Genomic DNA, 57,671 nt, shown 5'->3' on the forward strand with positions numbered 1-57,671 from the left:
TAAAACCCATATAACCACCACGGTGGAAGGTTGTTGTCAAGCTCTCTAATACCATCGTAATTATGGTCTAATATGATTTCGTGCTCTTCTTCAACAGGTTTTTGACCTAAAAGCTTTTTATAGGTTTCCTGAATCCAAACAATAAATTTGGGTGTTTCGGATCGTTGAGCATCATAACGCGCTTTGGCTTCAGCATCTAAACTTTGATATAATATGTTGTCCATTGAGCTTACAATGGCTTCTATTGCAACGAGTATTATTAAAACCAAGACTAGAAAAAGCAAGATTACTGGCTGTTCCATGAATGCAGGTTGATCTCCTGATTCAATAAAATATTCTACGAGTCCGAATATTATAAAAAATACTAACGGGACTCTTATCCATGAAGGAATTAATTGTCTCATAGTTCTGTCTGGTTTTGGTTATCGTTATCTAAAGGTATGTTACTTACGGTTTTGATATAGTCCTTTTTAGCTGTTAAAACCCACCAAAATAAGACTACAAAAAATATGAAAAAGATAAGCAGCGAGATTATAGGATATATTTCTATTCCTGCAATGCTATCCATGTGATTTTTTACAAATTTTAGCATAATTCTAGTTTTGTGTGGTTGTTTCTAAATCGTTAACTTTTATATCTGTCCCTAATCGCTGTAGGTAAGCAATAAGCGCTACAATTTCTCGATTACGCATTTCAATAAAATCTTCACCACCTGCTTGTTTGTCTGCTTCATAGGTTTCAGCAAAGTCAGGATCGGAATATAGATTCTTTTCAATTTGTGTCCCTTGTTCCAACATGTGTTGTTGTGCGTTGGCAATATCATCCTCTGTATATGGAACACCTAATGTTACCATAACTTCCATTTTAGCTTCAGTTTGTGACTTATCCAATTCATTTCTAATAAGCCATTGGTAAGCAGGCATTATAGAACCAGAAGATGTACTTTGTGGGTCATACATATGGTTAAGATGCCAGTTATCTGAATATTTCCCACCTACACGGTGTAAATCGGGCCCAGTACGTTTACTGCCCCAAAGGAATGGATGGTCATAAACAAATTCTCCAGCTTTCGAATATTCGCCATAGCGTTCAACTTCACTTCTAAACGGACGTATCATTTGCGAGTGACATCCCACACATCCTTCTCGAATATAAATATCACGTCCTTCTAACTCCAAAGGCGTGTAAGGTTGCACACTACTGATTGTTGGTATATTGGATTTTACCATAATAGTTGGAATAATCTGTACAATACCACCAATTAATATAGCAACAGTAGCGTAAATAGTTAATTTTATTGGTTTACGTTCCAGCCAAGTGTGCCAACCTTCTCCTGCAACACGACCTTTAGCTACTCTTTGTAAGGCTGGTGCTTCGGCTAATTCATCTTCTACTTTAGAACCATTTTTAACGGTTAGTACAATATTATATACCAATACTAATAAACCAGTAATATATAATGTTCCACCAATAGCACGCATCCAGTACATAGGGATGATTTCAGAAACAGTTTCCAAAAAGTTACCATATACTAAAGTACCATCAGGATTAAATTGCTTCCACATACTAGCTTGAGTAAAACCAGCGACGTACATAGGCAGCGCATAAATTATGATTCCTAGCGTTCCAATCCAGAAATGGAAATTGGCCAAACCAACAGAATACAACTTTGTTTTCATTAACCTTGGAATGAGATAGTATATAATACCAAAGGCCATAAAGCCATTCCAAGCTAATGCGCCTACGTGTACGTGGGCAATGATCCAATCGGTAAAGTGACCGATGGCATTCACATTTTTTAATGAAAGCATAGGCCCTTCAAAAGTGGCCATACCATATCCAGTAATGGCAACAACCATAAATTTTAAAACAGGATCTGTACGAACTTTATCCCAAGCCCCACGTAAGGTTAACAAACCGTTTATCATACCACCCCAAGACGGCATAATCAACATCACCGAAAAAGCAACTCCTAAATTTTGTGCCCATTCTGGTAAAGCCGTATACAATAAGTGGTGAGGCCCAGCCCATATATAGATAAATATTAAAGACCAGAAGTGTACAATAGACAATCGATATGAGTAAACAGGCCTATTAGCCGCTTTAGGAACAAAATAATACATAAGTCCTAAAAATGGTGTCGTTAAGAAAAATGCAACCGCATTGTGCCCATACCACCATTGCACTAGTGCATCTTGGACTCCGGCATAAACCGAATAGCTTTTCATAGCACTTACAGGCAATTCAAAACTGTTAAAAATATGAAGTACAGCTACAGTTACAAAGGTTGCCAAGTAAAACCATACGGCAACATATAAATGACGTTGTCTTCTTTTTAAGATAGTCCATATCATATTTACACCAAAAACAACCCAAACCAAAGCAATGGCAATATCTATTGGCCATTCTAACTCGGCATATTCTTTTGAGGTTGTATAACCTAACGGTAATGAAATAGCTGCAGCAACAATAATTAATTGCCAACCCCAAAAATTTATATTACTTAAAAGGTCGCTGGCCATTCTTGTTTTTAATAAACGCTGAAGAGAGTAATAAATACCGGCAAACATGGCATTACCAACAAAAGCGAAAATAACAGCATTGGTATGTAAAGGTCTTAAACGACCAAAACTTAACCACGAAATGCCATCGGTAAGGTTGGGGAATAGAAACATAAATGCGAGTAGCAAACCCACAACCATTCCTACAACACCAAATACAATGGTGGCATAGAGGAATTTTTTAACGATTTTGTTATCGTAATAAAACTGTTGTACTTCCATAATAATTAATTAGTTTTTTTTGGTTTAATGATGGTTTTTTTAGGTTGTTCTTTGACAAGTTCATCATCAAATAACATACGTACAGAAGGCGTATAACTATCGTCATACTGCCCATTTTTTACAGCATAAATAAAAGCTATAAAAAAAATTACAGCAACTATAATGCTGATACTCAATAAAATGTATATAACACTCATACCTATTTGAAGTTACATGTCAAAAATATTGTTAAAAGTTACTTAAAAATATGATAAAAATCATGTTTCACATTATTTGTAATCATTCTAATTTTCTACCTATTAAATTTGTTGCAATAGTTGTAAAAACTACAATGCTAATAGAACTTAAAGGCATTAATATAGCTGCAATTACTGGTGCTAATTGTCCTGTTACTGCAAAGTATAATCCTATTATGTTATAAATAAACGATAGTACAAAACTCCATTTTATAATTTTAATCGCCGATTTGGAAGCTTTAATAAACTGATATAGTTTATTGAATTTTGTAGCATCTAAAATAGCATCACAGGCAGGAGAAAATACATTTACATTTTCTGAAATAGCAATTCCTACATTACTTTGAGCTAGTGCTCCTGCGTCATTTAAACCGTCACCAACCATAAGAACTTTAGCGCCTTCAGTTTGATGATATTTTATGTATTCTAACTTGTCCTCTGGTTTTTGGTTAAAAATTAATTTGGTTTTAGATGGGAGTAACTTTTTTAGGTTTTCTAATTCTCCTTCATTATCTCCAGAAAGTATTACTAAATCGTAGTGTTTTTTAAGTTTATTAAACAGTTTTGAAATCCCTTTTCTATAACTATTATAGAATGTGAATTTTCCCTTGTACTTATTATTGGTGCTAATATGAACTGTTGTGTTAAGCAATTGGGTTTCTGTAGCTCCAACAAAACTGGCTGAACCAATTTTTATACAATCCTGTTCATGTGATGCTTCTATACCTTGTCCTAAATATTCTTCAAAGTGATTGAGTGAAATGATATTATGACTGTCTAAAATATCATATAATGTACGGCTTAAAGGATGATTAGATCCACGAAGGGTATTTTTTAATAAAATCTCTTCTGAATTAGAAAGTGATTCGCCTTCGTAGGCAGCTGTACTTTTTCTATTTGATGTTATAGTTCCCGTTTTATCAAAAATAATAGTATTAATGTGTGCCAACTGCTCAATAACCGATGCGTTTTTTACGTAAAATTTTAGCTTTCCAAAAATTCGTAACAAGTTACCAAATGTAAATGGCGCTGATAGGGCAATGGCACATGGGCAAGCTATTATTAAAACAGCTGTAAAGACATTCATAGCTTTAGAGGAATCTACCACCAACCAATAGCTTGTAGCTAAAATGGCTATACTAAGTACTGCTATAGTAAAGCGTTTGCTAATAGCATTGGTCAAGGTCGTAAAACCCTCTTCTTTATTTTTGCTAAATACATCATTACTCCATAATTGCGTTAGGTAGCTTTGCTCAACAGATTTTAAAGCTTCCATTTCTATAACACCAGAAGTTTGTTTGCCACCAGCGAAAAGTTTATCTCCAGAAGTTTTGGCTATAGTTTCAGATTCTCCAGTCACAAAACTATAGTCAATTCTAGCTTTACCGTTAATTAAAATGCCATCTACAGGGATGAGTTCTTCATTTCTAATAAGTAATCTATCTCCTTTTTCTATATCATAGACCTGAATAGGTGTTTCCTCGCCTTCAGAAATTTTTGTAATGGCTATAGGGAAATAGGATTTATAATCGCGTTCGAATGATAAAAATGAATAGGTTTTCTGTTGAAAAAATTTCCCTAATAATAAAAAAAACACCAGGCCCGTTAGGCTATCGAAAAAACCAGAGCCTAAATCAAAAATAATTTCAACTGTACTTCTTATAAACAGTACTGCAATACCTAATGCAATTGGAACATCTATATTTAAGAGTTTAGATCGAAGCCCTTTATAAGCCGAAATAAAATAGTCTTGTCCAGCATAAAAAACAACAGGCAGAGAGAAAGCAAACATAATCCACCTAAATAAGTGTTTATATTTTTCCAACCAGAATTCGCCAACTTCAAAATATTCCGGGAATGATAAAAACATAACATTACCAAAGGCAAAGCCAGCAATACCTAACTTGTAAATTAATGAACGATTTATATGTTCTTCACCGGTTTTAAAATCGTCGAGCGAAATGTATGGTTCATACCCAATAGAGCTTAAAAGCAATACAACATCTTTTAAAGTTACGGCTTCGGAATTATACGTAACCCTAACATTTTTTTTGCCAAAATTTACTTGAGAAGCAGTAATATTTGCATTTAATTTAGACAAGTTCTCAAGAATCCAAATACAGGAACTACAGTGAATATGTGGAATATATAATGTGGCAACTTGAATTTTTCCATCATTAAATTCGGTTAGCCTTTCTATAATATTTTCTTGCGACAGAAAATCATATTTCCCTTGAATTTCTTTTGGAATCGCTCCAGGAGCATTTTGAAAATCGTAATAACAGGTTAAATCGTTTTCAGAAAAAATTTCATAAACAGTTTTACAACCATTACAACAAAACACTTTTTCGTCGTAAGTTATTTGTTCTGAATTACATATATCACCACAGTGGAAGCAAGAAGCCTTGTCCATATAATTTGCTCATTAATACCTGTAACAAAAGTCACAAAACATGTGTAAACAATATATGATATTTGTCATGTTTTAACTAACTTTACAGAACATTTTATAAGGTATGAGTAAGTGTGAGCAATGTATTGTCCGCCAGTTCAATTCGTTAAAGGCTTTGTCAAAAGAGGAATTAATTAGAATATCTGGCTGCAAGACTACAAGAACAGTAAAAAAGGGCGAAATTATTTTTGAAGAAGGCGAGAACATAAATGGTGTTTTTTGCATTAAAGATGGCATTTGTAAACTTTCTAAATTAAGTGCAAACGGCAAAGACCAAATTGTTAAGCTTGTTGTAAAAGGTGATTTGCTAGGGCAGCGTTCTTTGGTTGGTGAAGAGTCAGCTAATTTGAGTGCTGTAGCTTTAAATGATATGGAAGTTTGTTTTATACCCAAACATGAAATCATGAATGATTTACAACAAAACTCAAAGTTTTCATTTGATGTCTTGCAACAAATGGCTAAAGATTTAAAAGAGAGTGACGACATTATTGTTAATATGGCTCAAAAGTCTGTAAAACAACGTTTAGCCGAAACTTTAATTTATGTTTACAACCATTTTGGAAATAATGACGAAGGGTTTTTAGATGTAATTTTATCCCGAGAAGATTATGCCAATATAGTTGGAACAGCTACAGAGTCGGCTATTAGAATATTATCGCAACTAAAAAAAGAAGGTTTAATATCTACTTCTGGTAAGCAAATAAAGATAGAAGACTTAAAAGGTCTTGAACATATAGAATAAAAAACGCTCTCAATTTTGAGAGCGTTTTTAGTTTATTTTTCAGCTTCGATTTCAGTATCAGGTATTTCACCATCGACAGGTTTGTTAACCTCTTTAAGGTAAGTATCTAAAAATTTCAGAATACTACTGTAAGCTTCAATTTGATTTTCCTTTTTAACAAAGCCGTGCCCTTCATCTTCAAATAAAACATATTCAACTGGAACACCATTTGCTCTAACACCTTCAACTATTTCATCAGATTCCACTTGCAATACTCTAGGGTCTTGTGAACCTTGCAGAACAATTAAGGGTTTAGTAACCTTATCAGTATGAAACAAAGGCGATATGCGTTTTAGTCTAACAGAATCAGCTGAATAAGGGTCTCCTAGCTCCAAATAAAGCGATTCCCTAAACGATTCCCAATAAGGGGGAATACTTTTTAAAGTACGCAACCAATTGGTAACACCAAATATGTTTACGCCTACATCAAACTCTTCGGGAGTGTAAGTTAAGGCAGCCATGGTCATATAACCCCCATAAGAACCTCCAATAATTCCAATTTTATCACCATCAATTTCAGCTTGTGTTGTCAGCCAGTTTTTGCCTTCAACACAATCTTGTAAATCTTTTTCACCATGGTTTAAATCATCCATTTTATAAAAGGTTTTGCCATAACCGCTACTACCGCGATTATTGACGGCTAAAACAGCATATCCGTGATTTACTATATACTGTATCAAAGAACTGAAATTTTGACGCGATTGTCCTCCCGGACCACCATGCACCCAAACCATTGCAGGTACTTTATTGGTTTCAGAGGCTTGATGCGGTAGGTAATAAATGGCTGGAATTTCTACACCATCAAACGATTTGAATCTAACAACTTTTGCTGTTACCAAATCATCTGGGTTAATCTCTTTATTAAGAACATTGGTCAGTTTATGTTGTTCTTTGGTTTCAAAATTGTAAGTGTATAAATCTGAAGGTGTGTTAGAACCTCCAACATACATGCGCATCCAATTTTCATCTTCAGAAAAATTAACGCTAGTTATACTTTTGTCTCCAAAATCAGGTAATTCTATGGGTTTCATAGTGCTGGCATCCAAAACTTCGATAGTATTTTTTCCATCTTCGTTTACAAAAACGGTCATGTACTTACCCTTTTCTGTAAAGCTTGAACCCCAAATATCCCAGTTTTTTTCTAAAACTTTAGTTTTCTCACCAGTTTCCAGATTAAAAGCCATTAGATAAGCAAATTCAGCACCATCATCCGTGGTATAATAAAATGTATTATTATCGATAGAAAAACCTTGGGCAGAATTACCACTTAAATTCTCATTGATTTTTACTTTTTTATTGGTCTCCCTATCTACTAAAAATAAATCACTATCATTGGTGTTTAAAGATTTTGATAGTGCGATGTATTTTTCATTATTTGAAATGCTGTTTAGATTAAGCCCGTCGTTATTTTGATAAAATAGTTTAGAAGAGAAGTCCTCAATATTCATTTCATAAACATCAAAATACCTAGAATCTCTTTTATTGGAGCCATAATAGAATTTAGTTTTATCGTCCGACCAGCCATAAAAATTAGATTTTGCACCTTCAAACGGTGTTAAATCTGTAATATTTCCGTTAGATTCTCTCATATAAATATGATCTAACTCATCTCCATTTCCATCAGATGAAAACAAAATGCGTTCATCATTGGGGAAGTACGAAATGGCAAAAATTGAAGAACTATCCGATTGTGTTAGCGGTTTAAATTCACCTCCTTTTACAGGTATTTCATATAAATTATAAATTCCAGATCGGTTACTATGTACCAATAATTTTGAATTATCAGGCGCAAAACTACCATTGCCTACAGCTTCATTATCCATAAACTGCTCAATGGAATACAAGTTGATTTCAGGGGCTTTTGCAACATCTGTTTCTTTAGTATCATTTTTACAGGATAAAAATGCACCAATTAAACATACTACTAAAAGTTTTTTCATTGTTTAAAATTTTAAGTTTTGTAGGTTTTTTTAATTGATTTTGAAGGTCTTAATGTCTTTAAACGGATTTATATTTAATTCCTCCATGTTAGATTGGTATGTTTGCCAATCGTTTTCAAAGAATGTATTGGTTTTTTCAAAAGCATCATTGATAGCATTTTTGGCGAAATCCATAAGCTGTGTTTCGGTTCTGGTTAAACCATTTTGACTGGAATTCACATAACTTCGCGCAGCACTTAATCGATTAGAAACCGTCATTTCCCTACTTCTGGTAATACCTTGTCTTTTGTCTTCCTTTCCGAGATAAACAGCTATTAACTCATCAATCTTTTCAATGATTTCCTTTGAAGCTTTTATATCATCTTTATATTTTTCTTTATCCAATTTTTTTAAATCAGATTGATATTTTTTGGCTATGTTTTTGCTTTCAACTAATTGTTTAACAGCATCGGCAACTTGTTGTTGTAGGATTTCAATTTCTTTAGCTGCATTGTAAACTTCGTTAATATTTTGTTGCGAAATGTCAATTCTAGGATCGGATTCCACAGTTATAAATTCTTCGGATGTTTGATCGCCATAGCTCATAACTACTTTATAACGACCTGGTTTAACGCTCACGCCTCCAGGTTCATTTTTTGATTCCCTAATACTACGCGAGGGTCTGGAAACTCCAGCTTCATCCATATACCAGGTCCATTTGTGTAAGCCTGATTCTTCAGGTGTTTTGCGTTTTAAAGTACGTATTAAACGATCACCGTCATAAAATTGCATGGTAATGGAATCCCATTTAATAACATTTTCCTCCTTTTCAGCATTATCACTGTTATCTTCTTTAGGGGCTTCACTTTCACCTTCATTTTCTTTTTCTGAATTTTCATCTTTCTTTTTCTCATCAACTTTAATGAAATAGGAGAGGATGGCACCATAACCTCTATTGTCACCATGGTACATGGCATCTGCTCCAAAACGACTTCCGGTTGGTTGCTGATAAGCTGCTTGATAAGCCGTTGGAGGCTCAAACAATTCTAGTTTTGAATCGATGATTGATTTGTCTTTAGCCATTGCACGTAATGGTCTAATATCATCCAATACCCAAGCTGCACGCCCAAATGTACCAATAACCAAATCGTGTTCTCTTGGTTGAATCACTAAATCTTTTACAGATACTGTAGGGAAGCCTTCAGTCCATTTGGTCCATTTTTTTCCTGCATCTAGAGATATGTACAAACCATCATCAGTGCCTAAAAAGAGTAGGTTAGGTTCTTCAATATCTTCAACTATTGCCAACGTGTAACTTTCCACATCATTTTCATCAACAATACGTGTCCAAGTTTTACCATAATCTTTGGTTCGGTATGCATAAGGGGTGTAATTAAATCGCCTATAATCGTTGGCTATTAAAAGGGCTTCGCCTTTATTTTTATTACTCGCTTTAATTTGAGGAATCCAACTTCCAGAACGTAAGCCTTTAATGTTTTTAGAAACATCGGTCCATGTTTCACCACCATTCTGGGTAATGTGAACACGGCCATCGTCCGTTCCAACCCAAAGCATGTCTTTTTCAACTGGAGAAGGTTCAATTACTAAAATGGTACAATGGTTTTCAGCACCCGTAGCATCCATAGTCAATCCACCACTTTCAGATTGTTTTTGTTTTTCAGGATCGTTAGTCGTTAAATCTTCAGAAATAACGTCCCAAGTTTCACCCTTATCCGTAGATTTATGCACAAACTGACTTCCAAAGTATACCGTGTTATTGTTAAAAGGGTCAATGTTTATTGCAGAATTCCAATTAAAACGTAAAAGTGTGTCCTCATCTGGAGGTGTTGGTCTAACCATAAAGTTATTTCCGGTTTCCCAGTCATAACGCATAACATAGCCTTGTTGGCTCATGGTCCAACCATATCTAGCATTATCCTTATCAGGAATTACGTCAAACCCATCGCCAAAACTTATTTCTTGCCAGTAAGAATTTCGGATACCTTGAGCACGCCAAACGTAAGCAGGGCCAAGCCATGAGCCATTGTCCTGCATGCCACCATAAACGTTATAAGGAAATTCATTATCCACGTTTATATGATAAAATTGAGCTACAGGTAAATTACCAATAAAACGCCAGGTTTTACCACCATCGTGTGTAATATTCATGCCTCCATCATTGCCATCAATCATAAAGCTGCCATCTTTTGGATGCATCCACCAAGCATGATGGTCAGGATGGACACCGTTATTTACACCATAAGCAGGCATGAGTTGACTGAAGTTTTTCCCACCATCTTCACTAACGTTAACGTAGGTAAATACTGAATACACGCGATTTTCGTTTTGCGGGTCTACATAAATTTCGGAATAATAAAAAGGCCTGTTTCCAATATCATTTTTATCATTGATTTTTCGCCATTTAAAGCCACCATCTTCACTTTTGTACAGTGCATTCTTCTTGGCTTCAACTAAAGCATAAATTATATTAGGCTTATTGGCAGCTATAGCAACACCTATACGGCCTAAATTGCCTTCGGGAAAGCCATCGTCTGAAGTTACTTTTTTCCAAGTTTCACCACCATCATAAGTAATATGCAAACCTGAACCTTCACCACCGGAATTAAAAAACCATGGATCACGTTTGTGCTCCCACATGGCAGCAATTAATTTATTAGGATTTGTTGGATCCATAATTAAATCGGCAGCACCTGTTTTGTTGTTTGCAAACAAGATTTTTTTCCATGTTTTACCACCATCAGTAGTTTTGTAAACACCGCGTTCTGGGTGTTCGCCCCATGGTGAGCCAATGGCTCCTGCATAAACCACATTAGGGTTAGTTGGGTCTATAATCACACGATGAATATGCCTCGTTTTTTCAAGACCCATTAGTTGCCAGTTTTTACCACCATCTAGTGATTTATAAATACCATAACCGCCATTTAAGCTATTTCTTGGATTTCCTTCTCCTGTTCCCACCCAAATCACACTAGGGTTGGATTGCTGAATGGCTACAGCGCCAATGGAGGCCGTAACCTCATTGTCAAAAATTGGCTCCCATTTAATGCCTCCTGAAGTTGATTTCCATAATCCACCAGAAGCGGTACCCACATACATGACATCAGGATTGTTATGAACCACATCAATAGCTGTAACACGTCCAGACATACCACCTGGACCTATGTTTCGTGGTTTCATGTTTTTGACTAAATCTAATGAGAATTCTTGTTGCGGAAACACAAAGGTCATGCTAAAAAGCATGATTAGGGATACTATTTTTTTCATTTGGTTTGGTTTGTTAAACTTTAAAATTAATGAAAAAGAAATGGTTAATTTCTTGTTTTCATATTTTTAACACAGTAGGAAATTATTTCAGAAATTCGTTTTTTACGGGTTTCTGGGCGTTTGGCTTGATTAATCCAGTATAAATAGCCTTTTCTGTAGGAGGGTGCAAAGTTTTGATAATTTTCAAATGCTTTAGAGTTTTTATCAAATGCTTCTTGAAGATCTTGGGGAATGATTTCGTTTTCAACATCATCTAATACCGACCAACTGCCATTTTCTTTAGCTATTTTAATTTTTTCAAAACCACTTTCATGCATCAGGTTATGGGCCGTTAACTCTATGATATATTTTTTATTAAGGGCGCTCCAGACACTTTTAGGATTTCGAGGTGTGAAATACTGACGACGTTTCCCATTGCCCAAGCTTTTTACAGTAGAGTCTATCCACCCATAGCATAAAGCCACTTTTACGGCTTCTTCCCAACGCATACTTTCTTTGGGGTGATCAACTTTGTAAAATATCAGATAAACACCTGAATGTTTATTATGGTTTTCATGAAGCCATTCTCGCCATTCGTAATCCGTTTTAAAATATAGCTCTGGGTAGTTCAACTAATTACAGTTTTTTGCTGAAGACGTAAAAGTCTTTATCAATTGTAATGCCATCTGAATTTATAGGTTGGGTTTTCCATTCAGCATTAGGGAAAAGCCATTGTTTTTCATCTCCGATGTTTACTTCAATTGGCATATCGAACTTTTTAATAATATTTGTCCAACGGTATTTTAAATTACCGTCTTTAATTTCATATTCCAATGTCGGAATCATGGCCGTTCTTAAATATTGGTTGAAGAATTCTGTTAAATCAATACCTGTTTGTTGACTGATGTAATTTTCAATTTGTTCTGTGGTAACGGTTTGGTGGTAAAAAGTACTGTTTAAACCTCTTAAAATTTGTCGCCATTTTTCATCATCTTCAATAAGTTGACGCAAGGTATGAAGCATATTAGCACCTTTGTAGTACATATCTCCTGAACCTTCCTTATTAACATTGTAAGGACCGATAAGTGGTCGGTCATTCTGAATAAGTTTTCGTGTGCCAATAACGTATTCAGAAGACGCTTCCTTTCCGTAGTAATAATCTAAAAATAGATTTTCAGAATACGCGGTAAACCCTTCGTGAATCCACATGTCTGCAATGTCTTTATTGGTAATGTTATTTGCAAACCATTCGTGACCAGCTTCATGGATGATAATAAAATCGAATTTTAATCCCCAACCAGTGCCTGACAAATCATTGCCTAAATAGCCTTTTTTATACTGGTTGCCATAGGTAACCGAACTTTGATGCTCCATACCTAAATATGGCACTTCAACCAATTTAAATCCATCTTCATAAAACGGGTAAGGTCCAAACCAATGTTCAAAGGCTTTCATCATTTTTGGAGCGTCTTTAAAATGTTCTTTCGCTTTATCAAGGTTATAACTCAATACATAATAATCTAAATCCAATGGGCCTTTTTCACCTTCGTATACTTCTGAAAAATGAACATAATCGCCTATGTTGACATTTACACCATAGTTATTAATAGGGTTGCTTACAAACCAATTGGAAGTAACAGTCTCATCATTATTCTCTTTAACAGACCTTAAACGACCATTTGAAATATTGCTTAAGCCTTTTGGATTAGTAACAGTAATAAGCATGCTATCAACCTCGTCATACATGTGATCTTTGTTTGGCCACCATACACTTGCACCTAGTCCTTGACAAGAGGTTGCTACCAAATGATTTCCGTTGTTATCTTTTTTCCATGAAAAACCACCATCCCAAGGTGCACGAACAGCTTCTTTAGGATGCCCTTCATAATGAACATCTATGGCGTTTGTAGTATTTGGTATTTGCTTGTCAATAAGCGCAATAAAATGTGCATTGCCATCACGTGTTACATTGAGCGTTTTGCCATTTTGGGTAGCTTTAGTAATAACTAATGGTTCTTGTAGATCTATTTGAATTGTAGAGTTAGGTTTTAAAACCTTATACTTTATGGTGTTTTTCCCCGAAATAAATTTTTCATCAGGATCAACCGAAACGTTTAAATGGTAATAGGTTAAATCCCACCATTCCCGTTCAGGTGTAATAGTTCCTCTTAAGGTGTCTTGACGGGTAAAGTTCTTTTTTTCTTGAAGAAGACCTTGACCGAAACTACTGACTGAAATAAAAACAAGGACAAATAATATATTGAAATGCTTCATATTTAATTTTTTACTAAAATACTAAAAAAAGGAAAGCCGTTCCAATGACTGAAACGGCTTTTCACTCCTAACTAAACTTAACTATAATTAAAAGCAGTACTTATTTTCAGCTTTTACTTTTTCGGCAATTTCATTACGTAAATCCACGATGTCTGGATAATTCTGATATTTTGTGAAACGTTTAAGTCCTATAAGCATCATACGTTGTTCATCGCCTTCGGCAAAAGAAATAATACTTTCTTTTCCTTTGTCTTCAACAATATTCACGGCATTGTATAAATATAATTTTGCCATGGCTATTTGAACAGATTGTTCTTTCTCACCAAATCGTTTGGCATTCTTTTCAGTACGTAGAATAGCAGATTCAGCCATGTAAATTTCAATAAGAATGTCTGCTGCAGCTACCAATAATTGTTGGTGGCCTTCTAAATCAGGACCAAATTTTTGAACTGCACCACCAGCAACCATTAAAAAGGTTTTCTTTAACTTCTTAATCATTTCTTTTTCTTCAGTAAATAATTCAGAATAATCAGGTGTGTCAAATGATGGGATACCCATCAATTCATCTTGCACAGCTTGGGCTGGGCCCAGTAAATCCACATGGCCTTTCATTGCTTTTTTAACCAACATGCCTACAGATAGCATACGGTTTATTTCATTGGTCCCTTCATAAATACGAGCAATTCTAGCATCTCTCCAAGCTGCTTCCATTGGCGTTTCTTTTGAGAATCCCATACCTCCAAAAATTTGAATACCTTCATCAGCACAGTTTTGAACATCTTCAGACACGGCTACTTTTAATATAGAGCATTCAATGGCGTATTCCTCAACACCTTTTAATTCGGCTTCTTGATGTGAATTTCCAGCAGCTTCTCTTAAGGCTATGCGGTCTTCAATATTTTTGGAAGCACGATATGTAGCCGATTCACCTGCATAGGCACTAGCAGCCATTTCAGCCAACTTCTTCTTTATAGCTCCAAAATCAGATATTCTGGTTTTAAATTGTTTACGTTCATTGGCATATTCTACAGCTGTAGTTGTAATACGTCTTTGTGAATCCAAACAAGCAGCTGCTAATTTAATACGTCCAACATTAAGTGCATTCATGGCAATTTTAAAGCCTTCGCCACGACCAGCTAGCATGTTTTCAACAGGAACAACCGTATCATTAAAGAATACTTGTCTGGTTGAAGAGGCATGGATACCAAGTTTATGTTCTTCTTCACCTAAAGTAATGCCATTTGTGTTTTCAGGATCGTACTCCACGATAAAACCAGTAATATTTTTATCATCTTCAATACGCGCAAAAACAATCATTAAACGGCAAAATCCAGCATTTGAAATCCACATTTTTTGACCGTTAATTTTATAAGTTTTTCCATCGGCAGAAAGTTCGGCAGTTGTTTTTCCAGAATTGGCATCACTACCAGCACCTGGCTCTGTTAAGCAATAAGAACCAAACCATTCTCCAGATGCTAATTTTGGTACATATTTTTGTTTTTGTTCTTCGGTACCGTATAAGGTTATTGGCATGGTGCCAATTCCAGTATGCGCACCAAAGGCTGTACTAAATGAACCTGTACCACTCGAAATATAGTCACATGTCAATACAGTTGATACAAAGCCCATTCCTAATCCACCATAGGCTTCAGGAACGGCTACTCCTAAAAATCCGAGTTCACCAGCTTTTCGCATGCATTCTTCGGTTAAGGCGTAATCTTTTGCTTCAAATCTATCCTTGTGTGGAATAATTTCACGGTCATTAAATTCCATAACCGCTTCTTTCATCATCTTTTGTTCTTCTGAAAAGTCTTCAGGAGTAAACACATCCTCGCAGTTAGTTTCCTTTACCAGAAACTGTCCGCCTCTTAATATGTCTTTTTCGGTTGCTTCCATTGCTATAAATTGTATTTTGTTTTTTAATTTAAAAATTCGAAAATTCCACAAGCGCCTTGACCTGTCCCTACACACATGGTAACTGCTCCGTATTTTCCTTTCATATTGCGTTTGCGCATTTCATCAAACAGTTGAACTGACAGTTTAGCACCAGTACAACCAAGTGGATGTCCTAATGCAATAGCACCACCATTTACATTAACAATATCATTATTCAAATCCAGTTCCCTGATAACAGCTATTGATTGTGATGCGAACGCTTCATTAAGTTCAATTAACTCCAAGTCAGATTGTTTTAAACCTGCTTGTTTTAAGGCTTTTGGAATGGCTTTTACAGGACCAATTCCCATGATTCGCGGCTCCACACCAGCAGCAGCATAGTTTACCAAACGTGCAATAGGTTTAAGGTTTAGTTCCTTTACCAAATCTTCACTCATAATCATCACAAAAGCAGCACCATCGCTCATTTGCGAGGAGTTTCCAGCAGTAACACTACCACCTTGAGCAAATACTGGTCTTAATTTTGCCAATGCTTCTAAATTAGTACCTTTTCGTGGGCCTTCATCTTTTGTAACTGTGTATGATTTTGTTGCTTTTTTACCGTTTTCATCAATATAAGTTTGCTCTACTTCAATAGGCACAATTTGATCTTGAAAACGATTCTCGGCTTGAGCTTTTAAAGCTTTCATGTGTGAGTTGTAGGCAAATTCATCTTGGTCTTCACGAGAAACTTTAAACTGATTGGCTACAGCTTCAGCTGTATTACCCATTCCCCAATAGTATTCTTCATGGCCAGCTTTAACAATGTCATAATTCAATTCAGGTTTAAAACCTGTCATTGGAACAGCACTCATACTTTCAGCACCACCTGCTATAATACAGTCAGCCATTCCAGCTTGAATTTTTGCCGTTGCAATTCCTATAGTTTCAATTCCAGAAGAGCAAAATCTGTTTACAGTCACACCAGGAACATCTACAATATCCAATCCCATTAATGAAATGAGTCGTCCCATGTTTAAACCTTGCGAACCTTCAGGCATGGCATTACCTACAATCACATCATCAATGCGTTTTTTGTCAAAATCGGGTAGCTCTTTCATCATATGAGCTATGGTTTCAGCAGCTAACTCATCGGTTCTTTTAAAACGGAACACGCCTTTTGGTGCTTTACCAACAGCTGTTCTATATGCTTTTACTATATATGCTTGTTTCATTTTATTAGTTTCTTAAAGGTTTTCCTGTTTTTAACATGTGTTGGATGCGCTCTAGAGTTTTTCGTTCCGTACACAACGATAAAAATGCTTCGCGTTCGAGATCTAAAAGATATTGTTCAGATACCAATGTAGGTTCTGACAGGTCACCACCAGCCATAACGTATGCCAATTTGTTGGCTATTTTATGATCATGCTCACTAATATAATTTGAAGCTTCCATAGAATCCGTTCCAACTAAAAACATTCCCAAAGCTTGTTTACCTAACACTTTAACGTCTGTTCTTTTAACAGGTTTGGTATAACCAGCATCAGCCATTAATTTGGCATGGGCTTTGGCAGTTGCAATTTGTCTGTCTTTGTTTACTACAATAACATCTTTGCCTTTTTGAAGAATTCCCAAATCAAAAGCTTCGTAAGCTGAAGTTGATACTTTAGCCATTCCAATTGTTAGGAAATACTCTTGCAAGACGTTTAATTCAACATCTCCTTTTCGGAATGTATCTTGGGCTCTTAAAGCCATTTCTTTGGAACCACCTCCACCAGGAATGACACCAACCCCAAATTCCACCAATCCAATATAAGTTTCAGCTGCCGCAACAACTTTATCGGCATGCATTGAGAGCTCACAACCACCACCAAGAGCCATTCCATGAGGAGCAGCTACCGTTGGGATGGAAGAGTAGCGCATACGCATCATGGTATCTTGGAAATATTTGATTGCCATGTTCAGTTCGTCATATTCTTGCTCTGCAGCCATCATAAAAATCATACCTATATTGGCACCAACCGAGAAGTTAGCAGCTTGATTCCCTATAACTAATCCTTCGAAGTCTTTTTCTGCTAAATCAACGGCTTTATTTAGACCAGCTAAAACATCACCACCAATCGTGTTCATTTTAGATTGGAACTCACAATTCAGTATTCCATCTCCTAAATCCTCAATAACAACACCTGAATTCTTGAATACTTCATTAGATTTTCTAATATTATCTAAAATAATGAAGGCGTCTTGTCCAGGTATTTTAGTTTGTTTTTTCGATGGAATATCATAGAAATAGGTAGCACCTTCTTTTACTGAATAAAATGATTTGCTTCCAGAAGTCAGCATCTCATTTACCCAATCGGCTACTTGATGCCCTTCAGATTTAATTAGCTCCAACCCTTTTTCAACACCTACAGCATCCCAGATTTGGAATGGACCATGTTCCCATCCAAAGCCAGCTTTCATGGCATCATCTATTTTGTATAAATCATCAGAGATTTCTGGAATCCTGTTCGAAACATAAGCAAACATGGCCGCAAAATTCTTACGATAGAATTCGCCAGCTTTGTCTTTTCCAGAAACTAGAATAGGAAAACGATCAATTACTTTATCTACAGTCTTAGTTAATTCAAGTGTGGCAAACTGTGCTCGTTTTTTAGACCGATATTCTAAAGTGTCTAAATCAAGCGATAAGATGTCACTTTTACCTTTATCGTCTTTTACTTTTTTGTAGAAGCCTTGTCCGGTTTTGCTACCCAACCATTTGTTCTCCATCATAGTGTTGATGAAGTCGGGAAGTTTAAACAACTCATGAGCTTCATCGTTGGGGCAATTGTCATAAATACCATTTGCAACATGAACTAATGTGTCCAAACCAACAACATCAACGGTTCTGAAAGTTGCTGATTTTGGTCGGCCAATTACAGGACCAGTTAATTTATCAATTTCTTCAATGGTTAGACCTAATTCTTTTACTTGATGAAATAAGCTTTGAATTCCAAAGATTCCAATTCTATTTCCAATGAAAGCAGGTGTGTCCTTGGCAATAACCGATGTTTTTCCTAGATACTTTTCACCATATTCATTTAAAAAGTCTAATATATCATGAGAAGTTTTAGGACCTGGAATAATTTCAAATAGTTTTAGGTAACGGGCCGGATTGAAGAAGTGCGTTCCACAAAAATGTTTTTGAAAGTCTTCGCTTCGACCTTCACTCATAAAGTGGATAGGAATCCCTGATGTATTTGATGTGATAAGTGTGCCAGGAGTTCTGAATTTTTCAATGTTCTCAAATACTTGTTTTTTGATATCCAAGCGCTCAACCACTACTTCAATAACCCAATCGACATCTTTAATTTTAGCTAAATCATCTTCTAAATTTCCTGTTGAAATTCGATTGGCAAATTTTTGATGATAAATAGGAGAGGGTTTAGATTTTAAAGCGGTTTGTAGTGATTGATTTACAATACGGTTGCGTACGACCTTGTCTTCTAATGTTAAGCCCTTGGCTTTTTCAATATCGTTTAGTTCTCTTGGAACGATATCGAGTAGGAGCACATCAACACCAATATTGGCAAAATGACAGGCAATACCGCTTCCCATTATTCCTGAACCAATAACAGCTACTTTGTTTATTCTACGTTTACTCATGTTACTTAAGTATGTGTTCTTTTTGGTTATATATTTTTTTATTTGAAATCATGTTGTTTATAAGTTCAGCTACTTCATAAAAGTGATCGAGCTTATCTTGCGAAATATTCTTGCGAATGGCTTCATTAAATGTTAAAACTTTTTCTCTTGAATATGCACGTTTCTCGCGTCCAAATTCTGTTAAATGGATGATGACGCCACGACCATCTTCAGGATTTGGTTTACGTTCTATTAAACCTTTTTCTTCCATGGTCTTAAGTGTTCTTGAAAGGCTAGTCGCTTCCATTCCCATTTTTGGACCTAAAGAGGTAGATGGTGTACCATTATCAGGATCTATACTCAATAAAGCAAAGCCTGTTGCCATAGTAGTCTCGAATTGTGCAGCCTCTTCGTTGTACATTTTATTTATGGCTAACCATGTGGTTCTGAAGACGTAATCAATGGTTTTATCCTTCATATATTGGAATTTTGGAATCCAAATATAAGAAATATTTATTATGCATGCATAATAAATTGTGAAATTTTTTAAAATATTGAAATGAAAACACCTGATTATTTAGTCAGGCATTTAATGCATTAAGAGCGGTAAATTTTTTCGATAAGATCTAGATACTTTTCTTTGATTATTTTTCGTTTCATTTTCATGGTAGGTGTGAGGTGACCACCATCTATAGTCCAGACATCAGGAGTAATTTCAAACTTTTTTATTTGTTCCCATTTACCAAATTTTTTATTGGCAGCATCGATTTCTTCTTGAATTCTAACTTTTAATTTTTGATTTTCTATAATAGATTCAGTGGAAAACTCAATATTATGGCGTTTAGCCCATTCCTTTACAAATTCGTAGTTTATCTGAATTAAGGCAGCGGGCATTTTTTCACCTTCACCAATAACCATTATTTGTTCAATAAAACGAGATTGCTTGAATTCGTTTTCTAGTAGGGCAGGAGCTACATATTTTCCGCCGGAAGTTTTAAATATTTCTTTCTTACGATCTGTGATTTTAAGAAAACCATCTGAATCGATTTCACCAATATCCCCAGTGTGGAAATAATTTCCTGTCATGACTTCAGCAGTTTTTTCTGGATCTTTATAATAGCCCTGCATTACGTTGGGGCCTTTTACCAATATTTCACCATCATCAGCAATTTTAACCTCTACATTGTCAATAATACGTCCTACAGTTCCAATTTTAAACCCTTTATCCCTTTGGTCATTTACTGAAATTACGGGAGAAGTTTCTGTTAAACCATAGCCTTCCATGATAGGCATACCAGCTGCAGCAAACATTCTCGTTAGACGCGGTTGTAAGGCAGCACTACCAGAAACCATGAGTTCTAAATTACCACCAAGACCTTCCTGCCATTTGCTAAAAATAAGTTTGCGTGCCAGCTTTAATTGTTTTTCATACCACCAACCATTAGTACCATACGGTTCGTATTTTAAACCCAAATCTATTGCCCAAAAGAAAAGTACTTTTTTTAATCCTGACAACTCACTGCCTTTAGCAACAATTTTGTCATAAACCTTTTCGTATAGCCTTGGAACCGCTGTCATAACATTGGGTTTGACTTCCTTAAGATTATCGCTCATAGCTTCTATGGATTCCGCAAAATAAATTTCAACACCGCAGAATTGATATAGATACAAAATCATGCGTTCAAAAACATGACATACAGGAAGAAAACTCAAGGATTTTGATTTGCCATAATCAAAAGGAACCCGTTTTTCACTATCCAAAACATTTGATACAATATTATTATGTGAAAGCATTACACCTTTAGGTGTTCCTGTGGTTCCTGAAGTATAAATTAAAGTAGCTAAATCATCAGGTTTAACTTGACTTTTCCGGTCTTCAACAACATCTTGATTAGAGTCATCTTTTCCCAGTTCCAAAACTTCTTTCCAATTGGATTCGCCAATGACGTCATCAAAAGTATAAACGCCCTTAAGTTTCGTGTTGTTTTTAATGGCATTTAATTTCTCAACAATCTCTTTATCAGATACAAAACAATACGTAGCTTCAGAGTGGTTTAGAATATATTGATAATCTTCTTTAGATATAGTAGGGTATATAGGTACATTTTGTGCGCCAATCTGCAAGACGCCTACATCCATTATATTCCATTCTGTTCTGTTGGTTGTAGAAATTACAGCTATTTTATCATTTGAATTAACACCTAAACGTATCAAACCACGGCTAATAGCGTTGGCTTGATTAATATATTCTTGAGTTGAAATTGAAACCCACTCACCATTATACTTAGTAGTAAAGGCTTTATTAAGGTTATAGGTTTCAAGTTGGTAGTAAGGAAAATCAAAAAGTCTGGTAATATCTGCCATCTGTCTTGTCTAATTTGAAGACATGCAAATTATGAAATAAAAAGGTATTATCAAATGGGAAAAATATCTTCAATTAGAATTCAAAATCTTTTATGTATCCATTAATGCGGACATGACTTTAATAAAATCTTCCTTTTTTGAACGTGAGATACTTACGGAATCGTTATTGTTCATGATTATATAACCGCCATCAGATTTAATATATTTTTTCACTTCCTTTAAGTTTATAAGAAAGCTGTTATGAACACGCATAAAATCTTGTTCGAAGAGCAAATTTTCATATTCTTTTAAATGCTTGCTAACCAAAATAGTTTCTTTGTTTTTTAATATAAACTTGGTATAGGAACCTTCTGCTTTACAATAAAGAATGTTATTTACTTCAATAAATTCAAAACCATCAGAAGTTGCTAAACAAATCTTATTTAAAGTAGGTTTCCGTTGTTTGAGATTCAGCATTAGTGTCTCTAATTGTTTTTTATAAACGTCTTGGTTTTTCTTTTTTCTTGCTTTTTCAACGGCATTTTGTAGTTCTTCTAAATCTATGGGTTTTAATAAATAATCTAAAGAGCTAAATTTAACAGCTTTAATGGCATATTGGTCGAAAGCTGTGGTGAATATAACATCGAATTGAATATTATTAAGTCGGTTTATGACATCAAAGCCAGTTCCTGTTTGTAATTCAATATCTAAAAATACCACATCAGGTTTTAATTGTGCTATTGTTGAAACCGCTTCTTCAACTGATTCGGCCAATCCAACGATTTCAATATTTAAGCAAAACTCTTCTAACAGGTTTTTTAATGATTCTCTGCTGTGTTTTTCATCTTCAACTATAACTGCTCTTAATTCCATGTTTTCTTTAATAGTTAATTTTTATAATAACTCTTGTTCCAGCTGCTAAGTTATTGGCATCGTATTTATCAATTACTTCAATATTGCAGTCTGATTGGTTATTGGTTTTTAAGCGTTCTTCAGTAACTTCTAATCCTCTAGATTTATTAGTATGCCGTTTGAATTTTTGAGCGGCCTCTCTTCCAATTCCATTGTCATCAATTATACATTCTAGATAAGTTTGTTTATCGTTAAATTTTATTACTAATGATTTGTCTTTTGATTTTTTGTTTAGCAAGCCATGAATTATAGCATTTTCAATAAATGGTTGAATTATTAGCATGGGTATTTCAATAATATCTTGCTCTACTTTTGGAGCAATAATAATCTCGTATTTAAAAGAATTGTCAAAGCGTAATGCTTCTAATGCTAAATAGTCATTAATCATTTTTATCTCATCTGAAAGTACAATTCTTGATTCCATAGAGCTTTCCAGTATATTTCTTGTGAGTCTGCTAAATTTTGATAAATATTTTAATGCTCCCGTTTTATTATTGTCTGTTATAAAATGTTGTATGGAACTTAAAGCATTAAATATAAAATGTGGGTTTATTTGAGCCCGAAGCGCTTTGTTTTTGTTTCTAATAGCTTCTTCTTGATACCGTAATTTTTGCTTAAACTCTTCTTGAATTTTATAAGCTAATCCAGATGCGAAAATTAAAACCTCTAGGGTAGATCCTGCAATCATATATCTTGCATCGCTAAAAAACAATAGAGCCAATGCACCAGCCATATAAAAGAAAGAACCGATTACAACAAAGTAAGCTAGTTTATTGACACTTTTCCAGATTAAATATATCATACCCACTAAACCAAAAACGGTCATTATGAGTTGCTCAAATCGTAATAGATATATATGACCAATAAGATAGTTAAAACCAAAGAAAAAAGCATCTAGAATAATAAGAAACACTAATAGATAAGCGATAGCTTTTAAGGCTACATGTAGTCTTTTATAAGTTGTTTTAGTATTTAAATAATGGATGATGAATAATATGTAACACAGGTTTATAGCCATTTGCGAGATTTGGAAAAAGGCATAACTCAATAAACCATAAGAACCAAAGAAAACCTCATGTAGCTTAAATACCTCGGAGTTTAAATAGAGTAGCAAGAATAATACATACAACATGTAATATAAAAATTCTTGACGTTGGGAATAAATATAAAAAGCTAAAGTTAAAAAGAACATGATGATACAAATTCCACTGAAAATATAATATGGAGCAAGCCGTTTTATATTTTCAGTGGAATAATAATATCTAGTTAAATGTTCTACATGAGTGGATGCAAATCCAATTTTCCAATTTGAAATGTTACTAATGTAGGCTGTACGCTTTAACTTTAAAATAAGGTATCGATTGTAGATTAAGTTTTCTGGTTTAAAAGGAATACCTGCACCATATAAAACAGATCTATCTTTTTCTGAAAATTCAAATCTTCCATATTTTTCTTCGGACAAACCATTTTTTGTTTGCTTATAAAGCGTTGCATGTTCAAACTTTGGCATTTTTAAAAACCACAATGTATCTTTAGAAATTGTAGTTAAATGCTTTTCAAAATCTATAAGCATCCAATAGGTGAGAGAAGGATGTGTTATTTCTTGTTTTAAAAGCGTAGAATTGAATATTGATAAATTTGATAGAACATCAGATATAGACAATGTGTCTAGTTCTGTTTTATAAACTTCAAAATGTAAAGGTGTACTTTTTCTGTTAATTGAATTTTGAGCATAAATTAAGTTGCTTGTCAAAAAAAGAAAGCTAAAAAATAATGTAATAACAAAACTTTTTTTTATCATTTAATTAATGATTGGTAAAGTAATTTTAATTGTATTCCCTACAATTTTATTCTTATTCCTTTTAAAAGTAATATGCTTTTTAATTCCATAGTTTTTACCCTTATTAAGTAACCGTATTTGATCCTGCCAATTCATGATTTTTTGACGATATTCTGGATTGTATTTAGCTTCTGTAAGTTTAAGTGGATCGTGATTATAGTTTATAAGAACAACTACCGATTTTGAAGACATATTGAAATTAATCTCAATTTTTTGATTTTTATGCTCATTTAAAATAGAATGTTCTATTAAGTTTTCCATTAAGGTTTGAATAAGAAAACTAGGTATTTTAACATCTAGATTGTCTTCTTTATTAGTTTTAATTTCAAAGTTAATTTTGTCACTGTACCTTAATTTTTGAAGTTTAAGATACCATTTTAATAAATTAATTTCATCAAGAAGAGATACTGTTTCACTCTCGATATTTTTTAAATAGAAACGAATTAACTTACTAAATACAGATAAAAATTCTAGTGCGTCTTTTTTCTGATTTGAAGTAATAAAATATTGAATAGAGTTTAGCGCATTAAAGACAAAATGAGGATTTAATTGCGAATGCAAGACCTTTAGTTTTAAATCGATAAGTTGCTTTTGAATTTCTAAAGATTTTTTTTGTTCTTCCTGATATTTTTTTTGTGTCCTTAAACCTTTAAGCTTTATTGCCGTAATAGAAGACATGGTTAATAGCATATGCAAGTGATGTTCTGTAAAAAAGTTCTTTTCAGGATGTTCGCAATCTATTATACCAATTACTTGACCGTCTATAATTATAGGGACACAAACCTCAGACAATCTAAACTCGTCATCCATTCGGTATCTTTTATCTTTAGAAGTGTCATGAATTAGCTCTGCATTGCCAGTTTGCGCTACGTGACCAACAATACCTGTTCCTAAAGGTCTATCAACAGGAGCATGAATTTCTAAATCTTTAGGGTTTTTTGGGCCATATGCTGCTTTTTGTAGCATAGTATCTCCAGTTTCATTAAGGAGGTATACTACACAATCTACAAAGCCTAATTTGGAAATACAGTTTTTAGCTAAGTCCCAAAGTATGGCTTCTTCATCATTAATATCAAGCAAAGACTCTGAAAAATACATAAGCACATCTGAAAACTTGTTTACATCTGTTTCCGGATATAACTGTGAATTTTGTGTTATCTTCATTTTAGGCTTCATTGTCAATACAGAATTTGCTTCGATATTAAATTTAGGTCATTAAATTACAATTAAAAAAATTGTTTTTAAAAATATAATAGCGCAGTGGAATTCAAATACCACTGCGCTTTGTAAAGTTTTATCGTGCATAGAATATATCTACATCAACGAAGAATACGTTGCCTTGAATTTCCAAATCTTTAACGTACATAAGTCCGGCATTTCCATCGTAGGTCAAAAAACTGTAAATTTTCCCAATGTTAACACCTTCAGCTTTTTCTTCATGAGAATTAAAGGATGCATCTTCAAATAAATTCATTATTTCAAATGAATCGTAAATGTTTAGTTCATAAAACTCCTCAGCAGTCATCGAAATTTCTTTGAATTTTGTAATGCTTTTTTCAGTTAAATTATCTGTAAGTTGAGTTTCTATGGTTATGTTAGGTGATGAAAAATATAACCCAGAACCATCGTTCCAACTTAAAACCGCTACTACATTTTTATCTAGTGTACTAGTATTCATGCCATTTATCGTTTCCTTTTTAAGTTCATAATAATCAGCATAAACATAATATGGAAAATTATTGGCTGCACTTGGAGGGTTATCCGTCCTCATTGCTAGATATTCAAAATGCATAGGCATTTTTGTTTCAGTTTTAGCAAATGATAAATTGTCAGCATTATTATTAATGTCTAATAACAAAGCTTTAAACTCAATAACATCATTTACATCATCTTCACTTAATATATAGTTTAAGTTGTAAGTAAATGTATTGCTTCCTTCTACGTAGTTGGGATGAGTAATGTCTATGGTTTCATATTCTGAAGCACTTCCGTTTACAACTTTTTCAATAACTAATGTATCAAAACCATCTGGCGCTGTTGCTTTTATGGTGTATTGTAAAGAACCAGTGCTTGGACTTCCAACAACACCATAGTTTGTACTTGTTTGTCCATTTAATAATGTAAGAGAAGGAAGAATAGCTTGTGGCTCAGAATTTTGAATGGGTTCATCATCTTTACTGCAGCTGGTTAATACAGTTGTAAGTCCTAATAAAATAAAGCTTAAAACAGCTAGATATTTAATTGAATGTCTTTTGCTTTTTAATTCGTGATTTTTTTTAATTCGTGTCATGATTTTTTTTGTTTATTGATTTATGACGCAAACATACAGGCACTTCTTTCTAGAAAAACTCCATAATTGATAATTGGTATTCTTCAATTGACAAATGGTTTTAATAGCGTTTACAACTATGTTTTTTTACAATTCTGGGTATAACTTGTCAATTATCAATTGGAAAATGTCATTCATCAATTAACAACAATTAGTAAGGTGATTAGATAATAGATTTGGTTTCAAATACAATTAATCAATTTATTATGAAATCAATTTTACTATTTATCTGTGTGCTATTATTTGCAACGCATAGTAATGCACAAGACATTTCAAAACAAGTCATAGGGGCTTCAGGAGAAACCCTAACAGGTACATCTCATGTTTTAGCATTCACTGTAGGTGAATCTATAGTGGGCGAAATTCAGAACAATGCGACTTTAAGCCAAGGATTCTGGTCTATACTTCTAAACGAAGGAACTTTAAGTATAGATTATGAAGAGGAGATAATGGAGTATGTTCAAATATATCCTAATCCTGTAAGTGATTATTTAAATATAAATACTAGCAATAAGTTTAGCTCTAAAACAAGTATAAGCCTTTATGATTTGAATGGGAAACTACTCATAGTAAAGGAAATTAATACTAATATGGATACAAGGTTAGATATGACTAAACTATCACATGGACTTTACTTTTTAACAATCAAGACTTTAGATAACAGATTTAATAACACAATAAAAATTATAAAACAATAAATCATGAAAACTATTTTACCAATTTTAAAAATTATAATCTACATGCTTAATTTACTATTAAGCATAGGGATTTACGCTCAACAAGGAATTAATTATCAAGGTGTAGCACGAGATGCTCAAGGCGATTTAATGATAGAAGTTGAAATAACATTAGATTTCAATATTAATGAAGCAACGCCGAATGGTACTACTGTATATGCAGAAAGCCATGTTACCAATACTGATGCAAATGGTGTGTTTTCTGTATTGATAGGAAACGGTTCTGCTACATTAAATCTTTTTGAAGATATTAATTGGGCATCACAACGTCATTTTTTGAATGTTTCATTACAAGGAGAAGAGGTAGGTACAACAGAATTTATGTCGGTACCATATAGTAAAGCTATAGGAAACTGGCAAGCTCATGGTAATGGCGTTACTACTAAAGGAACTGGAGGTTCCATTTATATTGGAGATAATGCAGGAGAGCTAGATAATTTAGATGATAACCATAATATTGGAATAGGAGATAATACATTGGTAAACAATACCACAGGTGTTAGAAATATAGCATTTGGCGAGGAAGCCTTATATTCTAATGAAACTGGCACCAATAATTTCGCTGCAGGTTACCAATCACTTCATACAAATACTCAAGGCTTGAGTAATGTCGCGATTGGTATATATTCACTTCATGAAAATAGAGATGGATTTGGTAATATTGGAATAGGAGGTTATACATTAACGAATAATACGATAGGTAGAATAAATATCGCTATAGGAGATAGATCTGGCTATCATAATACTACAGGGGAAAATAATATTGCTATAGGAGAAGAAGCTTTATTTTTTAATACTACAGGGTCATCAAATATCGCCATTGGAGCATTTGCATTAAAGGATAATGTTGCGTCAGATTATAATATTGCTATTGGAAGAAGAGCTCTTGAAAGCAATACGATGGGAGTGGATAATGTAGCTTTAGGTTATCTATCGTTGAGTTCTAGTGAGGAAGGTGGCGCCAATACTGCTATTGGCTCTGGATCTATGAGATACAAGGTTTCAGGCGATTTTAATACGGTTTTGGGTCATACTGCATTAAGGAACAATGCTACAGGATTCAATAATGTGGCTATTGGTTCTGCTGCTGGATTTTTTAATCAAGGCAGTGATAATATATTCCTCGGTACTGCAGCAGGATTAGAAGAGGAAGGAAGCAATAAACTATACATTGAAAATTCTTCGAGTGCTACACCATTAATTTATGGAGAGTTCGATAATGATATTATTGGATTCAACGCCAAAGTTGGTATCGGAACACAAAGCCCAAATATGCCTCTACATATAACAACCCACAATGACGTGAGTTTAGGATTAGGATCAGGAACATTAGTTATAGGCGAAGAATTGGGGCAAAATATAGCTATGGACCGAAATGAAATTCAAGCAAGAAATGCTGGTCTGGTTTCTGATCTTTATTTGCAAAATGAAGGTGGTAATGTAAGAATTGGTGGTGCAATTGTACAGGCTTCGGATAGACGACTAAAACGTGATATTGAAGATATATCATATGGTCTTTATGAGATTATCCAATTGCGTCCAACAGAGTATTTCTGGAAGGGTAGAGAACAAGAGTTTAAGTCATTAGGATTGATTGCGCAGGAAGTAGATAAAGTGATTAAAAATGTAGTTGATTATAGTAAAGAAGAAGATAAATACGGCGTAAACTACACCGAGTTAATTCCTGTGCTAATTAAGGCAATTCAGGAACAACAACTCATTATTGAAACACAGCAAAAGAGAAACAATAGACAGTCACAAGAACTATCTGATTTAAATTCCAGAATTGAAATTATTGAATCAAAATTATTACAATAAAAAAAGCATTTGTATTTTTGCGTCCTTAATTCGGGATGTGGCGCAGTCCGGTTAGCGTACACGGCTGGGGGCCGTGTGGTCGCAGGTTCAAATCCTGTCATCCCGACAAACTAAAGCGAAAAGCTAATGTAGAAAGTTTACTTTTTTAAGTTAGCTTTTTCTTTAGAGACAATTAAAGCGTAGCTTTAATTTGCAATAGTAGCGATGTAAAAGGATTCTCCAAATCCTGTCATCCCGACAAAAAAAGGAGCTTAATTTTAAGCTCCTTTTTTTTTTGTTATTTATTCTCAATCCATTTTCTAGCATTAACAAAGGCTTCCAGCCAAGGCGATACCTCGTCTTTTCTGCCTTTAGGGTAGTTAGCCCAGTTCCATTGGAAGGTAGAACGCTCAATATGCGGCATGGTTACTAAATGACGGCCTGTTTTATCACACATCATGGCGGTGTTGAAATCTGAACCATTAGGGTTGTGCGGATAGCCTTCGTAACCGTATTTAGCTACAATGTGATACTTGTCTTCGGTATACTGTAAACTGAATTTGCCTTCGCCATGCGAAATCCAAACCCCTAACGTGCTACCTGCTAATGATGATAACATTACAGAATTGTTTTCTTGAACTTTTACCGAAGTAAATGAACTTTCGTGCTTATGCGAATCGTTATGAATCATTTTTCCATGTTCCTCATGGTCTGGATTAATAAGGTCTAACTCCATCCACAATTGACAACCATTACAAATACCAACAGACAAGGTGTCTTCTCTTTTAAAGAAGTTTTTAATCACTTCATTTGCTTTTTCATTATATTTAATGGCACCTGCCCAACCTTTTGCAGAACCCAAAACATCAGAGTTTGAGAAACCACCAACAGCACCCAAGAATTGAATGTCTTCTAGGGTTTCGCGCCCCGAGATTAAATCGGTCATGTGGACGTCTTTGACATCAAAACCTGCTAGATACATGGCGTTTGCCATTTCTCGCTCACTATTACTGCCTTTTTCTCGTAGAATAGCTGCTTTAGGCCTTGGTTTGCTGTTATCTAATTCAGGAAGTTTTCCTGTAAAATGCATTGGGAATTCAAACTGTAGCGGTTGGTTTTTATAATTATCAAAACGGTCTTTGGCCAACCCGTTTGCTGTTTGTTTTTGGTCGAGTAGGAAAGAGGTTTTGTACCACATGTCGCGTAAGCGAGACACTGTCATGGTGAAAACATCGGTATCATTAATAACACTCAATACATCAGCATTGGTAACTTTTCCTATGTTGAAGAACTCAATATTAGCTTCGTTAAATGCGGTTTCTACTGAATCATCTTTGGCTTGAATAACCAATCCTGCATTTTCAGCAAATAAAACTTTAAACGAATCTTTTTCGGCTAAAGCGGTGATATCTAATTCTGCGCCCAAATTATTATCAGCAAAACACATTTCAAGCAATGTTGTTATTAAACCGCCAGAAGCTACATCATGTCCCGCAACAATTTGTTCTTCAGTTATTAATTGTTGAATAGTGTTAAAAACTGTTTTTACATAATCGGTACTTTGTACATTAGGTGTGGTATTGCCTATTTTGTTTAGTATTTGTGCAAACGAACTGCCACCTAATTCAAAGCTGTCTTGAGACAGATTGATATAGTAGATATCGCCAGCATTTTTTTGCAATACGGGCTCTACAACTTGATTGATATTATTGCAATTTGCTGCAGCTGATATAATAACAGTTCCAGGAGCAATGACATCTTCATTTGGGTATTTCTGTTTCATGGAAAGCGAATCCTTTCCGGTAGGGACATTGATACCTAAATCGATAGCATACTCTGATACAGCTTGGACTGCTTCGTATAATCGAGCATCTTCACCTTCGTTTTTGCACGGCCACATCCAGTTTGCAGATAACGATACACTTTGTAATCCATCTTTTAAAGGAGCCCAAATAATGTTGGTTAACGCTTCGGTTATAGCATTTCTACTACCTGCTTTTGGGTCAATCAATCCAGAAATAGGAGCGTGACCAATACTTGTTGCAATACCTTCCTTGCCTTTGTAGTCTAAAGCCATTACTGCAACATTATTTAGCGGTAACTGTAATGGACCTGTACATTGTTGTTTAGCCACTTTTCCACCAACACATCTATCTACTTTATTGGTCAACCAATCTTTACAAGCTACAGCTTCCAGTTGTAAAAGTTGGTCTAAATAATCGTAGAATTTTGTTTTATCGTAATTGGTTTCAGCATAATTCCTATGTACAGTTTTATCATGCATGAAGGTTTTAGGTGAACTGCCAAACATATCATCCATACCTAAATCCATAGGTTTTTCTCCAGTGGTTTTTGATTCAAAAGTAAAACGATGGTTACCAGTAACATCACCAACAGTGTACATTGGAGAGCGTTCACGCTCTGCAATTTTTTGAAGTGTTTCAATATGTTTTTTGGCAATAACTAATCCCATGCGCTCTTGCGATTCGTTGCCTATAATTTCTTTGGCAGACAATGTTGGGTCACCGACAGGCAATTTATCTAAATCGATATGGCCACCGGTTTCTTCAACCAATTCAGAAAGACAATTTAAATGACCACCAGCACCATGATCGTGAATAGAAACAATATAGTTTTCATCACTTTCTACCATACCGCGGACTGCATTTGCAGCACGTTTTTGCATTTCAGGATTAGAACGTTGTACCGCATTTAGCTCGATTCCTGAAGAAAATTCACCAGTGTCGGCAGATGAAACCGCAGCACCACCCATACCAATACGATAATTTTCACCACCAAGAATAACCACTTTGTCGCCAACTTTTGGTGTATCTTTTAAAGCTTGATTGGCTTTTCCGTAGCCAATACCACCTGCTTGCATGATAACTTTATCAAAACCAAGTTTTCTAGCATCTTCTTCGTGCTCAAAAGTTAAAACCGAACCACAAATTAAGGGCTGACCGAATTTGTTTCCAAAATCTGATGCACCATTACTGGCTTTTATTAATATATCCATTGGTGTTTGGTACAACCAAGGACGTTCTGCCATGGCCTGTTCCCAAGGTCTGTTTTCTTCCAGTCTTGAATAGGAAGTCATATACACAGCTGTTCCAGCCAAAGGAATAGAGCCTTTTCCTCCTGCTAATCTATCACGAATTTCACCACCCGAACCTGTTGCAGCTCCATTAAAAGGTTCAACTGTTGTTGGAAAGTTATGGGTTTCGGCCTTTAAAGAAATTACAGATTCAAAATCTTCAGTTTGATAATATTCAGGAACATCAGCGCGTTTAGGTGCAAATTGTTCAACTTTTGGACCTTTTATAAAGGCTACATTATCTTTATAAGCTGAAACAATGTCGTTAGGGTTTTTGTTTGATGTTTCACGAATCATTTTAAATAATGAAACAGGCTTTTCTTCGCCATCGATTACAAAGGTGCCGTTAAAGATTTTATGACGACAGTGTTCGCTATTGACTTGAGAAAATCCAAATACTTCAGAATCGGTTAAGGGTCTTCCTATTTTTTTCGCAACACCTTCTAAATAGGTTATTTCCTCATCACTTAAAGCCAAACCTTCCTGTTGGTTGTAAACCGAAATATCATTAATCTCAATGATAGGTTCTGGCTTAATGTTAATTGTGAAGGATTCTTGATTCAACCCATTAAACTTTTCTGAAATCATAGGGTCGTAACCTTTGAAGTCTTTACTGCACGATTCAAATTCTTCAATACGGATTATACCATCAATCCCCATGTTTTGGGTAATTTCAACAGCATTGGTACTCCAAGGTGTTATCATGGCAGCCCTTGGCCCAACAAAAAAAGCATCGATTGATGCTTGTTCTATTTTAGGTTGATTGCCAAATAACCATACAAGTTTAGTAATATTTTCAGTTGATAATTCTTTTGTTGCTTGAACAGCAAATACTTTACTGTTTTGGTTTCCGAAGAAGTGAATCATTATGTTTTAGTTTGTGTGATGTTTTAAAGATGCAAATTTACTTCTTTTTGATGTATTTTCTTCTATTAGTTGATTTGAAAATGTTGAGTTATTCACGTGTTTATTAACCAAAAAAAAGTCTCGAAATTTTTCGAGACTTTTTTATTTAATTTTTTATCAGTTTTTTACTGATTGATTTATCGCCTTGAGTAATCTTGACAATGTAAACACCAGTCTTTAAACTTGACGTGTTTATTGTGCCCGAACGCCTTAAGGTTTCGTTTAAAACTTGCTTACCAAGAATATTATAAATCGATATACTTGTTTTTTCAGGACTTTTTAGGTTGATATTTAGTATGTCTTTAACCGGATTAGGATAAATTTTGATTTCATTAAAACTATATTCTATTGTGCTTAAAGTTTGTGTGTGATTACCTAAATCGGTACAATTATCTTGAGGAAACGAATTCCATTCATTAATATCAAAGGTTGTAACAGGTTCGGTTATTTCTGGCTTTCTGACTAAAGTGACATCTTTAGCATAATCTGCGCTGCTGTTAAAATCACCTAAAATATCTATTAAAATATCATTTTTAAAAAGTCCAATGGCATCATTCCCATTAAATGACGTAATAGCATTATTTAAATCATCGTATTCAGAAGTGCAAACTGCTGCACTTCCATTGGCGATAACATATACGTCTTCATTTATTATTTCAGCATTAGCAGGAAACGAATATGGTGAACCCCAAGAAGCATTGCCGTTTGCACTTAATTTTAAAGTGTACATTGATAAATCAGTTATATCGGCTCCAGTAAAATTTGCTATTTCCAAGACTTTGTTATTTCCACTACCTTCAATATACTCTGAAAAGAATAAATCAACTCCTCCTCCAGATGAACCGTTATTTGTAGTTGTTTCACAATCTTGATTGCTAAAGCCAGATTCATTTCCTGTAGCGTCTTTGGCTTTAATGGTAAAGCAATAATTTGTGTCAGGTGTCAAACCAGTAACTGTAAATGAAGTTGTATTCGTATTAAATGTGTTATTACCATCAACATAGATATCGTATGAAGCCACCGCAATATTATCTGTTGAAGCTATCCAGTTTAAATCGATTGTATTGTCCGTAGGGTTTGATGCCACTAAATTTGTAGGATCTGTTGGAGCTTCGGTATCAGGTGTTGTGTCCCAAATTAAAGCTACCCATTCTGGATGGTCAACAAATGGATTTCTGTTACTTTGGTGGTTGTAATAAATATTGTTGTTTCTGTCTATTTCTTTTTGTGAGACAGGATCGTTTTCATGCCAAGTGATTAAAATATTCAGAAACGGATCTGACAACACCTTGTCCGAACTACCATCAAACATATCATAAGCAGACCAGGCGCTAATTTGATCTTCATAACGTGTTGCAAAATAAAAATATATCCTAGCGATGTCGCCTTTAAACTCATCTATAGGCTCAAAAACTGTGTTTGTATATCCTGCAGAGTAGCCACTATTTAGATTTCCACCTAGTTTAGAACCGTTTAATGTTGGGTTAGAAATTCCACTTTGATTAACCAAATCATTATCATCAACTCGACCAAAAGGGTAATTGCTTCTAAAGCCATTTACACGACCATCAGTAGGCATTAGTATGTGTGCATCACTGCGCATTGGTGTAGCCGAACTGAAAACCGATTGTGGGATAATATGTTCTTTATTATAACAATCGCCTTCACCAGAATAATTACCACACTCATCTGTTGTAGGTGAAAAATTATAAGGATCGTTAGGCGTATTATTACCACCATTAGGTATTTCAGAATAAATATCTAGAATAGTGTTACTTCCATTGGAATCGTAATAATAATCGCGCTCGTAAGTGGAAATAAAGCCATCCATGGCATCGTATCCTTGATCGTTATGAGCATCAATAATATTATGCAGTTGTGTTTTTAAAGTATAGCCTGTACCTGTTGCAGAATCATAATATCCTGAAGGTATTTGTGCAAAAATAGTTGAGGTTAATACTAAAAATAGAGCTGTGTAAAATTGTTTCATATTATTTTTTTTCCATTAAAGCCATGTAAAATCCATCGTATCCAGATTCGTGGGCCAATACTTTTTTGTCTTCTACAAATTTAAAATCTTTTCCTAAATCAGATTTTAAAAATGCTTTTACTTGATTTTGGTTTTCAGTTGGTAAAATAGAACAGGTTGCATAAACCAATTGTCCTCCAGATTTTACCATACGTGAATACTGCTGTAATATATCTTGTTGTGTGTTTTTAATTTTTTCAATAAAAGATGCTTCTAACTTCCATTTGGCATCTGGGTTTCGACGTAATACGCCTAATCCTGAACAAGGCGCATCAATCAATACACGATCAGCTTTATCATAAAGTTTTTTTATGACTTTGGTAGAGTCTATTGCACGTGTTTCAATATTATGAGCACCATTTCGTTTTGCTCTGCGCTTTAATTCATGGAGCTTATTGGCGTAAATATCCAAGGCAATAATCTGCCCTTTGTTTTCCATTAATGCTGCTAAATGTAGGGCTTTGCCACCTGCTCCAGCACAAGCATCAACAACACGCATACCTGGTTTTACATTTAAAAAGTTTGCAACCAATTGTGATGAGGCATCTTGAACTTCAAAAAGGCCATCTTTAAAAGCTTCAGTTTGGAAAACATTAGCTCGTTCTTTTAATTTTAAGGCATTTGGGTAACCTTTTATAAACTCGGTTTCGATATCTAGATCGAATAAAGTGGCCTGAAGTTTTTCTTTTGTTGTTTTTAAGGTGTTTACCCTTAAAATTACATCAGCTTGTTGGTTAAGCGCATGAATTTCTTTTGTCCATTTTTCTTCACCCAATTCGTTTATTCCAAGTTCATCTATCCAATCTGGAATAGACTCACTATATTTTCTGGTTTTTGATAATTCGTCAAAACGACCTTTGATTTTTCTGGTAGGTGTACCTTCAAAATATTTCCAATCAGGCAACTTAATACCTTTTAAGGTTGCCCAAACCGCAAACATACGCCATAGGTTATCACGGTCAAAAGGTTCTTTTACTTCAGCAATTTCGGCATATAAACGTTTCCACCTCACAATGTCGTAAGTTGTTTCTGCAACAAAAGCACGATCACGACTTCCCCAACGTTTATCACGTTTAAGGAGTTGTTGGATAACCTTATCAGCATACTCGCCCTCGTTGAAGATTTTCATTAATCCATCAATGGTGGCAAAACATAAATTTCTGTGTAAACGCATTCTATTTTATTAGGCGTGCAAAGGTACGTTTTAATTACGTATTTTTATCCTAAATATTTTATAAATGAGGAAATTATTACTATTTGTAGTGGCTGTGTCTTGCCTGTCTTGCCAGACTGAAAAAGAGATTCAAAAAAGAAAATTAACAGATATTGAGTTTAAAACCATATTGGAGGATTCTACGTTAAGCGTTCGTGCCATAGAGATTTTAGACCAAGAGAGTCTGGCTTTTGCAGCCAATAATAATACCTATGGATTATATAATAGTGAAGCCGATAAATGGTTGATTTCTAAAATTGAACACGATTCTTTGGATATTGAGTTTAGGGCCATTGCAAACAATACAATAGATTTTTTTATGATAAGTGTTGGAAATCCAGCTCTATTGTATAAAACTGGCGATACCGGTGAAATGGAGTTAGTTTACAAAGAAGAACATGACAATGTGTTTTATGATTCCATGAAATTCTGGAATAATCAAGAAGGTATTGCCATTGGTGATACAACAGATGATTGTTTGAGTATTATTATTACTAGAGATGGTGGGTTTACTTGGCAAAAATTATCATGTAGCAAATTGCCAAAAGGTATAAAAGGAGAAGGTGCTTTTGCAGCTAGTAATACCAATATTGATATTGTTGGAGATGAGACATGGGTTGCAACAACCACAGGTAGAGTTTATTATTCGCCAGATAAAGGGTTTAATTGGGAAGTAATTGAAACACCAATCATTAAAGCCAAAGAAACAGAAGGTATTTATTCAATGGATTTTTACGATAACTTAATGGGTTTTGCTATTGGAGGTGATTATACCAAACCGGCTGATAGTTCTGCAAATAAAATTAGAACACTAAATGGTGGAAAATCTTGGCAATTAGTAGCCGAGAATCAAAGTCCGGGTTACAGAAGTTGTATACAATATATTCCTAATGGAATAGGGAATGAGCTAATTGCAATAGGATTTAAGGGTATAGATTATTCAAATGATAACGGTGAAACTTGGAGCCATTTAAGCGATGAAGGCTATTATACTATTAGGTTTTTAAATGATAGTGTAGCCTACGCTGCTGGCTCCAAGCAGATTTCGAAATTGATGTTCAAATAAAAAAAGAGAAGCAAAGGCTTCTCTTTTTTTATGGTTTATCATCTCCTTTTTGATGACGACGTTTTTTAAATTCTTCAAACATTTTGCGTTTAAAGTCGTCTTCCACTTTCTTTAGGAGAACTATTTTTTTTGACGATATGACGTTTTGTAAATCTGAAATATAATTGTTGTACAAATCATTTCGCTCGGTATTCGAATTCTTAAACTTTTGCAATAGTGTATTGGCTTGAGCTTCAGTCATGTTGTCAATGTCAATAGATTTGCGATCTCTGTACATCTCTTCACGCATCTTGTTCATACGTTCTTCAAAAGCATTATAAATAGGCCAGAATTTTTCGGCTTCTGTTTTTGATAAGTTTAATTTCTCTGTTATATAGGCAGTTTTTAAAGCTTTAATTTTCTCGTTTCTGTCCATTCTATCTTGAGAAAAAGAAATGGTATAAAACAATAAACAGATAAATAATATTAGGGTATTTTTCATTTTGTTGCTATTTTATTCAAGATCAAAATCTAAATCTTCTAATTCAGTATTGTTGTATAGATAGTCTTCAAGGTTAACATCGCTTAAAGTTTCTTCTAGAATATGGTTTTCAAAAGTACTAGTATTGGTAATTAAATTACTTAATTCTGCGGATTCAAAGTCTGAAGTTAATAAATAATTTTCTAACGTTTCACTATCAAGAGAAGCAAAGTTGATATTGTTTTTTGAGGTTGGAATAATTAATAACATCAAAAATACAGCAGCTATGCTTGCTACGTAAAGGATTGTTTTTTTGTTGAATAATGAAATGACTTTAGTTTCTGATTCGATAGGTGTTAGATCAACTTTAAATGTATTTAAATATCCTTCAGGTGCTTTAAATCCAGAATCAGAAACCTTTTCTTTTAATTGTAATTCTAAATGAAGATTGTCTTCAAACTGATTGAAGTAATTATCAGGAGTTTTAAAACCCGATGTTTTGACGTTATGTAAATTGTTTTTTGTCATGGTCTACTTAATAAGACTCTAAAATTTAATAAAGGTTTAATTATCTTCGGTTAAATACGCTTCAATTTTTTTAACGGCTATATGGTATGATGCTTTTAGGGCACCTTCACTAGTTTCTAATATTTCGGCCATGTCCATGTATTTTAAATCTTGAAAATACTTCATGTTAAATACTAATTGCTGTTTTTCTGGCAATGTGGCAATGGCTTCTTGTAATTTTAATTGAATGTCATTGCCTTCAAAGTATACATCTGACTTTAGGTTCTGAATATTGTTTTGTTGTAAATCTTCATTTGAAATTTTCATTTCTCTCGCACGTTTATTAATAAAGGTTATAGCTTCATTTGTTGCAATGCGATATAGCCACGAGTATAGCTTGCTATCCCCTTTAAAGCCTTCAATATTTTTATAAACTTTAATAAATGTGTTTTGAAGGACATCGTCAGCATCGTCATGCGATTTTACAATGTGACGAATATGCCAATACAACCGTTCTTTGTAAAGCGATACAAGCTCGTTGAACGCCACATGTTTGGTGCGTTCGGTTTTTAGATTTTCTAATAAAGCAGCTTCTTGGCTCACAAAGATATTTTATAGTTAGACCATTTAAATGTAATAAAGTTTAATGTCTTTTTTATTATTTACATAACAGTCTGAAAAACAAAATATTATATTTCAAATAATCGATTAAAGGCATAAAAACACGATAAAATGCATTTTTTTCTTGGTCTTTTCATTTTTTTAGTATATGTTTACAACTCCTAACCAACTTATGTTTGTTAGTCGTCCCCAAGTCTAACAAGAACAAAAAAAGAGCAAAATTTATTTTTTGCTCTTTTTTAATTTAAATATTGTGTTGAAGTTTTAATCGAAACTCTGCATTTCCACTAGTCTTTTGTACATGCCATTTTTTGCTAAAAGGTCTGAATGTGTTCCTTGTTCAACAATCTCACCATGTTGCATAACAATTATCTCGTCTGCATTTTGAATTGTAGATAATCTATGGGCAATAACAATAGATGTTCTGTTTTTCATCATATTTTCTAATGCTAATTGAACAAGTCGTTCGCTTTCTGTATCTAGTGCTGAAGTTGCTTCATCTAAAATCATTATTGGAGGGTTTTTAAGCACCGCTCTGGCAATGCTTAAACGTTGTTTTTGACCTCCAGAAAAATTATTTCCAGCATCACCAACATTGGTATCAATACCTTCAGGTAGTTTTTGAACAAACTCCCAAGCATTGGCAATTTTTAAAGCATCAATAATTTCCTCATCAGTGGCATTGGGCTTACCGATTAAAATGTTGTTTTTTATGGAATCGTTAAACAAAATGGAGTCTTGAGTAACTAGCCCCATGTGTTCGCGTAATGATTTTTTAGTAACATTTTTAATGTCTATGCCATCTATTTTGATGCTTCCTTTGTTCACATCGTAAAAACGCGTTACCAAATTGGCTATGGTACTTTTTCCACTTCCAGATTGGCCAACAAGCGCAACGGTTTTTCCTTTTGGCACTTGAATTGAAAAGTTTTTAAGAACGAATTCGTCTTCATATTTAAATGAAATATTTTCAACAGAGATTCTATCTTTAAAATCGCCAAGTTCCTTTGCATTAGGGAGATCAGGCATGCTATTTTCTTCGTGTAAAATTTCAAAAACACGGTCGGCTGCTGCCATGCCATTTTTTACTTTATATGATGCTTTACTTATTGCTTTTGCTGGTGTTAGAATAGCATAAGCAAGTCCCATAAACGCAATAAAGGTTGTGCCTTCAATTACTTTATCTATTAATACCAATTTACCACCATACCATAATAAAACAGCTATGGTTGCAATACCTAAAACTTCACTTACAGGTCCGGCAAGATTGTTTTTTAAGCCAATTTTATTTGAAAGGTTTAAAATTTTGTCTGCGGAATTTGTAAACTTATTTGTAAAAATAGATTCAGCATTATAGCTCTTTACAATTTTCAGCCCTGTTAACGATTCTTCAACAATAGAAATTAGCTTTCCAGATTCTTGTTGGGCACGTAATGATTTACTCTTGAGGCTTTTTCCAATTCTTGAAATCATAAAACCTGCTATTGGAATAAAGCATAATACAAACAACGATAATTCCCAGCTAATTGTAAACATGAGAATTAATGAAAAGATGATAGTTAAAGGTTCTCTAACAATAAGTTCTAGAATGATAAAGAATGAATTTTGCATTTCATTAATATCGCCAAGAATTCTTGCCATAACATCACCTTTTTGCCTTTTGGAGTAAAAACCTAAAGGAAGTTGGATTATTTTGTTATACATGTCTTTTCTTAAAGCGGTTAAAACACCATTCTTTAAAAACATAACATGCTGCATGGCTAAATATCCAAACAGATTTTTTAGAATAAAGGTTGAAATTACTATGGCTATAACAATAACTAAAGCCATTTGTGCATTTCCATCTTGTAAATACCCACTAACTTTATAATTAAGCAAATTTTCGCCATAATCTTTAATGTCTCCAATACCTGTCCAAACAGGCGCTTTTCTTACTATTGTTGTTTTGTCAAACAAAACATTTAGCATAGGTATTAAAGACACAAATGCTAAAGAACTGAATAAGGCATATAGTAAATTGAATAAGACATTTAAAATGACATGCGATTTAAATTTCTTAATAAAAGGTAATAACTGATGAATTATTTTTTTCATTTAGTTAAGTTGTAAATCCTTTACAATAGCATCAATTCTTGTTTCTAACATTTTGTTGGTAGATTCAAATTCTGCTCTAGAACTTAATTCTTGATTGACACTAATATAGAATTTAATTTTTGGTTCCGTTCCGCTAGGTCTTAAAGCAATCTTACTACCATCTTCAGTGTAATAGATTAGCACATTGGATTTTGGAATATCAATATCTTGGGTTTCTCCTGTTAGCATGTTTTTTGCTTTTGATAGTTGATAATCTTCAATACTTACAACTTTTGAGCCGTTTACTTGTGTTAACGGGTTGTTACGTGCATCAATCATCATTTTCTTAATTGCGTTAGCACCTTCAATCCCTTTTTTGGTCATGGATATTAAGCGTTCTTTATAAAAACCGTGTTTGATATATAAATCAATTAAGGATTCATAAAACGAATATCCTTCAGCTTTTGCCTGTGCTGCAATTTCGCAAGCTAAAAGTGTAGATGTTACAGCATCCTTATCGCGTACAAAATCGCCTACCATAAACCCGAAGCTTTCTTCTCCACCACCAATAAAATCAAGATTTGGAAAATCTTTAATCATTTTGGCTATCCATTTAAAACCAGTTAGCCCAATTTTACATTCAACATTGTAAGCTTTTGCCAATTCTAGCATCATAGGAGTGGACACAATAGTCGAGCCAATAAACTCCTTACCCTTTATTTTGTTGTTTTTCTGCCATTGTTTCAGTAAAAAAGCTGTCATAACGACCATGGTTTGATTACCGTTAAGTAAAATCATGTTATGGTCTAAATCGCGAACAGCAATTCCAACACGGTCACTATCAGGGTCAGTACCAATTACAATATCGCCATTAACTTTTTCTGCCAAATTTAAAGCCATTTTTAAGGCTTCTGGCTCTTCAGGGTTTGGCGACTTAACTGTTGGGAAATCGCCATTTGGTTCGGCTTGTTCTTCAACAATATGAACCTTATTGTAACCTGCTTGTTTTAGGGTTTCTGGAATGGTAGTTATAGAGGTTCCATGCAATGAAGTAAATACAATGTTTAAATCATCTTTAGCTGCTTGTGAGGTGTTAAAACTTCCATTTTCCACAGACGATTCAATAAAAACTTGATCGATTTCTGAACCTATAATGTTGATAAGAGATTCGTTTGGATTAAATTTTATATCTGAATAGTTTAAACTATTTATTTCAGAAATAATTTCAGCATCTTGTGGTGGTACCAATTGCCCGCCATCTTGCCAGTAAACCTTATAGCCGTTATATTCTGGAGGATTGTGAGATGCTGTTAGTACAATGCCACAATGACAATTTAAGTATTTTAACGCAAATGATAATTCTGGAGTAGGGCGTAAATCTTCAAACAAGAACACTTCAATATTATTTGCTGAAAACACGTTAGCAACAATTTTAGCTAGTGATTTGCTGTTATGTCGACAATCAAACGCAATGGCTACTTTAAGGGTTTCCTTTGGGAACGATTGTTTAAGGTAGTTACTTAAACCTTGTGTGTTTTTTCCTAAAGTATATTTGTTTATTCTGTTGGTGCCAATTCCCATTACACCACGCATGCCACCTGTTCCAAACTCTAAATCTTTATAGAAGGCTTCTTCAAGTTCTTTGGGGTTGGTAGCAATTAGATTTTTTATATAATCTTGAGTGTCCTTATCAAAAGCAGGTGTCAACCAGGTGTTAACACGTTCTAATAATTTTGGTTCAATATGTATCATATTACTGTTTATAGCGTACAAAAATACGCAATAGAAAATAATGAGTTAGTGAAATGCGAGTTAATTTAAAATCAAGTATTACAAATTGATTTTTTCTTTAATTAAATAGCGTTTCTTGTCCTGTTTACTACGAAGTATAATTTCACCAAGAAATCCAGCAACAAAAAACTGTGTTCCAATGATCATGGTCGTTAAGGCTATATAAAATTGAGGACGTTGTGTAATTAGTCGTCCAGTAGGATTAAAAAACACTTTGTCAATGCCTAAATACAGAGCAAAAGCAAACCCAATTGTTAACATGACTACTCCCAAGGCACCAAATAAATGCATTGGTCTTCTACCAAAACGTGATAAAAACCAAATGGTAATTAAATCGAGAAATCCGTTAATAAATCGATCCATACCAAATTTAGTTTCACCATACTTTCTGGCTTGATGCTTAACTACCTTTTCTCCAATATTGCTGAAGCCAGCATTTTTAGCCAATACCGGAATATAACGGTGCATTTCACCATTAACATCAATGTTTTTTACCACATTAATGTTGTAGGCTTTTAGACCACAATTAAAATCATTGAGTTTTACTCCAGACGTTTTTCTGGCAGCCCAATTAAATAATTTAGAGGGTATGTTTTTAGACAATACAGAATCATACCGTTTTTTCTTCCATCCAGAAACCATATCATAGTTATCATTAATTATCATATCGTATAATTCTGGTATTTCTTCGGGATTATCTTGTAAATCGGCATCCATTGTAATAATCACTTCACCTTGAGCTTTTTCAAAACCTGCATGTAAGGCCTGTGATTTGCCAAAGTTTTTTAAAAAGCGAATACCTTTTATATGATTGTTTTTTTGCGAAAGTTGATTTATGGTTTCCCAAGAACCATCAGTGCTACCATCGTCAATAAAGATTATCTCATAAGAAAAATGATTGGATTGCATAACATTTACAATCCAATCATGTAATTCTTGTAAAGACTCTTTTTCGTTAAGTAGTGGTATGACTACTGATATATTCATTAAAAATGATTTCTAAATTTCAAAATCAAATGTACAGAAATTATTCTTCGTCAGGATTATTTTTCTTAACAATTAAAGCAACAATCAATCCAATTATACTGTATATAACAAGTCGTACAACATATGCTTGGGCTTGTGCACCGATGGAAAAATTATCTTTTTTCTCCGCTTCAACCATAGCCTCTTGTATAGCTTCTTTGGGAGCTCCAAAATTCTCTAGGGTTTCTTTGGTTAAAATTAAAATTTGCTCGTTTAAATACTGCGCAGCATCAGGATCGACGAATGTGAATATAATAATGCCAACTACTGTAGCTATTAAGGTTCCAATTGCTATAGTTATGAAATAGGCGGTAAATGCTTCTTTAAAAGATAAAAAACCTTGTTGCTGCTTGAATTTCACAGCAGAATAGGCGCCTAAACCTACTGCTATTAAAAACAGAATAATACCTAACCACCATTTTGTGAATAAATCAAGGTTTACGGCATAAACAAGAACAGAAATTACAGATAACAATAGTCCAAGAATTAGACCGTTATTAATTGACATAGATTTTAAAGATTTTTCCATTATTTTTGGTTTTAGTTAATTACAATGGGTTAGTAAACAAATATACCAAAACGTTACAGAAATTTGTAAATAATAAAAAAAACAAAAAAGTATTGTAAGTTTATTAAAATTACTTAAATTTGCACCTCGAAAAAAGTAATGACATTAAAGCATTTAGTGATGAAAAAAGATATACATCCAGAAAATTATAGAGTAGTTGCATTTAAAGACATGTCTAACGACGACGTTTTTTTAACTAAATCTACTGCAAATACTAGTGAGACTATTGAAGTTGATGGTGTTGAATACCCATTGGTAAAAATGGAAATCTCTAGAACATCTCATCCATATTATACTGGTAAATCTAAATTAGTAGATACTGCTGGACGTATTGATAAGTTTAAAACGAAGTACGCTAAATTTAAAAAGTAAATTTAGTTTCAAATATATTTTAAAAGCCTTTCAACTATTGAAAGGCTTTTTTTATTTTTACCAAAAGCATAACTATGAACTATATACTTTTTGATGGGCCTTCGCGTAACAATCTATTGCCGTTTACTTTTACCAGGCCTGTAGCGGATATACGTGTTGGAATTTTGACCATACGTGAAAAATGGGAGCGTTATTTAGAGTATACCACAACCACCATTACTGAAGAATACTTATCGGATAAGTATCCTATGGTAGAGTTATCTGAAAATGTTCTAATAAATGCATCGTATTTGCCCAATCAAGAATTAGCTGAAATGATTAAAGGCCTTGGTGAAAATCAAGCTATTTTTAAAGAAGAAGATGTCATAGCGTTTTTCACTAAAGACACACAAGAAGATGTGAATTTTGAAAGCTATGAAGCCATTGAATACCATGATGAAATTCTGAAAATAGAAAATACTTGGGATATTTTCACTAAAAATGGAGAGGCTATTGTTGAGGATTTTGAGCTTTTAACTAAAGGAAGGCAGTCGGCAGTAATTCCTAAATCTGTTAATACAATTAGGGCTGAACATATTTTTATTGAGCAAGGTGCTTCATTAGAGTTTGTAACTCTTAATGCTACCAATGGACCAATTTATATTGGTAAGGATTCTGAAATTATGGAAGGCAGTTTTATTCGTGGACCTTTTGCATTATGCGATCATGCAACTGTTAAAATGGGTGCTAAAATTTATGGGCCAACAACGGTTGGACCATTTAGTAAAGTAGGAGGTGAGGTTACAAATTCAGTTCTTTTTGGATATTCAAACAAAGGGCACGATGGTTATTTAGGTAATTCTGTATTAGGAGAATGGTGTAATTTAGGTGCAGATACCAATAATTCTAATTTGAAAAATAACTATGCTCATGTTAGATTGTGGAATTACGAAACTGAAAATTTTGCCAAAACAGGTTTGCAATTCTGTGGACTTATGATGGGTGATCATAGCAAGTGCGGTATTAACACCATGTTTAATACTGGAACAGTAGTAGGCGTAAGCACTAATATTTTTGGCAGTGGTTTTCCAAGAAATTTTGTGCCAAGTTTTTCTTGGGGCGGTAGTAACGGCTTTACTACATATTTAACAAAAAAAGCTTTTGAAGTAGCTAAAGTTGTTATGGCTAGAAGAAATATTGAATTTACAGAGCAGGATGCTGCCATTTTAGAGCATGTGTTCGAGGAAACTAAAAAGTATAGACGCGATTAGTTACTTTTCTCTACACGTTTTAGCTCCAATAGGTTGATAGGATTAATACCCAAACCACTTACGGATTTTCTGGTAAATCGAACTACTTCATCATAAAACAAAGGAACAATTGGTGCTTTTCCCATTACTAAGCTGTCCATTTGACTGTATAAAGCTTCCCTGTTTATGGTATTAGTTTCCGTAAATGCTTGTTCGTACCATCTATCAAAAGTTTCATTCGTATAATGGGTGTAATTCGGTCCGTTAGGAGCAAAGTTTTTACTGTAAAACAATGATAAGTAGTTTTCAGCGTCAGGATAATCTGCAACCCAACTGGCTCTAAATAAATCCAGTTTACCATTGGCTTTGGCATCTTTTAAGCTTGAAGCTGGAATGACATCAACATTAACTTGTAAACCTGTTTTTTGTAATTCACGCTGAATGTATTCGCAAAAACTCAAGTAGTTACTGGTTGTGGTTATGCTAATTTCAGGGGATGCTATTCCAGTTTCTGTTTTGAAATTATTGACTAACTCCTTTGCTTTTTCTGGATTATATGTAAAACCTATATTAGGGTTATAACCCGGTAAACCTTTTGGAATAAAACCGCCAGATGCAGGTATTCCAATGCCGTTTCGCAAATACAACATCATATTTTTTCTGTCAAAACCAATATTTATGGCTTCGCGTATGAGTTCTGATTGTACTTCGGTAATATCAGATTCCATAAAGAAACCTAAATATTCAGTATTTAAGTAAGGGCCTCTAATCATGTTAACATCCTTACTGTAAGTATGTCGTAATTCGCCTTTTGCTGTCAGTAATTCATCTTTATATGAGGCGTCTAAGCCAGAAACATAGTCTATGTTTCCTTGAGCAAATTGTAGAAACTCACTTTGTTTATCAGGTAAAAAAGTTATAGCCACAGCTTCTAAATAGGGCAGATTATTTCCGTTTTCGTCTTTTTCGAAGTATGACGTGTTTTTTCTAAAAACCAACTTTAAATTTTCTTCCCAGCGTTTAAATTGAAATGGTCCTGTGCCAATAGGGTTAGATCTGAATTCATTCCCGTAATACTCAACCACTTCTTTGGGAACAACTGAACAATATTTCATGGTCAATAAGCCTAAAAAAGCAGGAAAGGGCTGTTTTAACTGAATTTGAAAAGTAGAATCGTTAACAGCTTTAAACTCTTTAACTTTATTTAGTACCCAACTACCAGGCGAGGCTAAATTAGGATCTTTTATTCTGTTGAAACTATAAACAAAATCTTGTGCATTAACAGTACGCGTTGAATCCTTACCAAATATTATGTGCTTGTGAAAATAAACATCATTTCTTAAGTAAAATGTATAAGAAAGAGCATTGTCTGAAATATCCCAATCTTTAGCTATACAAGGTAATACCTGAAGCTCATTATTTACTTGAACCAAGCCGTTAAAAAGTTGGTTAGTTGCCCATATATCCGCCAAATCTTTTGAGAAAGCAGGATCCAAAGAGCTAATATTTTTATGTTCGTTGTATTTAAAAACTTTAAGAGAATCTTCTTTTTTTGATGTACATCCAATAAAAAGTAAGAAAATTATGAATTGATATTTCATTTTATTGCTTAAAAAAGCATATATTTAAGTGGTTATTAATCTAAAAATTTAAATGTATGAAAAAAAATTACATCTTATTTCTATTTACTCTTTTAACTATTGGTATGACAAACGCCCAAGTTACATTATCGCAATCTGTAGATCCAGTCAATGTGACCGATGGAGGGGTGGCTTGTTGGAATAATGGTAATGGTGAATATCGTGAAAACTCATTTATGAGAGCATATAATTTAACCGATTTTGGTATTACCGATGCTTTTGATATTACGTCAGTAGAATATGGGCAAGGTGCAGCTGATGATGGAAAAGAAATAACACTTAACATCTATACGGCGACTTCAGATGATTTAACCACAGCTACACTTACTTTAGTTGGCACGGCTTCGCATACATCGGCAGCTGCTGATGATTTAACATTGGTTAGTGTTGCACTTTCAGCTAGTATACCTGCAAATTCAACAATTGCTTTTGAGGTTTTAGCAGGAGATAGTGGAACAAATGCAGGTGAAACTTTTTTTCCTGGTATTAATGCTGCGGGAGAAAATGACGATAGTTACTTAATGTCGGCTTCATGTAATATTAATGTGCCGACTACTACTACTATTGTTGGTTTTGCAGACAATCAATATGTTATGAATGTGGTTGGTAATCTTTTAAGTGTTGACGAGTTTGAAATGAGCCAAATTTCTGTTACTCCAAATCCTGCGGCAGATTATATTAATATTGAAATTCCAAATAACAGCTTAAACTTTGTTTCGGAACTGTATGACATTACGGGAAAACAGGTTTTAAGAAAGGAAAATTTAGAAACGCTTGATGTTTCCCAATTGAAAACAGGAATTTATATTTTAAGAATAAAAACAGATAATGGTGTTGTTTCTAGAAGAATTGTAAAGGAATAGAACACGTTGTATTTAAAACTTTTAAAGAGCGCTTTTTCATTAAAGTGCTCTTTTTTTGTAAATTTGCATCCATTTTGAAAATTATTTAGCTCGTGCGCAAAAAAGTAGCTTTTTATACATTAGGCTGTAAACTTAACTTTTCAGAAACATCAACAATAGCCAGAAAATTTGTTAATGAAGGTTTTGATAGAGTTGATTTTGCTGAAGTCGCAGATATTTACGTGATTAACACCTGCTCGGTTACTGAAAATGCCGATAAGCGTTTTAAAAGTATTGTAAAGCAGGCTCAAAATAGTAACCCAGAAGCATTTATAGCTGCTGTTGGTTGCTATGCGCAATTAAAGCCCCAGGCTCTTGCCGATGTTAGCGGTGTAGATTTGGTTTTAGGAGCTACTGAAAAATTTAAAATTACAGATTACCTTAACGATCTTTCTAAAAATGATATGGGAGAGGTACACTCCTGTGAAATTCAAGAAGCTGATTTTTATGTAGGAAGTTATTCATTTGGAGATAGAACTAGGGCTTTTTTAAAAGTACAAGACGGATGCGATTATAAATGTACATACTGTACGATTCCTTTAGCTAGAGGTATTTCGCGTAGCGATACAGTAGAGAATGTTGTAAATAACGCAAAAAAAATTGCTTCTCAAAATATCAAGGAAATCGTTTTAACTGGTGTTAATATTGGCGATTACGGAAAAGGTGAATTTGGTAATAAAAAACATGAGCACACATTTTTGGATTTAGTTTCTGAATTGGATAAGGTTGAAGGTATTGAGCGTTTAAGGATATCTTCAATAGAACCTAATTTGCTTAAAAACGAAACTATAGAACTTGTAGCTAATTCAAATTCTTTTGTCCCACACTTTCATGTACCATTGCAAAGTGGAAGTGATGCTGTTTTAAAGCGTATGAAGCGTCGTTATTTAAGTAAGTTGTATGTTGATCGGGTAAATAAAATAAAAGAAGTTATGCCCAACGCTTGTATTGGGGTAGATGTTATAGTGGGCTTTCCAGGTGAATCTGACGACGATTTTTTAGAAACCTACAATTTTTTAAATGAGTTAGACATTTCCTATTTACATGTTTTTACCTATTCTGAACGACCAAATACAGAAGCAGCCGAAATGAGCAATATAGTTCCTAAAAACATTCGTACAAAGCGCAGTAAGATGTTAAGAGGTTTATCGGTAAAAAAACGCCGTGCTTTTTATGAAAGTCAAATTGGTAAAAAACGTTCGGTATTGTTTGAAAGTGAAAATAAAGAAGGATACATTTTAGGTTTTACCGAAAACTACGTAAAGGTTAAAACGCCTTGGAATCCAGAACTCGTAAATACAATTCATGAAGTTGAATTACATGAAATAGATGAAGACGGATTGGTAAGAATAGAATTAATTAAAGAGTTGGTAGCTTAAAATTATATTCTAACACCAACAGGAAGCATACTCTTATACTGTCTGTTTTTTCGTATAAATTTTGCTATTTCAGGACTAGTAGGAACTACGCTTAAGTTACGGTCTTCAATATGCTTTAAAACAGCAACAATAAATTCGTTTTGTAATTCTTCAGAATAGACTGATTCGGGAATTATAAGCTTGGTTAGGAAAATCTTACGCTCTTGAAGTGAATATTCAATCTTGGCAAGTGAATCATCAAATTTCAATTCAAACTGACGTAAGAAGTCATTGTCTATAAGTTCATGTGCTTCAATCATAATCATATACTTTTATTCAATGGAATTATAAGGAGTGTCCACTATTTTTCAATAGTTTTGTAACGCAAAAGTACAAAAAAATATTGTTATTTTAAACAATTAGCTGCCTTAATGCCTTATGAATCAAGAATTAATACATGTGTATTTTATGCCAGGAATGGCAGCAAGCCCAAAAATATTTGAAAATATTAAACTACCAGAAAGTCAGTTTGAAATGCACTTTTTGGAGTGGATAATACCAAATCAAAAGGAATCAATACAAGATTATGCTTTACGAATAGCCGAAGATATCAAGCATGATAATCCTGTGCTTGTTGGTGTTTCATTTGGAGGTGTTCTTGTTCAAGAGATAAGTAAGCATGTTAAAGCATCGCGATTAATAGTTATTTCCAGCGTGTGTTCTAAATATGAGTTGCCAAAACGTATGAAAATTGCTCGAAAAACTAAAGCTTATATTATGGCGCCTACAAGTGTTGCAAGTAAAATAGACGTTTTTGCAAAATATGCCTTTGGGTCTAACGTAAAAAAACGTTTAGAGCTTTATAAAACATATTTATCGGTTAACGATAAGCGTTATTTAGATTGGGCCATTAAAGAGATGGTTTGTTGGGACCAAGAGGAAGAACCTGAAAACGTAATACATATTCATGGCGAAAAAGATATGGTCTTTCCACATTGTCACATAAATAATTGTATTACAATTAAAGGCGGTACTCATATTATGATTCTCAATAAATTTAGATGGTTTAATGAGAATTTACCAAAACTTATTTTAAACGGTCATCTATAAAGAATAGCGTTTTTTTTCATAACTTTAGTGAAAATTCCCCTCAATGAAAACTGTAAAAAACATATTGGCCTTATTTGGATTGATGGCACTTGCCGGAATCTTTATTTTTGCATTACAAGATGCACCAAGTGATGAAAATTTTGAAAAGAAATTAATAAACGATTACAATGTTTATGCGTTGCAAGTTCCTGACAATTTGAATTTTGCTGGAGAACCTTTGCCTCTTGACAATCCTGATATTTATGAACGCATGGATAGAGAGTTGTTGGTAAATACATACTGGCAGTCTAATGGATTGCTGATGTTTAAAAGAGCCCATAAATATTTTCCAGTAATTGAACCTATTTTAAAGAAAAATGGAATACCAGATGATTTTAAATATCTCGCTGTTATTGAAAGTGGCTTGTTAAATGTAGTCTCACCAGCTGGAGCACGTGGGGTATGGCAAATAATGCCCAAAACCGGAAGGGAATTTGGGTTAGAAGTTAATGATAATGTAGATGAGCGTTATCATTTAGAAATGGCCACGGAGGCAGCTTGTCAGTACCTAAAAGATTCTAAAGATAGATTAGGCTCATGGACTTTAGCGGCTGCGGCATACAATGCAGGCATGTCAGGTATTTCCAGACGTTTGGAAGACCAAAATGTATCCAATTATTACGATTTGCTTCTTGGTGAAGAAACAGGGCGCTATATGTTTAGGATTGTAGCGCTCAAGGAAATTTTGTCACATCCTAATAAATATGGTTTTAACTTTAGAACAAAGGACTTATATACAGAAGTTCCTACTTATAAAGTACCGGTAGATACTGCAGTTACAGACTTTGCAGCTTTTGCCAAAAAATTCGATATCAATTATAAAATTCTAAAAATTCACAATCCTTGGTTGCGTGAACCGCATTTAAACAATAAGTCTAGAAAACAGTATTATATTGAAATTCCAAAAGAAGGATACTATTCAACTAATCCTTAAATGGTTGATTTTTTAAAAGAACACATCTGGTCTATTTTAATAGGGTTAAACTATCTTTTAGCTCTAATAGCTATTGTTGTTATTCTATTTAAAAATATTAACCCTACAAAAACCTTGACCTATATTTTGGTTTTGGTTATGTTTCCATTCCTTGGACTATTGGTGTATTATTTTTTTGGACAGGAGTATAGAAAGAATAAAATATTTAACAGAAAGAGTATCTTAAATAAAAGTGTCGTAAAACGCATAAGCAATGAATTCATTCTCGATCAAAAAGATTTAAAGCGTTTAGATGATTTTTTAGATGATAAAATTAGATTGGTTAGGTTGCTTTTTAATTCAGAAAACACACCTGTAACGAAGCACAATAAAGTAAAAATACTATTAAACGGTAAAGAAAAATTTGAGTTTTTATTTAGTGATTTAAAGAAAGCTAAACATCACATTCATTTAGAGTATTACATTTTTAAAGATGATAACATTGGAAGTGAATTAATAGATATCATTTGCGATAAGGCGCTATCAGGTATTTCAGTACGCTTAAGTTTTGACGATGTAGGTAGTAAAATTTCAAATAAGTCAAAACGTAAGCTTAAAGAGAGTGGTGTAGAATTTCATCCGTTCATGCCTGTATTGTTTCCAGGATTTACGGGTAAAATGAACTATAGAAACCATAGAAAGATTGTTGTTATTGATGGAGATATAGGATATGTAGGAGGAATAAACGTTTCTGACAATTATGTGAACTATAAAAACGGTGAATCGTTTTGGAGAGATACCCACATGCGAATTGAAGGAGAAGCTGTTAAACAACTTCAACTCCATTTTTTAATGACTTGGGATTTTGTTTCCAATTCGAACTTAAAAATAACTCAAAGTTTTTTTCCAGATACACAGGTTAAACAAGAATTGGCTGTTCAAGTTGCTGCTAGTGGACCAGATTCTGATTGGGCTAATATTATGGAAGCTATTTTTGTAGCCATTAATACTGCTGATAATTACGTGTATATAACAACTCCCTATTTTATCCCTAACGATCAAATAATAACGGCACTTCAGGTAGCTGCTAAAAGTGGAGTAGATGTCAGATTGCTAATTCCTAAAGCGTCAGATTCTTGGACTGCCAAATATGCAACTAACTCGTATATTGAAAAATTACTTGAAGCCCAAGTTAGAGTCTACAGATATACTAACGGATTTATTCATGCAAAAACTATTGTAGTCGATGACATTTTCTGTACCGTTGGCACAGCAAATCTTGATTATAGAAGTTTCAATATTAATTTTGAAATAAATGCCTTGGTCTATAATTCTAAAACAAGTTTAGAGTTAAAATCACAGTTTTCAAACGATTTAAAAGATAGCGAAGAACTAACATTGCAAGATTGGCAAAATCGTCCTTCAGTTAATAAGATAAAAGAAGCATATTCGCGACTTTGGTCACCATTACTATAGCACTATTAACGTTTACTGCGTCTATTTTGTCTTGCAGAAGTTGGCTGTCCGTAATGTTGTTTTGGAATTGAAGTTCTTTTCATTTGCTGCTTAAACATCTTAATTTGATCAGCTAGCATATTTCTCTTGTCAAGCTTTTCAGCTTCTTTCAATAATAATTGAGCCTCCTGTTTGCGTCTTTTTGAAAATGCTATTCCCGCTAAATTCAATTTAGCCATAGCTAAATCATGATCCATGGATAGTCCTAAAGCAACAGCATTTTTAAAATATTTTTCTGCTTCATTCATATTGTCCTGGCTTAACATAATACCATGAAGGTAATTATAGTATCCTTCTTGCTTTTTTACTAGTGCAGAACTCGGATTTTTAATTTTGCTCAACCATTTTTTGGCGCCTTCAAAATCTTGTTTACGCAATCTTAAAAATGCTAATAATATAAACTCGTTTTTAAAGTATAAGAAAATAAATATTCCAGAGAGTAGAATATACATAATGCCATTACCAATATTTCCTTCTGTAAATTGATAAATTGCAAAAGCAATAATCCCGAAAGCAATAATTAATTTGATAACTTTATTGTACATGTTTTAATGGTATTTTATAATAAACTTGCTACATTTTCAGCAAGTATTCAATTTCACTTCATTTAGACTGCAAAGAAACTAAATTTTTATTGAAAAAATATTTTTAAAATAAGGTTTGTCAAATAAAAAAGGGTTTGTATATTTGCACGCAGTTTTGGGAGTATGTTTTGAAATCCCAAAATCTAAAAAATAATTAAGAAGATTTTAAAGATATAAGTAATGAGTAAAAGAACATTTCAGCCATCAAAGCGTAAGAGAAAAAATAAGCATGGCTTTAGAGAAAGAATGGCTACTGCCAATGGTAGAAAAGTCCTTGCACGTAGACGCGCAAAAGGAAGAAAGAAATTATCTGTATCTTCTGAACCAAGACATAAGAAATAATGATTAACAATTGTTAATATTTAAAGGTGTTACTTAGGCGTAACACCTTTTTTTGTACCCTATTGATAACTATTTTTGCAAAACAAAATTTTTAACATGCCAAAAAACAAAGACATAAAATCGGTTTTAATTATAGGCTCTGGTCCAATTATTATTGGTCAAGCATGTGAGTTTGATTATTCTGGAACACAATCTTTACGATCATTACGAGAAGATGGAATTGAAACGATCCTTATAAATTCTAATCCTGCAACAATCATGACAGACCCTTCCATGGCAGATCACGTTTACTTGTTGCCTTTAACTACCAAATCTATAATTAAAATATTAAAAGAACATCCGCAAATTGATGCCGTTCTTCCTACCATGGGAGGGCAAACAGCCCTTAATTTAGCTATTGAAGCAGATGAAAAAGGTATTTGGGAAGATTTTGGAGTTAAATTGATTGGTGTTGATATTGATGCCATTAACATTACCGAGGATCGCGAGCAGTTTAGAGAGCTTATGATTAAGATTGGTATACCAATGGCTCCACAAGCTACGGCTACATCATATTTAAAAGGAAAAGAAATAGCCCAAGAATTCGGTTTTCCTTTAGTAATTAGAGCATCTTATACATTAGGTGGAGCAGGTGCATCAATTGTTTATAAAGAAGAAGATTTTGATGAACTATTGACACGTGGTTTGGAAATTTCTCCTATCCACGAAGTCATGATTGACAAAGCGATGATGGGGTGGAAGGAATACGAATTAGAGCTATTGCGTGATAAGAATGATAACGTGGTTATCATTTGTACCATCGAGAACATGGATCCAATGGGAATCCACACAGGAGATTCCATTACTATAGCACCAGCCATGACATTGTCTGATAAAACCTTCCAACGTATGCGTGATATGGCTATTCACATGATGCGCAGCATAGGCGATTTTGAAGGTGGATGTAATGTACAGTTTGCTGTAAGCCCAGATGAAAAGGAAGAGATAATAGCTATTGAAATTAACCCACGTGTATCACGTTCTTCAGCTTTAGCAAGTAAGGCTACGGGATACCCAATTGCTAAAGTGGCAACTAAATTGGCTATTGGTTATTCGTTAGATGAATTGACAAATCAAATTACCGGTTCAACGTCGGCATTATTTGAGCCAACCATCGATTATGTAGTTGTTAAAATACCACGTTGGAATTTTGATAAGTTTGAAGGGTCAGACAGAACTTTAGGTCTTCAAATGAAAGCTGTTGGTGAGGTTATGGCTATTGGTCGTTCGTTCCAAGAAGCTTTACATAAAGCCACACAATCGCTTGAAATTAAACGTAATGGATTGGGTGCTGATGGGAAAGGCTATAAAAATTACGATCAAATAATTGACAAACTTACACATGCCAGTTGGGACCGTGTTTTTGTGATTTACGATGCTATTCAAATGGGAATTCCTTTAAGTCGTATTCATGAAATCACTAAAATTGATATGTGGTTTTTAAAGCAATATGAAGAGCTATTCTATTTGGAAAGAGAAATTTCAAAGTTCACTATTGATACTATTGATCGTGATTTATTACTGGAAGCCAAACAAAAAGGTTATGGCGATAGACAGATAGCTCACATGCTAAAATGTTTGGAGAGCCAGGTTTATAAAAAGCGTGAAGAATTCAATATAAAACGTGTTTATAAATTAGTTGATACTTGTGCTGCAGAGTTTAAGGCTGAAACCCCTTATTATTACTCAACTTTTGAAAATGAAGTAGAAAACTCTAATGGAAATAAAAAACCTATAAATGAGAGTGAAGTAAGTGATAAGAAGAAAATAATTGTATTGGGTTCTGGTCCTAACCGTATTGGACAGGGTATAGAGTTTGATTATTGTTGTGTACATGGTGTTTTGGCTGCTTCAGAGTGTGGTTACGAAACCATTATGATAAACTGTAACCCTGAAACCGTTTCAACGGATTTTGATATTGCGGATAAACTGTATTTTGAACCTGTATTTTGGGAACACATTTACGATATCATTCAGCATGAAAAACCTGAAGGCGTTATCGTTCAGTTAGGTGGTCAGACTGCTTTGAAATTAGCGGAGAAATTAGATAGGTATGGTGTAAAGATATTAGGAACAACATACCAGTCTTTAGATTTAGCTGAAGATAGAGGAAGTTTTTCTAAACTCTTAAAGGAAAATAGCATTCCTTACCCAGAGTTTGACGTAGCTACTACAGCCGATGAAGCGTTGGAGGTGGCTGATAGATTAGATTTTCCAATTTTGGTAAGGCCTTCTTATGTGCTTGGTGGTCAAGGCATGAAGATTGTTATCAATAAGAAGGAATTAGAAGAGCATGTTGTAGATTTATTGCGCGGCATGCCTGATAATAAATTATTGTTGGACCACTATTTAGACGGTGCTATTGAAGCAGAAGCAGATGCGATTTGCGATGGTGAAAATGTGTATATTATTGGAATAATGGAGCATATTGAGCCTTGTGGAATACACTCGGGTGATAGTAATGCGACATTGCCGCCATTTAATTTGGGCGAATTTGTTATGCAACAGATAAAAGACCATACTAAAAAGATAGCTTTAGCGCTTAATACAGTTGGTTTAATTAACATTCAATTTGCTATAAAAGACGATAAAGTTTATATTATAGAAGCCAACCCAAGAGCGTCTAGAACGGTTCCATTTATTGCTAAAGCGTATGGTGAACCTTATGTAAATTATGCTACTAAAGTGATGCTGGGAGACAAAAAGGTAACAGACTTTGATTTTAATCCTAAATTAGATGGATTTGCTATAAAACAGCCAGTGTTTTCTTTCAATAAGTTCCCTAATGTAAACAAACAGTTAGGTCCTGAAATGAAGAGTACTGGTGAAAGTATTTTATTTATTGATAGTCTAAAAGATGATGAGTTTTATAACTTGTACTCAAGACGCAAAATGTATTTGAGCAAATAATTCAATCTAATTACAGAAGAATTATTATTGTTTTGCTAAAAATGTATTATTTTAGTAAAAAATATGCTGAATATAATGAAGAAAAAACTACTTTTTTTATCCTTAACCTTAATGTCGGTTGTAGTGTTTGCACAAGTTAGTGCAGGTCAGGTTGATGATTTTGAGGACGGCACAGTTGAGAATTGGATTATTGGA

At 34.0% G+C, this 57,671-nt stretch carries 45 protein-coding genes and 1 tRNA gene (2 of these 46 cut by a window edge); 15 read left to right on the forward strand and 31 right to left on the reverse strand.

Features of this window, described 5'->3' with window-relative positions:
- The 5 genes from K7G76_RS14580 to K7G76_RS14595 form a co-directional block, all read right to left on the reverse strand.
- Window positions 1-404, reverse strand: the 5' portion of a protein-coding gene (locus K7G76_RS14580) for a cbb3-type cytochrome c oxidase N-terminal domain-containing protein (RefSeq protein ID WP_223034948.1). 547 nt of this gene lie to the left of the window's left edge; the window shows 404 of its 951 coding nt (coding positions 1-404); the start codon lies at window positions 402-404; its stop codon lies beyond the left edge, outside the window.
- The gene (locus tag K7G76_RS15455) at window positions 401-592 is read right to left on the reverse strand and encodes a CcoQ/FixQ family Cbb3-type cytochrome c oxidase assembly chaperone (protein ID WP_103052714.1); all 192 of its coding nucleotides are present in this window, start codon (window positions 590-592) and stop codon (window positions 401-403) included. Before K7G76_RS15455 ends, K7G76_RS14580 begins: the two co-directional genes overlap by 4 nt.
- A 4-nt stretch (window positions 593-596) precedes the next feature.
- On the reverse strand, window positions 597-2,783 hold the full coding sequence (ccoN, locus tag K7G76_RS14585; protein ID WP_223034949.1) for a cytochrome-c oxidase, cbb3-type subunit I: 2,187 nt from the start codon (window positions 2,781-2,783) through the stop codon (window positions 597-599).
- Window positions 2,784-2,788: 5 nt separating this feature from the next.
- Window positions 2,789-2,980: a cbb3-type cytochrome oxidase assembly protein CcoS gene (gene ccoS / locus K7G76_RS14590; protein ID WP_103052712.1), complete on the reverse strand. Its 192-nt coding sequence runs from the start codon at window positions 2,978-2,980 to the stop codon at window positions 2,789-2,791.
- A gap of 82 nt (window positions 2,981-3,062) precedes the next feature.
- The gene (locus K7G76_RS14595; RefSeq protein ID WP_223034950.1) at window positions 3,063-5,432 is read right to left on the reverse strand and encodes a heavy metal translocating P-type ATPase; all 2,370 of its coding nucleotides are present in this window, start codon (window positions 5,430-5,432) and stop codon (window positions 3,063-3,065) included.
- 103 nt (window positions 5,433-5,535) lie between these two features.
- Here K7G76_RS14595 and K7G76_RS14600 point away from each other — a divergent pair, with 103 nt between their 5' ends.
- Complete coding sequence (locus K7G76_RS14600) at window positions 5,536-6,213, forward strand: Crp/Fnr family transcriptional regulator (RefSeq protein ID WP_223034951.1); 678 nt, start codon at window positions 5,536-5,538, stop codon at window positions 6,211-6,213.
- Between the two features lie 32 nt (window positions 6,214-6,245).
- On the opposite strand, the gene K7G76_RS14605 is transcribed toward K7G76_RS14600, so the two are convergent.
- The 13 genes from K7G76_RS14605 to K7G76_RS14665 all read right to left on the reverse strand — a co-directional run bounded on the left by K7G76_RS14605 (window position 6,246) and on the right by K7G76_RS14665 (window position 26,596).
- Window positions 6,246-8,192 carry a S9 family peptidase gene (locus K7G76_RS14605; protein ID WP_223034952.1) on the reverse strand — a complete coding sequence of 649 codons (1,947 nt, stop codon included), beginning with the start codon at window positions 8,190-8,192 and terminating at the stop codon, window positions 6,246-6,248.
- 30 nt (window positions 8,193-8,222) lie between these two features.
- The gene (locus K7G76_RS14610) at window positions 8,223-11,456 is read right to left on the reverse strand and encodes a VPS10 domain-containing protein (protein ID WP_223034953.1); all 3,234 of its coding nucleotides are present in this window, start codon (window positions 11,454-11,456) and stop codon (window positions 8,223-8,225) included.
- A 44-nt stretch (window positions 11,457-11,500) separates the two neighbouring features.
- Window positions 11,501-12,067, reverse strand: a complete 567-nt coding sequence (locus K7G76_RS14615) for a YdeI/OmpD-associated family protein (protein ID WP_223034954.1) — start codon at window positions 12,065-12,067, stop codon at window positions 11,501-11,503.
- A 4-nt stretch (window positions 12,068-12,071) separates the two neighbouring features.
- Complete coding sequence (locus K7G76_RS14620; protein WP_223034955.1) at window positions 12,072-13,709, reverse strand: M1 family metallopeptidase; 1,638 nt, start codon at window positions 13,707-13,709, stop codon at window positions 12,072-12,074.
- A gap of 87 nt (window positions 13,710-13,796) precedes the next feature.
- Window positions 13,797-15,605, reverse strand: a complete 1,809-nt coding sequence (locus K7G76_RS14625; RefSeq protein ID WP_223034956.1) for an acyl-CoA dehydrogenase family protein — start codon at window positions 15,603-15,605, stop codon at window positions 13,797-13,799.
- A gap of 23 nt (window positions 15,606-15,628) precedes the next feature.
- Complete coding sequence (locus tag K7G76_RS14630; RefSeq protein WP_223034957.1) at window positions 15,629-16,819, reverse strand: acetyl-CoA C-acyltransferase; 1,191 nt, start codon at window positions 16,817-16,819, stop codon at window positions 15,629-15,631.
- A 4-nt stretch (window positions 16,820-16,823) separates the two neighbouring features.
- On the reverse strand, window positions 16,824-19,232 hold the full coding sequence (locus K7G76_RS14635; RefSeq protein ID WP_223034958.1) for a 3-hydroxyacyl-CoA dehydrogenase/enoyl-CoA hydratase family protein: 2,409 nt from the start codon (window positions 19,230-19,232) through the stop codon (window positions 16,824-16,826).
- A gap of 1 nt (window position 19,233) precedes the next feature.
- A complete protein-coding gene (locus K7G76_RS14640) occupies window positions 19,234-19,689 on the reverse strand; it encodes a MarR family winged helix-turn-helix transcriptional regulator (protein WP_223034959.1) in 456 nt (151 codons plus the stop codon).
- Between the two features lie 119 nt (window positions 19,690-19,808).
- A complete protein-coding gene (locus K7G76_RS14645) occupies window positions 19,809-21,575 on the reverse strand; it encodes an AMP-dependent synthetase/ligase (protein WP_223034960.1) in 1,767 nt (588 codons plus the stop codon).
- Between the two features lie 90 nt (window positions 21,576-21,665).
- On the reverse strand, window positions 21,666-22,427 hold the full coding sequence (locus K7G76_RS14650; RefSeq protein ID WP_223034961.1) for a LytR/AlgR family response regulator transcription factor: 762 nt from the start codon (window positions 22,425-22,427) through the stop codon (window positions 21,666-21,668).
- Between the two features lie 7 nt (window positions 22,428-22,434).
- Window positions 22,435-24,219 (reverse strand): sensor histidine kinase, encoded by a 1,785-nt coding sequence (locus tag K7G76_RS14655; RefSeq protein WP_223034962.1) that lies wholly within the window; start codon window positions 24,217-24,219, stop codon window positions 22,435-22,437.
- Between the two features lie 48 nt (window positions 24,220-24,267).
- Window positions 24,268-25,470 carry a histidine kinase gene (locus K7G76_RS14660; RefSeq protein ID WP_223034963.1) on the reverse strand — a complete coding sequence of 401 codons (1,203 nt, stop codon included), beginning with the start codon at window positions 25,468-25,470 and terminating at the stop codon, window positions 24,268-24,270.
- Window positions 25,471-25,600: 130 nt separating this feature from the next.
- A complete protein-coding gene (locus K7G76_RS14665) occupies window positions 25,601-26,596 on the reverse strand; it encodes a hypothetical protein (protein WP_223034964.1) in 996 nt (331 codons plus the stop codon).
- A gap of 245 nt (window positions 26,597-26,841) precedes the next feature.
- Here K7G76_RS14665 and K7G76_RS14670 point away from each other — a divergent pair, with 245 nt between their 5' ends.
- The 3 genes from K7G76_RS14670 to K7G76_RS14680 all read left to right on the forward strand — a co-directional run bounded on the left by K7G76_RS14670 (window position 26,842) and on the right by K7G76_RS14680 (window position 29,296).
- Window positions 26,842-27,333 (forward strand): T9SS type A sorting domain-containing protein, encoded by a 492-nt coding sequence (locus tag K7G76_RS14670; protein ID WP_223034965.1) that lies wholly within the window; start codon window positions 26,842-26,844, stop codon window positions 27,331-27,333.
- A 3-nt stretch (window positions 27,334-27,336) separates the two neighbouring features.
- A complete protein-coding gene (locus K7G76_RS14675; protein ID WP_223034966.1) occupies window positions 27,337-29,190 on the forward strand; it encodes a tail fiber domain-containing protein in 1,854 nt (617 codons plus the stop codon).
- A gap of 31 nt (window positions 29,191-29,221) precedes the next feature.
- Window positions 29,222-29,296 (forward strand) — tRNA-Pro (locus tag K7G76_RS14680).
- A 171-nt stretch (window positions 29,297-29,467) separates the two neighbouring features.
- Here the strand turns inward: K7G76_RS14680 and purL are convergent.
- The 3 genes from purL to K7G76_RS14695 all read right to left on the reverse strand — a co-directional run bounded on the left by purL (window position 29,468) and on the right by K7G76_RS14695 (window position 36,372).
- A complete protein-coding gene (gene purL / locus K7G76_RS14685) occupies window positions 29,468-33,130 on the reverse strand; it encodes a phosphoribosylformylglycinamidine synthase (RefSeq protein WP_223034967.1) in 3,663 nt (1,220 codons plus the stop codon).
- A 145-nt stretch (window positions 33,131-33,275) separates the two neighbouring features.
- Window positions 33,276-35,159 carry an endonuclease gene (locus tag K7G76_RS14690; RefSeq protein WP_223034968.1) on the reverse strand — a complete coding sequence of 628 codons (1,884 nt, stop codon included), beginning with the start codon at window positions 35,157-35,159 and terminating at the stop codon, window positions 33,276-33,278.
- A 1-nt stretch (window position 35,160) separates the two neighbouring features.
- A complete protein-coding gene (locus K7G76_RS14695; RefSeq protein ID WP_223034969.1) occupies window positions 35,161-36,372 on the reverse strand; it encodes an RsmB/NOP family class I SAM-dependent RNA methyltransferase in 1,212 nt (403 codons plus the stop codon).
- Between the two features lie 64 nt (window positions 36,373-36,436).
- Between K7G76_RS14695 and K7G76_RS14700 the strand changes: the two genes are divergently transcribed.
- The gene (locus tag K7G76_RS14700) at window positions 36,437-37,477 is read left to right on the forward strand and encodes a WD40/YVTN/BNR-like repeat-containing protein (RefSeq protein ID WP_223034970.1); all 1,041 of its coding nucleotides are present in this window, start codon (window positions 36,437-36,439) and stop codon (window positions 37,475-37,477) included.
- Between the two features lie 28 nt (window positions 37,478-37,505).
- Here the strand turns inward: K7G76_RS14700 and K7G76_RS14705 are convergent, their stop codons facing one another.
- The 7 genes from K7G76_RS14705 to K7G76_RS14735 form a co-directional block, all read right to left on the reverse strand.
- A complete protein-coding gene (locus tag K7G76_RS14705) occupies window positions 37,506-37,958 on the reverse strand; it encodes a sensor of ECF-type sigma factor (protein ID WP_223034971.1) in 453 nt (150 codons plus the stop codon).
- Between the two features lie 12 nt (window positions 37,959-37,970).
- Complete coding sequence (locus tag K7G76_RS14710) at window positions 37,971-38,465, reverse strand: hypothetical protein (RefSeq protein ID WP_223034972.1); 495 nt, start codon at window positions 38,463-38,465, stop codon at window positions 37,971-37,973.
- Window positions 38,466-38,501: 36 nt separating this feature from the next.
- Entirely contained in the window at window positions 38,502-39,047 is a 546-nt protein-coding gene (locus tag K7G76_RS14715) for an RNA polymerase sigma factor (protein ID WP_223034973.1), read from the reverse strand.
- A gap of 282 nt (window positions 39,048-39,329) precedes the next feature.
- Window positions 39,330-41,159: an ABC transporter ATP-binding protein gene (locus K7G76_RS14720; RefSeq protein ID WP_223034974.1), complete on the reverse strand. Its 1,830-nt coding sequence runs from the start codon at window positions 41,157-41,159 to the stop codon at window positions 39,330-39,332.
- Complete coding sequence (locus tag K7G76_RS14725) at window positions 41,160-42,890, reverse strand: phospho-sugar mutase (protein ID WP_223034975.1); 1,731 nt, start codon at window positions 42,888-42,890, stop codon at window positions 41,160-41,162. It lies immediately after the preceding gene.
- A gap of 78 nt (window positions 42,891-42,968) precedes the next feature.
- Entirely contained in the window at window positions 42,969-43,916 is a 948-nt protein-coding gene (locus K7G76_RS14730) for a glycosyltransferase family 2 protein (protein ID WP_223034976.1), read from the reverse strand.
- A 40-nt stretch (window positions 43,917-43,956) separates the two neighbouring features.
- On the reverse strand, window positions 43,957-44,484 hold the full coding sequence (locus K7G76_RS14735; protein ID WP_223034977.1) for a DUF4199 domain-containing protein: 528 nt from the start codon (window positions 44,482-44,484) through the stop codon (window positions 43,957-43,959).
- 159 nt (window positions 44,485-44,643) lie between these two features.
- Between K7G76_RS14735 and K7G76_RS14740 the strand changes: the two genes are divergently transcribed.
- Together K7G76_RS14740 and K7G76_RS14745 are read left to right on the forward strand one after the other, a co-directional pair.
- Window positions 44,644-44,895, forward strand: a complete 252-nt coding sequence (locus tag K7G76_RS14740; RefSeq protein WP_223034978.1) for a type B 50S ribosomal protein L31 — start codon at window positions 44,644-44,646, stop codon at window positions 44,893-44,895.
- 74 nt (window positions 44,896-44,969) lie between these two features.
- On the forward strand, window positions 44,970-46,145 hold the full coding sequence (locus tag K7G76_RS14745; protein WP_223034979.1) for a GlmU family protein: 1,176 nt from the start codon (window positions 44,970-44,972) through the stop codon (window positions 46,143-46,145).
- On the opposite strand, the gene K7G76_RS14750 is transcribed toward K7G76_RS14745, so the two are convergent.
- Window positions 46,142-47,725: an ABC transporter substrate-binding protein gene (locus tag K7G76_RS14750; RefSeq protein WP_223034980.1), complete on the reverse strand. Its 1,584-nt coding sequence runs from the start codon at window positions 47,723-47,725 to the stop codon at window positions 46,142-46,144. The two genes, K7G76_RS14745 and K7G76_RS14750, sit on opposite strands and share 4 nt — an antisense overlap.
- A 56-nt stretch (window positions 47,726-47,781) precedes the next feature.
- Here K7G76_RS14750 and K7G76_RS14755 point away from each other — a divergent pair, with 56 nt between their 5' ends.
- Entirely contained in the window at window positions 47,782-48,627 is an 846-nt protein-coding gene (locus K7G76_RS14755) for a T9SS type A sorting domain-containing protein (protein ID WP_223034981.1), read from the forward strand.
- A gap of 92 nt (window positions 48,628-48,719) precedes the next feature.
- Window positions 48,720-50,045, forward strand: a complete 1,326-nt coding sequence (gene mtaB, locus K7G76_RS14760) for a tRNA (N(6)-L-threonylcarbamoyladenosine(37)-C(2))-methylthiotransferase MtaB (RefSeq protein ID WP_223034982.1) — start codon at window positions 48,720-48,722, stop codon at window positions 50,043-50,045.
- Window positions 50,046-50,047: 2 nt separating this feature from the next.
- Here the strand turns inward: mtaB and K7G76_RS14765 are convergent, their stop codons facing one another.
- Entirely contained in the window at window positions 50,048-50,344 is a 297-nt protein-coding gene (locus K7G76_RS14765) for an N-acetyltransferase (RefSeq protein WP_223034983.1), read from the reverse strand.
- A gap of 118 nt (window positions 50,345-50,462) precedes the next feature.
- Between K7G76_RS14765 and K7G76_RS14770 the strand changes: the two genes are divergently transcribed.
- From K7G76_RS14770 to cls, 3 genes are read left to right on the forward strand one after another with little or no spacing between them, the layout of a single operon-like run.
- Window positions 50,463-51,134: an alpha/beta hydrolase gene (locus tag K7G76_RS14770; protein ID WP_223034984.1), complete on the forward strand. Its 672-nt coding sequence runs from the start codon at window positions 50,463-50,465 to the stop codon at window positions 51,132-51,134.
- A gap of 43 nt (window positions 51,135-51,177) precedes the next feature.
- Window positions 51,178-52,107, forward strand: a complete 930-nt coding sequence (locus K7G76_RS14775) for a lytic transglycosylase domain-containing protein (RefSeq protein WP_223034985.1) — start codon at window positions 51,178-51,180, stop codon at window positions 52,105-52,107.
- Window positions 52,108-53,562 (forward strand): cardiolipin synthase, encoded by a 1,455-nt coding sequence (gene cls, locus K7G76_RS14780; protein WP_223034986.1) that lies wholly within the window; start codon window positions 52,108-52,110, stop codon window positions 53,560-53,562.
- A 5-nt stretch (window positions 53,563-53,567) separates the two neighbouring features.
- On the opposite strand, the gene K7G76_RS14785 is transcribed toward cls, so the two are convergent.
- A complete protein-coding gene (locus K7G76_RS14785; protein ID WP_223034987.1) occupies window positions 53,568-54,146 on the reverse strand; it encodes a DUF2892 domain-containing protein in 579 nt (192 codons plus the stop codon).
- Between the two features lie 219 nt (window positions 54,147-54,365).
- Between K7G76_RS14785 and rpmH the strand changes: the two genes are divergently transcribed.
- The 3 genes from rpmH to K7G76_RS14800 form a co-directional block, all read left to right on the forward strand.
- Entirely contained in the window at window positions 54,366-54,527 is a 162-nt protein-coding gene (rpmH, locus tag K7G76_RS14790) for a 50S ribosomal protein L34 (RefSeq protein WP_103052680.1), read from the forward strand.
- A gap of 96 nt (window positions 54,528-54,623) precedes the next feature.
- Window positions 54,624-57,476 (forward strand): carbamoyl-phosphate synthase large subunit, encoded by a 2,853-nt coding sequence (carB, locus tag K7G76_RS14795; protein ID WP_223034988.1) that lies wholly within the window; start codon window positions 54,624-54,626, stop codon window positions 57,474-57,476.
- Between the two features lie 75 nt (window positions 57,477-57,551).
- Window positions 57,552-57,671, forward strand: partial view of a T9SS type A sorting domain-containing protein gene (locus K7G76_RS14800; RefSeq protein WP_223034989.1) — the 5' end (the start) only. Its footprint extends 744 nt past the window's final position; 120 of the gene's 864 nt are visible here — the first part of the coding sequence; its start codon is at window positions 57,552-57,554; the stop codon falls past the right edge of the window.

The sequence above is a fragment of the Hanstruepera marina genome (genome assembly GCF_019880635.1).
Classification (GTDB): domain Bacteria; phylum Bacteroidota; class Bacteroidia; order Flavobacteriales; family Flavobacteriaceae; genus Hanstruepera; species Hanstruepera marina.

What these genes read in the sequence shown, in the direction of transcription:
- K7G76_RS15455 (WP_103052714.1), bottom strand. Translation starts at nt 592, where the DNA reads ATGCTAAAATTTGTAAAAAATCACATGGATAGCATTGCAGGAATAGAA.
- ccoN (WP_223034949.1), bottom strand. Translation starts at nt 2,783, where the DNA reads ATGGAAGTACAACAGTTTTATTACGATAACAAAATCGTTAAAAAATTC.
- ccoS (WP_103052712.1), bottom strand. Translation starts at nt 2,980, where the DNA reads ATGAGTGTTATATACATTTTATTGAGTATCAGCATTATAGTTGCTGTA.
- K7G76_RS14595 (WP_223034950.1), bottom strand. Translation starts at nt 5,432, where the DNA reads ATGGACAAGGCTTCTTGCTTCCACTGTGGTGATATATGTAATTCAGAA.
- K7G76_RS14600 (WP_223034951.1), top strand. Translation starts at nt 5,536, where the DNA reads ATGAGTAAGTGTGAGCAATGTATTGTCCGCCAGTTCAATTCGTTAAAG.
- K7G76_RS14605 (WP_223034952.1), bottom strand. Translation starts at nt 8,192, where the DNA reads ATGAAAAAACTTTTAGTAGTATGTTTAATTGGTGCATTTTTATCCTGT.
- K7G76_RS14610 (WP_223034953.1), bottom strand. Translation starts at nt 11,456, where the DNA reads ATGAAAAAAATAGTATCCCTAATCATGCTTTTTAGCATGACCTTTGTG.
- K7G76_RS14620 (WP_223034955.1), bottom strand. Translation starts at nt 13,709, where the DNA reads ATGAAGCATTTCAATATATTATTTGTCCTTGTTTTTATTTCAGTCAGT.
- K7G76_RS14625 (WP_223034956.1), bottom strand. Translation starts at nt 15,605, where the DNA reads ATGGAAGCAACCGAAAAAGACATATTAAGAGGCGGACAGTTTCTGGTA.
- K7G76_RS14630 (WP_223034957.1), bottom strand. Translation starts at nt 16,819, where the DNA reads ATGAAACAAGCATATATAGTAAAAGCATATAGAACAGCTGTTGGTAAA.
- K7G76_RS14635 (WP_223034958.1), bottom strand. Translation starts at nt 19,232, where the DNA reads ATGAGTAAACGTAGAATAAACAAAGTAGCTGTTATTGGTTCAGGAATA.
- K7G76_RS14640 (WP_223034959.1), bottom strand. Translation starts at nt 19,689, where the DNA reads ATGAAGGATAAAACCATTGATTACGTCTTCAGAACCACATGGTTAGCC.
- K7G76_RS14645 (WP_223034960.1), bottom strand. Translation starts at nt 21,575, where the DNA reads ATGGCAGATATTACCAGACTTTTTGATTTTCCTTACTACCAACTTGAA.
- K7G76_RS14650 (WP_223034961.1), bottom strand. Translation starts at nt 22,427, where the DNA reads ATGGAATTAAGAGCAGTTATAGTTGAAGATGAAAAACACAGCAGAGAA.
- K7G76_RS14660 (WP_223034963.1), bottom strand. Translation starts at nt 25,470, where the DNA reads ATGAAGATAACACAAAATTCACAGTTATATCCGGAAACAGATGTAAAC.
- K7G76_RS14665 (WP_223034964.1), bottom strand. Translation starts at nt 26,596, where the DNA reads ATGACACGAATTAAAAAAAATCACGAATTAAAAAGCAAAAGACATTCA.
- K7G76_RS14670 (WP_223034965.1), top strand. Translation starts at nt 26,842, where the DNA reads ATGAAATCAATTTTACTATTTATCTGTGTGCTATTATTTGCAACGCAT.
- K7G76_RS14675 (WP_223034966.1), top strand. Translation starts at nt 27,337, where the DNA reads ATGAAAACTATTTTACCAATTTTAAAAATTATAATCTACATGCTTAAT.
- purL (WP_223034967.1), bottom strand. Translation starts at nt 33,130, where the DNA reads ATGATTCACTTCTTCGGAAACCAAAACAGTAAAGTATTTGCTGTTCAA.
- K7G76_RS14690 (WP_223034968.1), bottom strand. Translation starts at nt 35,159, where the DNA reads ATGAAACAATTTTACACAGCTCTATTTTTAGTATTAACCTCAACTATT.
- K7G76_RS14695 (WP_223034969.1), bottom strand. Translation starts at nt 36,372, where the DNA reads ATGCGTTTACACAGAAATTTATGTTTTGCCACCATTGATGGATTAATG.
- K7G76_RS14700 (WP_223034970.1), top strand. Translation starts at nt 36,437, where the DNA reads ATGAGGAAATTATTACTATTTGTAGTGGCTGTGTCTTGCCTGTCTTGC.
- K7G76_RS14705 (WP_223034971.1), bottom strand. Translation starts at nt 37,958, where the DNA reads ATGAAAAATACCCTAATATTATTTATCTGTTTATTGTTTTATACCATT.
- K7G76_RS14710 (WP_223034972.1), bottom strand. Translation starts at nt 38,465, where the DNA reads ATGACAAAAAACAATTTACATAACGTCAAAACATCGGGTTTTAAAACT.
- K7G76_RS14720 (WP_223034974.1), bottom strand. Translation starts at nt 41,159, where the DNA reads ATGAAAAAAATAATTCATCAGTTATTACCTTTTATTAAGAAATTTAAA.
- K7G76_RS14725 (WP_223034975.1), bottom strand. Translation starts at nt 42,890, where the DNA reads ATGATACATATTGAACCAAAATTATTAGAACGTGTTAACACCTGGTTG.
- K7G76_RS14730 (WP_223034976.1), bottom strand. Translation starts at nt 43,916, where the DNA reads ATGAATATATCAGTAGTCATACCACTACTTAACGAAAAAGAGTCTTTA.
- K7G76_RS14735 (WP_223034977.1), bottom strand. Translation starts at nt 44,484, where the DNA reads ATGGAAAAATCTTTAAAATCTATGTCAATTAATAACGGTCTAATTCTT.
- K7G76_RS14740 (WP_223034978.1), top strand. Translation starts at nt 44,644, where the DNA reads ATGAAAAAAGATATACATCCAGAAAATTATAGAGTAGTTGCATTTAAA.
- K7G76_RS14745 (WP_223034979.1), top strand. Translation starts at nt 44,970, where the DNA reads ATGAACTATATACTTTTTGATGGGCCTTCGCGTAACAATCTATTGCCG.
- K7G76_RS14750 (WP_223034980.1), bottom strand. Translation starts at nt 47,725, where the DNA reads ATGAAATATCAATTCATAATTTTCTTACTTTTTATTGGATGTACATCA.
- K7G76_RS14755 (WP_223034981.1), top strand. Translation starts at nt 47,782, where the DNA reads ATGAAAAAAAATTACATCTTATTTCTATTTACTCTTTTAACTATTGGT.
- K7G76_RS14765 (WP_223034983.1), bottom strand. Translation starts at nt 50,344, where the DNA reads ATGATTGAAGCACATGAACTTATAGACAATGACTTCTTACGTCAGTTT.
- K7G76_RS14770 (WP_223034984.1), top strand. Translation starts at nt 50,463, where the DNA reads ATGAATCAAGAATTAATACATGTGTATTTTATGCCAGGAATGGCAGCA.
- K7G76_RS14775 (WP_223034985.1), top strand. Translation starts at nt 51,178, where the DNA reads ATGAAAACTGTAAAAAACATATTGGCCTTATTTGGATTGATGGCACTT.
- cls (WP_223034986.1), top strand. Translation starts at nt 52,108, where the DNA reads ATGGTTGATTTTTTAAAAGAACACATCTGGTCTATTTTAATAGGGTTA.
- K7G76_RS14785 (WP_223034987.1), bottom strand. Translation starts at nt 54,146, where the DNA reads ATGTACAATAAAGTTATCAAATTAATTATTGCTTTCGGGATTATTGCT.
- rpmH (WP_103052680.1), top strand. Translation starts at nt 54,366, where the DNA reads ATGAGTAAAAGAACATTTCAGCCATCAAAGCGTAAGAGAAAAAATAAG.
- carB (WP_223034988.1), top strand. Translation starts at nt 54,624, where the DNA reads ATGCCAAAAAACAAAGACATAAAATCGGTTTTAATTATAGGCTCTGGT.